At 64.3% G+C, this 56,097-nt stretch carries 54 protein-coding genes, 2 tRNA genes and 1 riboswitch (2 of these 57 running past the window's edge); of the genes, 28 read left to right on the top strand and 28 right to left on the bottom strand.

The annotated features are described in order from the left end of the window. On the top strand, window positions 1–358 hold the 3' portion of the coding sequence (locus HG718_RS02395) for a TetR/AcrR family transcriptional regulator (protein WP_160588698.1). 233 nt of this gene lie to the left of the window's left edge; 358 of the gene's 591 nt are visible here — the last part of the coding sequence; its start codon lies off the left edge, out of view; the stop codon is at window positions 356–358. Window positions 359–396: 38 nt separating this feature from the next. Here the strand turns inward: HG718_RS02395 and HG718_RS02390 are convergent, their stop codons facing one another. Together HG718_RS02390 and HG718_RS02385 are read right to left on the bottom strand one after the other, a co-directional pair. After that, a complete protein-coding gene (locus HG718_RS02390) occupies window positions 397–1,341 on the bottom strand; it encodes a sterol desaturase family protein (protein ID WP_244617790.1) in 945 nt (314 codons plus the stop codon). Between the two features lie 145 nt (window positions 1,342–1,486). Next, entirely contained in the window at window positions 1,487–1,876 is a 390-nt protein-coding gene (locus HG718_RS02385) for a MerR family DNA-binding protein (protein ID WP_308936411.1), read from the bottom strand. 184 nt (window positions 1,877–2,060) lie between these two features. Here HG718_RS02385 and HG718_RS02380 point away from each other — a divergent pair, with 184 nt between their 5' ends. Both HG718_RS02380 and HG718_RS02375 read left to right on the top strand, forming a co-directional pair. Further along, window positions 2,061–2,915 carry an LOG family protein gene (locus tag HG718_RS02380; RefSeq protein ID WP_160588699.1) on the top strand — a complete coding sequence of 285 codons (855 nt, stop codon included), beginning with the start codon at window positions 2,061–2,063 and terminating at the stop codon, window positions 2,913–2,915. Continuing rightward, on the top strand, window positions 2,912–4,342 hold the full coding sequence (locus HG718_RS02375; protein ID WP_160588700.1) for an MBL fold metallo-hydrolase RNA specificity domain-containing protein: 1,431 nt from the start codon (window positions 2,912–2,914) through the stop codon (window positions 4,340–4,342). The genes HG718_RS02380 and HG718_RS02375 overlap by 4 nt, the downstream gene beginning before the upstream one ends. A 458-nt stretch (window positions 4,343–4,800) precedes the next feature. On the opposite strand, the gene HG718_RS02370 is transcribed toward HG718_RS02375, so the two are convergent. Next, window positions 4,801–4,877: transfer RNA gene (locus HG718_RS02370), tRNA-Met, on the bottom strand. Window positions 4,878–5,285: 408 nt separating this feature from the next. On the opposite strand from HG718_RS02370, the gene HG718_RS02365 reads away from it, so the two are divergent. Continuing rightward, window positions 5,286–5,888: an outer membrane protein gene (locus HG718_RS02365; RefSeq protein ID WP_160588701.1), complete on the top strand. Its 603-nt coding sequence runs from the start codon at window positions 5,286–5,288 to the stop codon at window positions 5,886–5,888. A 142-nt stretch (window positions 5,889–6,030) separates the two neighbouring features. On the opposite strand, the gene HG718_RS02360 is transcribed toward HG718_RS02365, so the two are convergent. Both HG718_RS02360 and mnmA read right to left on the bottom strand, forming a co-directional pair. Further along, the gene (locus tag HG718_RS02360) at window positions 6,031–6,645 is read right to left on the bottom strand and encodes an outer membrane protein (RefSeq protein WP_160588702.1); all 615 of its coding nucleotides are present in this window, start codon (window positions 6,643–6,645) and stop codon (window positions 6,031–6,033) included. A 234-nt stretch (window positions 6,646–6,879) separates the two neighbouring features. After that, window positions 6,880–8,091: a tRNA 2-thiouridine(34) synthase MnmA gene (mnmA, locus tag HG718_RS02355; RefSeq protein ID WP_188658386.1), complete on the bottom strand. Its 1,212-nt coding sequence runs from the start codon at window positions 8,089–8,091 to the stop codon at window positions 6,880–6,882. 252 nt (window positions 8,092–8,343) lie between these two features. Here mnmA and HG718_RS15685 point away from each other — a divergent pair, with 252 nt between their 5' ends. The 13 genes from HG718_RS15685 (at window position 8,344) to HG718_RS02290 (ending at window position 22,388) form a co-directional block, all read left to right on the top strand. After that, window positions 8,344–10,008 (top strand): flagellar hook-length control protein FliK, encoded by a 1,665-nt coding sequence (locus HG718_RS15685; RefSeq protein ID WP_160588704.1) that lies wholly within the window; start codon window positions 8,344–8,346, stop codon window positions 10,006–10,008. Between the two features lie 9 nt (window positions 10,009–10,017). Then, complete coding sequence (locus tag HG718_RS02345) at window positions 10,018–10,704, top strand: flagellar hook capping FlgD N-terminal domain-containing protein (protein ID WP_160588705.1); 687 nt, start codon at window positions 10,018–10,020, stop codon at window positions 10,702–10,704. A gap of 144 nt (window positions 10,705–10,848) precedes the next feature. Then, window positions 10,849–11,130 carry a CtrA inhibitor SciP gene (gene sciP / locus HG718_RS02340; protein WP_027841366.1) on the top strand — a complete coding sequence of 94 codons (282 nt, stop codon included), beginning with the start codon at window positions 10,849–10,851 and terminating at the stop codon, window positions 11,128–11,130. Window positions 11,131–11,559: 429 nt separating this feature from the next. Further along, window positions 11,560–13,260: a flagellar basal-body MS-ring/collar protein FliF gene (gene fliF / locus HG718_RS02335; RefSeq protein WP_244617791.1), complete on the top strand. Its 1,701-nt coding sequence runs from the start codon at window positions 11,560–11,562 to the stop codon at window positions 13,258–13,260. An 18-nt stretch (window positions 13,261–13,278) separates the two neighbouring features. Continuing rightward, entirely contained in the window at window positions 13,279–14,301 is a 1,023-nt protein-coding gene (gene fliG, locus HG718_RS02330) for a flagellar motor switch protein FliG (protein WP_027841368.1), read from the top strand. A 39-nt stretch (window positions 14,302–14,340) separates the two neighbouring features. Continuing rightward, complete coding sequence (locus HG718_RS02325; protein ID WP_160588707.1) at window positions 14,341–15,033, top strand: FliH/SctL family protein; 693 nt, start codon at window positions 14,341–14,343, stop codon at window positions 15,031–15,033. Window positions 15,034–15,207: 174 nt separating this feature from the next. Continuing rightward, a complete protein-coding gene (fliN, locus tag HG718_RS02320) occupies window positions 15,208–15,498 on the top strand; it encodes a flagellar motor switch protein FliN (protein ID WP_205345713.1) in 291 nt (96 codons plus the stop codon). A 24-nt stretch (window positions 15,499–15,522) separates the two neighbouring features. Continuing rightward, window positions 15,523–16,296 carry a motility protein A gene (locus HG718_RS02315; RefSeq protein ID WP_160588709.1) on the top strand — a complete coding sequence of 258 codons (774 nt, stop codon included), beginning with the start codon at window positions 15,523–15,525 and terminating at the stop codon, window positions 16,294–16,296. 12 nt (window positions 16,297–16,308) lie between these two features. Then, on the top strand, window positions 16,309–17,682 hold the full coding sequence (gene flbD, locus HG718_RS02310; RefSeq protein ID WP_027841372.1) for a sigma-54-dependent transcriptional regulator FlbD: 1,374 nt from the start codon (window positions 16,309–16,311) through the stop codon (window positions 17,680–17,682). A 41-nt stretch (window positions 17,683–17,723) separates the two neighbouring features. Further along, window positions 17,724–19,868, top strand: coding sequence for a flagellar biosynthesis protein FlhA (flhA, locus tag HG718_RS02305; RefSeq protein WP_160588710.1), 2,145 nt, complete (start codon window positions 17,724–17,726; stop codon window positions 19,866–19,868). Between the two features lie 21 nt (window positions 19,869–19,889). Continuing rightward, the gene (locus HG718_RS02300; protein ID WP_160588711.1) at window positions 19,890–21,047 is read left to right on the top strand and encodes a flagellar biosynthesis protein FlhF; all 1,158 of its coding nucleotides are present in this window, start codon (window positions 19,890–19,892) and stop codon (window positions 21,045–21,047) included. Beyond that, window positions 21,044–21,862: a nucleotide-binding protein gene (locus tag HG718_RS02295; RefSeq protein WP_160588712.1), complete on the top strand. Its 819-nt coding sequence runs from the start codon at window positions 21,044–21,046 to the stop codon at window positions 21,860–21,862. Before HG718_RS02300 ends, HG718_RS02295 begins: the two co-directional genes overlap by 4 nt. 199 nt (window positions 21,863–22,061) lie before the next feature. Further along, window positions 22,062–22,388 (top strand): hypothetical protein, encoded by a 327-nt coding sequence (locus HG718_RS02290; RefSeq protein ID WP_027841376.1) that lies wholly within the window; start codon window positions 22,062–22,064, stop codon window positions 22,386–22,388. Between the two features lie 82 nt (window positions 22,389–22,470). On the opposite strand, the gene fliJ is transcribed toward HG718_RS02290, so the two are convergent. Both fliJ and fliI read right to left on the bottom strand, forming a co-directional pair. Next, window positions 22,471–22,896, bottom strand: a complete 426-nt coding sequence (gene fliJ / locus HG718_RS02285; protein WP_027841377.1) for a flagellar export protein FliJ — start codon at window positions 22,894–22,896, stop codon at window positions 22,471–22,473. Between the two features lie 24 nt (window positions 22,897–22,920). Then, window positions 22,921–24,291: a flagellar protein export ATPase FliI gene (fliI, locus tag HG718_RS02280; RefSeq protein WP_160588713.1), complete on the bottom strand. Its 1,371-nt coding sequence runs from the start codon at window positions 24,289–24,291 to the stop codon at window positions 22,921–22,923. A gap of 385 nt (window positions 24,292–24,676) precedes the next feature. Between fliI and ctrA the strand changes: the two genes are divergently transcribed. Beyond that, window positions 24,677–25,384, top strand: coding sequence for a response regulator transcription factor CtrA (ctrA, locus tag HG718_RS02275; protein ID WP_027841378.1), 708 nt, complete (start codon window positions 24,677–24,679; stop codon window positions 25,382–25,384). Between the two features lie 131 nt (window positions 25,385–25,515). On the opposite strand, the gene HG718_RS02270 is transcribed toward ctrA, so the two are convergent. The 6 genes from HG718_RS02270 to HG718_RS02245 all read right to left on the bottom strand — a co-directional run bounded on the left by HG718_RS02270 (window position 25,516) and on the right by HG718_RS02245 (window position 32,346). Continuing rightward, on the bottom strand, window positions 25,516–26,532 hold the full coding sequence (locus tag HG718_RS02270) for a CheR family methyltransferase (RefSeq protein WP_160588714.1): 1,017 nt from the start codon (window positions 26,530–26,532) through the stop codon (window positions 25,516–25,518). A gap of 2 nt (window positions 26,533–26,534) precedes the next feature. Further along, a complete protein-coding gene (locus HG718_RS02265) occupies window positions 26,535–27,704 on the bottom strand; it encodes a protein-glutamate methylesterase/protein-glutamine glutaminase (RefSeq protein ID WP_160588715.1) in 1,170 nt (389 codons plus the stop codon). 5 nt (window positions 27,705–27,709) lie between these two features. Next, complete coding sequence (locus HG718_RS02260; RefSeq protein WP_027841379.1) at window positions 27,710–28,075, bottom strand: response regulator; 366 nt, start codon at window positions 28,073–28,075, stop codon at window positions 27,710–27,712. A gap of 75 nt (window positions 28,076–28,150) precedes the next feature. Further along, window positions 28,151–28,657, bottom strand: a complete 507-nt coding sequence (locus tag HG718_RS02255) for a chemotaxis protein CheW (protein WP_244617792.1) — start codon at window positions 28,655–28,657, stop codon at window positions 28,151–28,153. After that, window positions 28,654–31,470 (bottom strand): hybrid sensor histidine kinase/response regulator, encoded by a 2,817-nt coding sequence (locus tag HG718_RS02250; RefSeq protein ID WP_160588716.1) that lies wholly within the window; start codon window positions 31,468–31,470, stop codon window positions 28,654–28,656. The genes HG718_RS02255 and HG718_RS02250 overlap by 4 nt, the downstream gene beginning before the upstream one ends. 138 nt (window positions 31,471–31,608) lie before the next feature. Next, complete coding sequence (locus HG718_RS02245; protein WP_244617793.1) at window positions 31,609–32,346, bottom strand: histidine phosphotransferase family protein; 738 nt, start codon at window positions 32,344–32,346, stop codon at window positions 31,609–31,611. Window positions 32,347–32,512: 166 nt separating this feature from the next. On the opposite strand from HG718_RS02245, the gene cysQ reads away from it, so the two are divergent. Next, window positions 32,513–33,310: a 3'(2'),5'-bisphosphate nucleotidase CysQ gene (gene cysQ, locus HG718_RS02240; protein WP_160588717.1), complete on the top strand. Its 798-nt coding sequence runs from the start codon at window positions 32,513–32,515 to the stop codon at window positions 33,308–33,310. Window positions 33,311–33,335: 25 nt separating this feature from the next. Here the strand turns inward: cysQ and HG718_RS02235 are convergent, their stop codons facing one another. From HG718_RS02235 to HG718_RS02220, 4 genes are all read right to left on the bottom strand, one after another. Further along, entirely contained in the window at window positions 33,336–34,085 is a 750-nt protein-coding gene (locus HG718_RS02235) for a Crp/Fnr family transcriptional regulator (RefSeq protein WP_170080177.1), read from the bottom strand. Window positions 34,086–34,579: 494 nt separating this feature from the next. Continuing rightward, a complete protein-coding gene (locus HG718_RS02230) occupies window positions 34,580–34,963 on the bottom strand; it encodes a YdbL family probable chaperone protein (protein ID WP_205345710.1) in 384 nt (127 codons plus the stop codon). Window positions 34,964–34,973: 10 nt separating this feature from the next. After that, window positions 34,974–35,192 (bottom strand): YnbE family lipoprotein, encoded by a 219-nt coding sequence (locus HG718_RS02225; RefSeq protein WP_036265661.1) that lies wholly within the window; start codon window positions 35,190–35,192, stop codon window positions 34,974–34,976. 79 nt (window positions 35,193–35,271) lie between these two features. Further along, on the bottom strand, window positions 35,272–37,626 hold the full coding sequence (locus tag HG718_RS02220) for an intermembrane phospholipid transport protein YdbH family protein (protein ID WP_160588718.1): 2,355 nt from the start codon (window positions 37,624–37,626) through the stop codon (window positions 35,272–35,274). A 406-nt stretch (window positions 37,627–38,032) separates the two neighbouring features. On the opposite strand from HG718_RS02220, the gene HG718_RS02215 reads away from it, so the two are divergent. Next, a complete protein-coding gene (locus HG718_RS02215; RefSeq protein ID WP_027843641.1) occupies window positions 38,033–38,527 on the top strand; it encodes a Rap1a/Tai family immunity protein in 495 nt (164 codons plus the stop codon). A gap of 69 nt (window positions 38,528–38,596) precedes the next feature. Further along, window positions 38,597–39,232, top strand: coding sequence for a DUF1134 domain-containing protein (locus HG718_RS02210; RefSeq protein ID WP_205345711.1), 636 nt, complete (start codon window positions 38,597–38,599; stop codon window positions 39,230–39,232). A 76-nt stretch (window positions 39,233–39,308) separates the two neighbouring features. Here the strand turns inward: HG718_RS02210 and HG718_RS02205 are convergent, their stop codons facing one another. Together HG718_RS02205 and HG718_RS02200 are read right to left on the bottom strand one after the other, a co-directional pair. Beyond that, window positions 39,309–39,512 (bottom strand): hypothetical protein, encoded by a 204-nt coding sequence (locus HG718_RS02205; RefSeq protein WP_160588719.1) that lies wholly within the window; start codon window positions 39,510–39,512, stop codon window positions 39,309–39,311. Window positions 39,513–39,666: 154 nt separating this feature from the next. Continuing rightward, window positions 39,667–40,062, bottom strand: a complete 396-nt coding sequence (locus tag HG718_RS02200) for a hypothetical protein (RefSeq protein ID WP_160588720.1) — start codon at window positions 40,060–40,062, stop codon at window positions 39,667–39,669. Window positions 40,063–40,308: 246 nt separating this feature from the next. On the opposite strand from HG718_RS02200, the gene HG718_RS02195 reads away from it, so the two are divergent. Then, window positions 40,309–41,082, top strand: a complete 774-nt coding sequence (locus tag HG718_RS02195; RefSeq protein ID WP_160588721.1) for a hypothetical protein — start codon at window positions 40,309–40,311, stop codon at window positions 41,080–41,082. 92 nt (window positions 41,083–41,174) lie between these two features. Here the strand turns inward: HG718_RS02195 and HG718_RS02190 are convergent. Beyond that, window positions 41,175–41,249, bottom strand: a tRNA-Glu gene (locus HG718_RS02190). Window positions 41,250–41,554: 305 nt separating this feature from the next. Further along, window positions 41,555–41,953 (bottom strand): hypothetical protein, encoded by a 399-nt coding sequence (locus tag HG718_RS02185; RefSeq protein WP_027843636.1) that lies wholly within the window; start codon window positions 41,951–41,953, stop codon window positions 41,555–41,557. 88 nt (window positions 41,954–42,041) lie between these two features. On the opposite strand from HG718_RS02185, the gene HG718_RS02180 reads away from it, so the two are divergent. Further along, window positions 42,042–43,106: an RluA family pseudouridine synthase gene (locus HG718_RS02180; RefSeq protein ID WP_188658437.1), complete on the top strand. Its 1,065-nt coding sequence runs from the start codon at window positions 42,042–42,044 to the stop codon at window positions 43,104–43,106. A 160-nt stretch (window positions 43,107–43,266) separates the two neighbouring features. Next, window positions 43,267–44,181, top strand: coding sequence for an RNA polymerase sigma factor RpoH (gene rpoH, locus HG718_RS02175; RefSeq protein ID WP_160588722.1), 915 nt, complete (start codon window positions 43,267–43,269; stop codon window positions 44,179–44,181). A gap of 18 nt (window positions 44,182–44,199) precedes the next feature. Here the strand turns inward: rpoH and HG718_RS02170 are convergent, their stop codons facing one another. After that, window positions 44,200–44,874, bottom strand: a complete 675-nt coding sequence (locus tag HG718_RS02170; protein WP_160588723.1) for a DUF6134 family protein — start codon at window positions 44,872–44,874, stop codon at window positions 44,200–44,202. Between the two features lie 145 nt (window positions 44,875–45,019). After that, on the bottom strand, window positions 45,020–45,676 hold the full coding sequence (gene msrA, locus HG718_RS02165) for a peptide-methionine (S)-S-oxide reductase MsrA (protein WP_160588724.1): 657 nt from the start codon (window positions 45,674–45,676) through the stop codon (window positions 45,020–45,022). Window positions 45,677–45,897: 221 nt separating this feature from the next. Between msrA and HG718_RS02160 the strand changes: the two genes are divergently transcribed. Beyond that, complete coding sequence (locus HG718_RS02160; protein WP_160588725.1) at window positions 45,898–46,314, top strand: hypothetical protein; 417 nt, start codon at window positions 45,898–45,900, stop codon at window positions 46,312–46,314. Here HG718_RS02160 and HG718_RS02155 read toward each other — a convergent pair. Further along, the gene (locus HG718_RS02155; protein WP_160588726.1) at window positions 46,298–46,876 is read right to left on the bottom strand and encodes an O-methyltransferase; all 579 of its coding nucleotides are present in this window, start codon (window positions 46,874–46,876) and stop codon (window positions 46,298–46,300) included. The two genes, HG718_RS02160 and HG718_RS02155, sit on opposite strands and share 17 nt — an antisense overlap. A gap of 364 nt (window positions 46,877–47,240) precedes the next feature. Between HG718_RS02155 and HG718_RS02150 the strand changes: the two genes are divergently transcribed. Next, window positions 47,241–47,699, top strand: a complete 459-nt coding sequence (locus HG718_RS02150; RefSeq protein WP_160588727.1) for a DUF488 domain-containing protein — start codon at window positions 47,241–47,243, stop codon at window positions 47,697–47,699. Between the two features lie 757 nt (window positions 47,700–48,456). Here HG718_RS02150 and thiC read toward each other — a convergent pair. Continuing rightward, complete coding sequence (thiC, locus tag HG718_RS02145; protein ID WP_160588728.1) at window positions 48,457–50,337, bottom strand: phosphomethylpyrimidine synthase ThiC; 1,881 nt, start codon at window positions 50,335–50,337, stop codon at window positions 48,457–48,459. 115 nt (window positions 50,338–50,452) lie between these two features. Further along, a riboswitch (TPP riboswitch) is annotated at window positions 50,453–50,563 on the bottom strand. Window positions 50,564–50,678: 115 nt separating this feature from the next. Here thiC and HG718_RS02140 point away from each other — a divergent pair. Together HG718_RS02140 and HG718_RS02135 are read left to right on the top strand one after the other, a co-directional pair. After that, window positions 50,679–51,764, top strand: coding sequence for a radical SAM/SPASM domain-containing protein (locus tag HG718_RS02140; RefSeq protein WP_160588729.1), 1,086 nt, complete (start codon window positions 50,679–50,681; stop codon window positions 51,762–51,764). A gap of 62 nt (window positions 51,765–51,826) precedes the next feature. Continuing rightward, a complete protein-coding gene (locus tag HG718_RS02135) occupies window positions 51,827–52,744 on the top strand; it encodes a PIN domain-containing protein (protein WP_160588730.1) in 918 nt (305 codons plus the stop codon). Here HG718_RS02135 and HG718_RS02130 read toward each other — a convergent pair. The 3 genes from HG718_RS02130 to HG718_RS02120 form a co-directional block, all read right to left on the bottom strand. Then, entirely contained in the window at window positions 52,741–54,033 is a 1,293-nt protein-coding gene (locus HG718_RS02130) for an adenylosuccinate synthase (protein ID WP_160588731.1), read from the bottom strand. The two genes, HG718_RS02135 and HG718_RS02130, sit on opposite strands and share 4 nt — an antisense overlap. Before the next feature lie 176 nt (window positions 54,034–54,209). Next, window positions 54,210–55,787, bottom strand: a complete 1,578-nt coding sequence (serA, locus tag HG718_RS02125) for a phosphoglycerate dehydrogenase (RefSeq protein ID WP_160588732.1) — start codon at window positions 55,785–55,787, stop codon at window positions 54,210–54,212. A gap of 95 nt (window positions 55,788–55,882) precedes the next feature. Further along, window positions 55,883–56,097: the end of a phosphoserine transaminase gene (locus tag HG718_RS02120; protein ID WP_160588733.1), read on the bottom strand. 979 nt of this gene lie beyond the right edge of the window; the window shows 215 of its 1,194 coding nt (coding positions 980–1,194); the start codon falls outside the window, past its right edge — the gene reads right to left on this strand; the stop codon is at window positions 55,883–55,885.

The following is a 56,097-nucleotide window of genomic DNA, read 5'->3' as shown; positions in this document are numbered from 1 at the left end:
AGACCTGCCGCCTCGCGCCCGCCTTCAGAAATGCGTTGAGGAAGGCCTGCCCCTCGACAAGCAGCGCCAGCGCGAATGGAAAGTGTGGATCGCCTTCTGGACCGCCGCCGCCTCCGACCCGCAGCTCGCCCGCGAGAACGCGATCCAGACCGAGGCCTGGGTGGATGCGCTCGCAGCCCTCATCGCCGATGTCGCGCCCGGCTGTGACGCCGGTCACGAAGCCCGCATCCTCATGGGCGCCATCAACGGCATCGGCCTGCTCACCGCCATCAGTCCCACCAAACAGAACAGGGCCGGCGCCGTTGAGACGCTGGCCCTGCATGTGGAAGGTCTGATTGCCAGGGGCGGCAGCGACTGAACACAGCCGAAAGCCCCACCCCGGTTCACCGGCCTCTGTCAGTCACCGGCAATGACGTTCGCCGCTGCCCGTTCCCGCCGCATGGCGCTCAGGGTACGGAACGGATGCGCCAGCTGCCCTGCGAAGGACGCAGGCATTTCCTCGCTGATGCCGATGCCCGCGGGCGGACGCCGGTCCGGCAGGAACCAGGTGCCGAAAAGCAGGTCATAGACCATCAGCACTTCGCCGTAATTCGTGTTGCCCTCTTCCACCACCTTGGAATGGTGCCACCGGTGCAGCTCAGGCGTGTTGAACACATAGTTCAGCCAGCCCGCACGCATCACCACATTGGTGTGGGTCAACAGACCGCTGAAGGCCGTGATGCCGCCCACCCACATGAACACCTCCACCGGCGCCCCGGCGAGGTAGAGCAGCGGCTGGCTCAGCGCCACGCTCAGCGCCGTATCCACAAAGTGGAAGCGCCCCGTATTGATCACCCACAGCCGGGTCACCGAGTGATGCACCGCGTGGAACGGCCACAGCCACGGCACCTCATGCGCCAGCCGGTGCGCCCAGTAAAATCCGAATTCCGCGATCAGAAGCCCGAGCACGATCTGCGCCCATTGCGGCCAGTCGGTCGGCCACAGGGCCCCGGCTTCCGGCTCCACCACATCCACCACGATGATCAGCGTGGTCACTGCGGCTGCCGCCTGCACCATGCCCTTGTTGAGAAGCGTATGCGCGATATTGGCAAAGGTCTGGCCGTCATTCTCAAGCCAGGTCTTCTCGTAAGGCATCCACCGCTCCAGCAGGATCAGCGTCACCCCCAGCAGCAGATAGGCGGAATTGAACCCGAGGATCGGCTCGTCATTTGCCATCCCGTAAGCGGTGATCGCGATGCACAGGGTCATCAGCCCAGGCCATGCGGTCCAGGTGATGGCGGACTTGAGTCCGGTAACGGCCGGAGAAGCTTTCTCCCCCTGCGGATGGTCTTCGATGGTCATCTACTACTGTCCCCGTATGCCCCTCGGCCCCGGTCAGGAGCCGCCCGCCCCGCACATCCCGGCAGGCGTCACTTCAAATCAGTTCGACGCCCAACCTATCATATTCACCCCGCAGGATAAGGTGCCCGCAGGTCGCAGCCGGTAACTAAGTCGCCAGCGTCTCCAGGATGGGACAGTCAGGCCGGTCATCGCCCTGGCATGCGGTCGCCAGCCGCGCCAGCTCCGCCCGCAGCGCTTCCAGCTCCGCCATCCGCGCATCGATCTCCGCCAGCCGCTCCAGCGCCAGCGCCTTCACGTCCCGGCTCGACCGAGCCCGGTCGCCATAAAGCCCCAGCAGGTCGCGGCACGCATCGACGGAAAAGCCGAAACTCCGCGCCCGGCGCACGAACACCAGCCGCGCCAGCTCATCCGTCCCGTAAAGCCGGTAGCCCGCCTCCGACCGTCCGCCCGGCGTCACAAGGCCGATATCCGCGTAATACCGCACGGTCTTGGTCGGCAGATCCGCCGCCGCCGCAACTTCGCCGATGGTCATCATGATGCCTGCCTCCCGTCCAACCGCCCCGCCTGAGGCAAGGCCCAACATTCCAGTTACTGGAATATAGCGCACCCGGCACACCCTCACCAGACAACCTCATGACGCAGCCATTGCGCCCCGCCGCAGCCCCGGTAAATGTGTCACTGTTCCAGCCGCCTTCGTCCCGCAACGGATAATCCGCCCCATGACAACGCCCCCCGAAACACAGCCCCCCGCACCGGCCGGCGCCACCAAAGGCCACCGCAACGAGGCCTATACGCTAGCCTCCCGCGACGTTGATTTTCTGGCCTCGGACGATCTGCGGGCCGTCCGCCTCCAGCTTGAGCTGCTCAAGCCCGAGCTGTTCCTGCGGCGCGAGCAGATAAACTCCACCATCGCCGTCTTCGGCGGCGCCCGCATCCTGCCGCCCGACGTGGCCACAGCCCGCCTTGCCGAGCTGGAAGCCGGCAGCGCTGACGAAGCCGCCCTCGCCCGGGCGCGCAAGCAGGTGGCGAATGCGCGCTACTACACCGAAGCCGTCACCTTCTCGAAGCTCGTGGCCGAGAAACTCGACAGCAATGGCGGCCATGACTTCGTGATCGTCACCGGCGGCGGGCCCGGCATCATGGAAGCAGCCAATCGCGGCGCGCAGGAAGCCGGACGCCGCAGCGTCGGCTTCAACATCACCCTGCCGCACGAACAGCACCCCAACGCCTATGCCTCCCCGGAGCTGAGCTTCCAGTTCCGCTACTTCGCCATCCGCAAGATGCACTTCCTGCTCCGCGCCCGCGCGCTCGTTGCCTTCCCCGGCGGCTACGGCACCATGGACGAATTGTTCGAGGTGCTGACCCTGGTGCAAACCCGCAAGATCATCCGCATGCCGATTGTTCTTATCGGCAAAGAGTTCTGGCAACGCGCCATCGATTTCGAATTCCTGGTGGACGAGCTGATGCTCGACCATGACTGCATCGAGCTGTTCAGCATCGTCGAGACCGCCGCCGAAGCCGTGGACATCATCTCGGACTTCTACAGGCAGCCCGGCGCGGACGAGACCCCATGAAAATCACCTTCCACGGCGCCGCGCAGGAAGTCACCGGCTCCTGCACCCTGATCGATACCGGCAGCGTCCGCTTCCTCGTTGATTGCGGCATGTTCCAGGGCGGCCGCACGGAAAACGCCAAGAACCGCGCCCCCTTCGCCTTTGATCCCGCCGGCATCGATTTCGTACTGCTAACCCACGCCCATATCGATCACAGCGGCCTGCTCCCGCGCCTCTGGGCCCAGGGCTTTCGCGGCCCCGTCCACACCGGCACCGCCACCGGCGACCTGCTGGAGATCATGCTGCGCGACAGCGCCCACATCCAGGAAACCGAGGCCGAGCGCGAGAACCGCCGCAAGCCCAGCCACAAACACCGCGGCAAGAAGCACCACCGCGACCGCAAGCCCGTCGAGCCGATCTATTCCCTCGATGATGTGGAAGCCGTCCTGAAGCGCGTGCGCGGCCACGACTACGACACCCCCTTCAGCCCCCATGAAAGCGTCCGCGTGCAACTGCGCGACGCGGGCCACATCCTCGGCTCCGCCATCATCGAGGCCTGGATCACCACGCCCCAGGGCGAGCGCAAGCTGGTCTTCTCCGGTGATCTTGGCCAGCCCGGCCGGCCCATTTTGTGCGACCCCACGCGCATCGGCACCGCCGACATCCTGTTCACCGAATCCACCTATGGCGACCGCGACCACAAGAATCTCGGCGACACCGTCACCGAACTTGTCGACGTGGTGACCCACACGCTGGATGACCTCGAAGGCAACATCATCATCCCCGCCTTCGCCGTCGGCCGCACCCAGGAGCTGCTGTTCTATTTCCACCAGCTCACCCGCGAGGGAAAACTCGGCAATCTCCGCATCTTCGTGGATTCGCCCATGGCAACAGCCGTGACGCGCCTCACCATGGAGCATCTGGAGCTGTTCGACGCTCAGGCCCGCAGCCTCGCCGAATGGCAGGAGAACGGCCACGGCGTGCCGCAGGTCACCTTCACCGGCAGCGTTGATGAAAGCCGCGCGCTCAACAGCATCGAGAGCGGTGCCATCATCATTGCCGCCAGCGGCATGTGCACCGCCGGCCGCATCAAGCACCATCTGCGCCACGGCCTGCCCAACCCGCGCAACGCCGTCATCATCACGGGCTTCCAGGCCGAGGGCACCCTCGGCCGCCGCCTGGTGGACGGCGCCACCCGCGTCCGCATCTTCGGTCAGGACGTCTCCGTCCGCGCCGGCGTCCACACCCTGGGCGGCTTCTCCGCCCATGCCGACCGCCGCGCCCTGCTGGACTGGATGGGCGGCTTCACCGCCCCGCCCGCCCAGACCTTCGTGATGCACGGCGAACCCGGCGCCTCCCGCGCCCTGGCAGACGAAATGACAAACCGCCTTGGCTGGCAGGTCCAGCTCCCCGAGCGCGGCGAAACCTATGTCCCGCTGATCCTCTGACCGCCCCGCCCCTGCTCAACAGCACAAACGCACCTGCCCGCGCCCCGATACGCGCGGGACGCCCAGGCAGGGCTGAATGTGAGAGAGGGACCTGAGAGAAGAACGATCGTCGCGACGACAGGACGATCCTGAAAATCATCTGTCCCCGCAGGGAGGGGTGTGAGCCGGCCGGGATACGCGGTGCGACGCGCTGATGTATCCGGCGGAGCGTGGCGGGATCCGTGCCACAGCCGCCGACAGACCTGGAGGTTCAGGGCCCGCCGACCAGCTCACGCTCTCCCCTAGAGCGATGCAAGAGCATCGAGAGAATGTGTAGCCAATATGCGAATAATTCGCAATAACAAATCACGCAGAAAATGCGCCTTGGGTCAAAAAATGCCCCGCCCGCCCCAGCACACGGAAAATACGCGCCGGCGGGTCCACAGGCACGCGATGACAGGTCGTGAAACAAGGAAAAGTGGTAGCGGAGGAGGGACTCGAACCCCCGACACGCGGATTATGATTCCGCTGCTCTAACCAGCTGAGCTACTCCGCCCCGGACCGGCGGGCCGAGGCCCCGGTCTCAGGGTTCAGCCCCTGCAACAGGCGGGACTCCGCCTGCGCAAACCGCGCCAAACCCAAGGAAGGCGGCGATATAGACACTCCGGTCAGGGGGTGTCAAGCGCTCATCCCGGCCCGCCAAGCCCCCTGTTTCCGCACCCGATTTCACGGCCCCTCCCCTGACCTTGTCCGCCCTCATGGCCCGGCCGGAAAACGACATTTTTGTTGCAGTTCCGTAACAGAGTGCCTGAATTCTAGGCACCACAATCACAATTCCGATTTATGCACGTATCCGGACAGGTTAGGGGTGTAACCGTCAGTCCGTCCCGGACCGATTCAAAAAGAGGGGGCGGCCCGCGTGTCTCTGCGGTGCCGCACATGTATCTGAGGTGGGATTACAACCATGAAGAAGACAAACTTCGCAGCAGCCGCCATTGCAGCCGCAGCGCTTCTGGGCGCAAACGCCGCCCAGGCCGAAGACGGCAACTGGTATGTGAGCGCCGGCGGCGGCGCCAACTGGATCGGCGACCAGTCCAGCAACGGCGTGACCGCTGATTATGACGCCGGCTACACCGTGCTCGGCGCCGTGGGCTACGATTTCGGCGATTCCGAAACCGGCTCCTTCCGCGTCGAAGGTGAAATCAGCTGGACGAAGAACGACGTCGACCAGGTCACCATCAACGGTGTGAACGCCAATATCGGCGGCGACACCGAGCAGTGGGGCTTCATGATGAACGCCCTGTATGACTTCATGCCCGGCAGCACGTTCCGTCCGTATATCGGTGCCGGCCTCGGCGTCGTTGACGGCGAGACCGAGCTCAACCGCGCCGGCGTGACGGTCAGCGGTAACAGCACCGAGTTCGCCTATCGCGGCCTTGTCGGTGTCGGCATCGGCCTCGGCGAGAACACCACGCTCGACCTCGGCTACCGCCACACCCGCGTGACCGGCGACAATGACGATTTCGGCAACAACACCGTCATCGCCCAGGTGCGCTTCGGCCTCTAGGCCATCGCACGCTGCAGATGTTGAAAGGGCGCCCCTCCCGGGGGCGCCCTTTTTGTTGGGCCATGCAGCGGCCGTACTCAAAAGAAAAGGGGATGCCCTGAAGCATCCCCTCCCCCGAAGCGACAGATGAAGTGTCGTGCGCTTAGAACGTAAAGCGCACCTTGCCGACGATCGCGGAATTCTCCGTCGATTCCTGCGTCTCGACGCTCGTGAAACGGAAGCCGAGATCAAGCGCGAAGTTCTCGGACACATCCGCGGTCACACCAACCAGGCCACGATAGGCCTCTTCCGTGTTGCTGCCCGTGCTGGTCACACCGGCAGCCGTCGCGGAGACCTCGATGTCCGCAATACCGGCACCAACACCGACATACGGCGTGAAGGTGTCATTCGCCCAGAAATCATAGATCAGGTGAACCATGTAGAGGTTCTGCGTGAGATCGCCGCTGAGTGACACGCTGGTCACACCATTGCTGATCGACCCCAAATCGTTCTTGGTCCGGCTGTATTCCGCTTCGACCCGGAAGGCACCGCCGCTGGCATTCTCGCCGAAGTCATAGCCGACGCTGGCGGCATAGGTCGCACCACTCTCAAGATCGAGAGTGAGACCATTGTTCTTCATATCCGAGATCCAGTTGATGCCGCCGCCGGCGGACACATAGAAGCCGCCATCATTGGCGCCTTCTTCAGCAAAGGCGGCCGGCGCCCCCATCACCAGAGCAACAGCTGCCGTTGCAGCTGCGAGTTTGGACTTCAACATTCCGAATTCCCCTGACTTGTTTTATCGGCCAGATACGCATCGCCGTACCGGCCCCCTCAAATGCCGATTCTGTGGGCATCTGAGACAACTTCTACACACCCAGAAGTGTGCATCTAGGTTAATTTCGGTTGCATTTTCCGGACGAACTGCACCTGTTGCAATCGTGCACCACCTATATGTGCATGCGGATCAAAGATGCCGTGACCTGAGAGAAATCGCCTGAAAGCAAGTGGCCTACCGGGCCGTGCCGCGGATCCAGCCGCCGCCCAGCACCCGGCTGGCCGGCCCGGCACCCCCATCCGCCGGGTCATAGAAGACGCAGGCCTGCCCGGGCGACACGCCCTCTTCCGGTTCCGCCAGGCTGACGACAGCCCCGCTCTTCACCGCGCTGACCGTCCCGCTATCCGATGCGGCCACCACGGCCTTCAGCACGCGCCCGGTTGACCGCACCTTCACCAGCACCGGCAGCGGATTGGCCGACAGGGGCGTGTCCCCCAGCCAGTTCACGTCGCTCAGCATGATGTCGGTCACCCCAAGCGCCGACCGCGGGCCGACAATCACCTGCCGCCTGGCCGGGTCCAGCCGCACCACGAACAGCGGCTCGGCGTTCTCGCCGCCCGCATCCGTGTCGCTGATCCCCAGCCCCCGCCGCTGGCCGATCGTGTAGCGGATAATGCCGTCATGGCGGCCGAGCACCCGCCCGTCCAGATGCACGATGTCGCCCGGCTCGGCGGCTTCCGGCCGCAGCCGTTCCACCACCGCCGCATATTTCCCGTCAGGCACGAAGCAGATGTCCTGGCTGTCCGGCTTGGCCGCCACCTCCAGCCCCAGCCGCTGGGCAATCGCCCGCGTCTCGTCCTTCGGCAGGCCGCCGAGGGGAAAGCGCAGGAACTCAAGCTGCTCCGGCGTGGTGGTGAACATGAAGTAGCTCTGGTCCCGGCTGTCATCCACCGCCCGGTGCAGCTCCGCCCCGCCCGCGCCCTCGAAACGCTGCACGTAATGCCCGGTCGCCAGCGCGTCGGCCCCAAGGTCGCGCGCGGTTGCCAGCAGGTCGCGGAACTTCACCCGCTCATTGCAGCGCACGCAGGGAATGGGCGTCTCGCCGCGCGCATAGGCGTCGGCAAAATCAAGCATCACCGAGTCCTGGAACCGGCCTTCGTAATCCAGCACGTAATGGGGAATGTCCAGCTTCTCGGCCACCCGCCGGGCATCGTGAATGTCCTGGCCCGCGCAGCAGGCGCCCTTGCGCTTTACGGCGGCCCCGTGGTCATAGAGCTGCAGCGTAATGCCCACCACGTCATAGCCCGCCTGTGCGTACAGCGCGGCGGTGACGGAGCTGTCCACCCCGCCGGACATGGCGACAACAACCCGCGTATCGGCGGGCGCCTTGCCGGCAATGACCGTCGGCAGGGTGAAATCAGGGGCGATATCTGGTAGCGCTGGCATCATGGCGCGCGACTATAGCGCTGCCGCGCGCCCCGGCAAGACCCGCCCTGTACCCGGCAGTTTTTGCCCGGCAAACCGCGCCCCGGCGCCCGCCCGCCGGGACCGCCGAAATTGAAAACCCTTGTATTTCAACGCCTTCCCCCCGGCCCGGCACTTGGCCCCTCCCTTGCTCATATCCGCCTGAGTTTTTCCGTCCAGCGCCCGCAAGGCCCCCGGACGGACCATCACGACGAGACACGGGGATCGAACCGGATGACCACGAGCGACGCCTTCATTGCCAACCCGTCCATCAAGGTGGATGCGGCGCGCGCGGCCCAGGCCGCGTCCAGGACCGGCGACCGGCCGCGCAGCGCTGCCGATGACCAGCGCTTTGCCGACGAGCTGCGCGCCGCCCGCGCGGATGATGCCCGCGAGGCCAAGGCCGCCCGCACCGACGCCGCCCAGGCCCGCGCAGCAGACGACCGCGCGGCTGATGACCGTGCCGCTGCTGACCGCGCTGCTGAAGAGCGCGCGGCGGAAGACCGCGCCGCTGAGGATCGTGCCCGCGCCGATGCCCGTAACGACGAGCAGTCAGGCCGCGACGCGAACGATGACACGACGGGCGAGGACACCGCAGAGGCTGCGGCTGACGCATCATCCACCACCGCGGCCGCTGCCGCCGACGGCGCACCGGCTGACACCGCACCGGTCTTTGACATCATTGCAGGCGATGACGCAGCCCAGGCCGGCCAGCCCGCCGCGGATCAGGCGCAGACAGACGCCAACGGCCAGCCGGGCACACCCGCCCAGGCCGCCGAGGCCCAGGCCGGCACCCAAGCCGCCGCCCCCGCAACGGTCGGCACGGACGGTCAGCCCACCGGCACCACCACTGCTGCTGCAACGTCCAATACCGGCGCGTCCGCGAACGCGGCCGCCACCGCCGCGCAGCAGACCGCCGCCGCCGCAGGCACCGCCCAGGCCGCAACGCCTGCCGACGATGCCGCCTCCCGGCTCACCGCCACCCAGGCCGCCCAGACCGGCAAGTCCGACGCAGCGCGTGCTGACGCAGCCCTCCGCGATGCTGCCGCCGCACCGCAGGACGCGGATGTCGCCGCTGACAATGGCCTTGCCGCCAAGGCCGCGGCAGGCGGCCAGAAGCGCGGCCTCGGCTTTGCAGCCGCCGAAAGCCTGTCCGAGAACCGCAGCGAGGCCCGCCCCGCAGGTGATACCGCCCGCCCGGCCACGCCGGAGCAGGCCGCAAGCGCTGACCGCACTCAGCAGCCGGGCACGACGCCCGCTGCCGCCCAGCGCTCAGCAGCGTCCGAGATCGCCCTTCAGGCTGCCCTCACCCGCCCCGCAGCACCTGCCGCGGGTCTTGAAGGCCAGGCTGCCGGTGCCGATGCCGCCTCAGGTACGCTTGCTCAGTCTGCGGACGGCGCCGCCCCGCAGCCGAGCACCACCCTTCGCGCCATCGTGACCGCCACCGCCCAGCCGGGCACACCGGCCCAGCCGCAGACCCCGGCCCGTGACATCGCCGTCACCATGCAGCGCAATCTCGCCAACGGCACCAACCGCTTCGAGATCCGCCTCGACCCGGCAGAGCTCGGCCGCATCGATGTGCGCATGGAGCTTGGCGCCGATGGCCGCGTCCAGGCCCATCTGACTGTCGAAAAGCCGGAAACTCTGGAAATGCTCCAGCGCGATGCCAAGTCGCTTGAAAAGGCCCTGGCCGATGCCGGCCTCGACATGGAGCAGGGCAGCCTCGGCTATTCCCTGCGCGATGACGGCAGCCAGCGCGATTTCCCCTCCGGCCGAGGTGACGCTGACGCCCTCTCCCGCCCCCAGGGCGATGAGGAACTTGCAGCCGACCTTGCCGCCGTCCAGCACGTCTATGCCCTGAAGGCCGGCTCCGGCACCGGCGTCGACATCCGCATCTAGGAGCTAGTCATGCCCACAGCCATTTCAGGTGTGTCGTCGCCGGCCGACCAGACCGCGGCGTCTTCCAACGCCTCCGCGACCCTCAACCAGAACTTCGACACCTTCCTGACGCTGCTCACCACTCAGCTTCAGAACCAGGACCCGCTTGAGCCCCTGAAGAGCCAGGAGTTCACCAACCAGCTCGTCCAGTTCTCGAATGTGGAACAGACGATTGCCACCAACCGCAATCTCGAGCAGCTGCTGAACCTCACCTTCGCCAATTTCGCCACCGACGCGGTCGGCTATATCGGCAAGGAAGTGGTGGCCGAGAGCCCCAACGCGGTGCTGACCGAAGGCAACGTCAACTGGGGCTACGAGATCGACGGCACCGCCGACAAGGTGCAGCTCTTTGTCACCGACAGCGCCGGACGCCTCGTCCACACCGAGGAGAAGGGCACCCAGAGCGGCACCAACAGCTTTGCCTGGGACGGCAAGGACGCCAATGGCCGCCAGCTGGCCGATGGCACCTACAGCCTCCGTGTCATCGCCATCGACGCCAACGAGAACGAACTCGATGTGAAGATGCGCCAGACCGGCACCGTCACCGCCGTCGAATTCGACAGCGACAGCCCGGTCCTCACCGTCAACGGCTCCGGCGTGCTGCTCAGTGATGTCGTCACCGTCCGCGACAAGCCCGCGGCAACCACAGGCTCGTAAGCAAGGTGGCCCATTAAGGGACAGATAGACCCGTGCAGTTTAAGTCCACATTCACCACGGCGTTTAGCCCTTCCTTAAATGGCCCCGGCCTACTCTCCGCGAACACGCAGAAAGCGTTCGATTGGAATTCGGGAACTGCTTGACATGAGCATTCAGTATCAATCGCGGGTCAGCTACGTGATCGGGCCGGACGGAAGCCCGCTCACGATCGCGGACCTGCCGCCGCCTGAAACCAAGCGCTGGGTCATCCGGCGCAAGGCAGAAGTGGTGGCGGCCGTGCGCGGCGGCCTGCTCTCGCTGGAAGAAGCCTGCCAGCGCTACACGCTGACCGTTGAGGAATTTCTGAGCTGGCAGCGCTCCATCGAGCGTCACGGCCTGCCCGGCCTGCGCGCCACGCGCGTTCAGCAGTACCGCGACCACCAGTAGATTTTCGGGTGCATTGATCACCCAGGGCCACAACATCCTGATCTGATTTTCGGATCGGCCCCAAGATAGCTTAGATGCTTGCGTACTTGTGCGCCGGAGCGCCGGGGAGTGACACCACTCTCCGGCGCTTTCTTTTGTGCCCGTCGCTCCGCCCCGGCCGAAAAATCTCGGCAACCCGGCAATTTTTGCCGGGGTTGATGATTGCGTTAAGAGCTTGTTTAGCGGTCACGCGGTAAATCTTGCCTAGCTGGATTACACCGGACACGGACGAACACCGCCAAGGACATGGCGGATGCCGCGCCCGGTTTCACTATCCGGCGCGATAATCCGCATGGCCCAGGACGAGCCGGAATTGTCGCGCAATCCCGAACAGGTTACCGGGGGTGCGCCGTGGACGGCACTTTGGGTTTTTTAAGGGGGCTTGGCCCCATGCGGCTTTTGGCTTTGGGCAGTGTTACCATCGCGCTCATTGCCTTTTTTGCCGTCATCATGATGCGCGTCTCCTCGCCCACAATGTCGCTGCTCTACAGCGACCTGTCGGTGAGCGACAGCGCCGAGATCATTGCCAAGCTCGACGGCCTGAACATCCCCTATGAGCTCAAGGGCGACGGCACCACCATCTTGGTGCCCAAGGACGAAGCCCTGCGCCTGCGCATGTCCATGGCCCAGGCGGGCCTGCCGTCCGGCGGCTCCGTCGGCTACGAGATCTTCGACAACACCAGCGCGCTGGGCACCACCAGCTTCGTGCAGAACATGAATCACCTGCGCGCGCTTGAGGGCGAGCTGGCCCGCACCATCCGCGCGCTCGACAGCGTGCAGGCGGCCCGTGTGCATCTGGTCATGCCCGAGCGCGAGCTGTTCACCCGCGAACGCCAGGACCCCACCGCCTCCATCGTCATCAAGTCGCGCGGCGGCCTCGCCCGCAGCCAGGCCAAGGGCATCCAGTTCCTTGTCGCCTCTGCCGTCGAGGGGCTGATCCCCTCCAACGTCTCCATCATCGACGAGACCGGCGTGATGATCGCAGGCGGCATCGAGGGCGATGCCGGCGGCTCCGCCTCCCTCGACGAGCGCCAGCGCGAATATGAAAACCGCCTGCGCCGCCAGGTCGCTGACATCGTCACCAGCGTCGTCGGTTCCAACCGCGCCCGCATCCAGGTCGCCGCGGAGATGGACTTCAACCGCATCACCCGCAATTCCGAGACCTTCGACCCCGAAGGCCAGGTGGTTCGGTCAACGCAGACCGTTGAAGAATCCTCCTCCGCCACCGAGCGCGACCCCGAGGCAGGCGTCACCGTCGGCAACAACCTGCCCGACGCCATCGGCCAGGGCGGCGGCGAGAACAACGCCACCAATTCCGAAAGCGCCGCCCGCGTCGAGGAAACGGTCAATTACGAAATCTCCCGTACCACCACCACCGAGGTCGTAGAAGCAGGCCGCATCAAGCGCCTCTCCGTCGCTGTGCTGGTGGACGGCCTTTATGAAACCGCTGAAGACGGCACCCAGACCTACACCGCCCGCACCCAGGAAGAACTCGAACTGATCGGCCGCCTCGTGCGCTCGGCAATCGGCTTCGACGAGACCCGCGGCGACAAGGTCGAAGTGGTCAACCTTCAGCTTAACGCCAACGCCATTGATCCCCTGAGCGCCGATGACGCCGAGCAGGGCTTCGTTGACGGCCTGATGGCGAACCTTGATCCCATGCGGCTGGCTGAACTCGGCGCCCTGCTGATCGTCACCATCCTTGCCATCTTCCTGGTGGCCCGCCCGCTGATCGCGCGGCTGACGACCCCCGGCGTGCAGGAAGCAGGCCCCGCAGCCATCGCAGGCGGCGCGCCCGCCGGCACACCGCAGCTGCCCAGCCCCGACATGAAGGCCATTCTCGAACAGGCGGTCGCCGACGGTCAGGAAGTCATCCGCGGCCCCGACGGCGAGCCCATCGCGCTCGCCAACCCGACACCCGAGCAGCAGGCCGCCCTCGCCCTCGAAGACGAGACCAGCGCCATGATCGACATCGCCCAGATCGAAGGCCAGGTGCGCGAAAGCTCCATCCGCAAGATCGGTGAGCTCGTCCAGAACCACCCGGAAGAGTCGCTTTCGATCCTGCGCGGCTGGCTCCACGAAACCGCCTGAGACTGACGGAAACAGATAATGGCTACGAAGAACAAAGCTGATCTGACCAAGCTGAGCGGGCCCGACAAGGCCGCGGTCATGCTGCTCGCCCTCGGCGAAGAGCACGGCGCCCAGCTGTGGGAAATGTTCGACGATGACGAAATTCGTGAACTCTCCATGTCCATGTCGACCCTGGGCACGGTTGAGGCTGACCTCGTCGAGCAGCTGATCCTTGAATTCGTCTCCAAGATGTCGTCCACCGGCGCCCTTGTAGGCACCTATGATTCAACCGAGCGCCTGCTCACCCGCTTCCTGCCGGAAGATCGCGTGAACATGGTGATGGAAGAAATCCGCGGCCCCGCGGGCCGCACCATGTGGGACAAGCTCGGCAATGTGAACGAGGTGGTGCTCGCCAACTACCTTAAGAACGAATACCCGCAGACGGTGGCCGTTGTGCTGTCGAAGATCCGCGCCGACCACGCTGCCAACGTGCTCGGCGCCCTGCCCGAGGACTTCTCCATGGAAGTCGTCAACCGCATGTTGCGCATGGAAAGCGTGCAGAAGGACATTCTCGACAAGGTCGAACACACCCTGCGCCAGGAATTCATGTCGAACCTGGCCCGCACCAACCGCCGCGACAGCCATGAGTCGATGGCCGAGATCTTCAACAATTTCGACCGCCAGACCGAAAACCGCTTCATGACCGCGCTGGAAGAGCGCAACCGCGACGCCGCCGAGCGCATCAAGGCCCTCATGTTCACCTTCGAGGATCTTGCCAAGCTAGACCCGGGTTCCGTTCAAACGCTCCTGCGCGCTGTCGAGAAGGACAAGCTGGCCCTCGGCCTCAAGGGCGCCTCCGACACCCTGCGCGACCTGTTCCTGTCCAACATGACCGAGCGCGCCGCCAAGATGCTGCGTGAAGACATGGAGATGATGGGCCCCGTCCGCCTCAAGGACGTCGACGAAGCCCAGATGATGATGGTCAACATCGCCAAGGACCTCGCCAACAAGGGCGAGATCATGCTGGCGGAAGGCGGATCGGAGGACGAGCTGATCTACTGATCCGGACACGGATGAGAAAGACACAGCGGACCGGAAGCCATGAGCAATCCCGCCATCATCAAACTGCAGGAAGCCACGCGATTCAGCTTTGATCGCGACCTTGCCGCAGGCCCGGATGAAAAGCCGAAGAAGCAGGAAGAGAAGAAAACCTTCTCCGAAGAGCAGGTCGAGCAGGTCCGTGCCGAAGCCTATGCCGCCGGCAGCGAGGCTGCCCGCGCTGACGAGGAGCTCGAACTGTCCCGGCAGATCGCCGCAGGCGCCAACCTTGTGGCCGACCAACTCGGCAAGCTGCTTGAGAACCTGCGCAGCGAGCGCGCCCATCTGCGTGAGGAAGCAGCCGACATCGCCCTCACCATCGCCCGCAAGCTGGTGCCTGCGCTCATAGACACGGCACCCGCTGCCGAAATTGAAAACGTGCTGGTCCACGCCTTTGCGCTGCTGCGCGACGAGCCCCGCGTCGTCGTCCACGTGACGCCGGATCAGCTCGACCTGCTTGAGCCGCGCATCAACGAAATCGCGTCCGAGCACGGCTTTGAAGGCCGCCTCATCGTGCGCGTGGATGAGGAGATCGCCCTGGGCGACGTCCGCATCGAATGGAGCAAGGGCCACATCACGCGCGACACGCCGGCCCTGGACAGCGAGATCGAAACCATCGTGCGCACCTATCTGAGCGCACCGGGAACAGACGACAACGGCCAGACGGATTTCTTCGCCCTGTTGGGCAAACAGTAACACCCCTGCCTGCGCGGACGGCATCAGCCGCCGCACGGGACGGACCCGAGGAGAAAGTGAATGAGTGACGAGACTGATATGGAGCTGGACGAGCTTGCCGCTGGCGGCGAGACCGAGGCCCAGCCCTTCACGCCCTCAGACGCCGAACTACCCGTACCCGCCGACGATGCGGCCATGGACGGGGAAGGAAGCGAAGACGGCACCCAGCAGCGCTATGCGTCGGACCTGGAAGCTGTGTTCGATGTGCCTGTGAACGTCTCTGCCGTGCTTGGCAAGACGCATATGGAAGTCAGCCAGCTTCTCAAGCTCGGCCGTGGCGCTGTCGTGGAACTCGACCGCAAGGTCGGTGAGGCCATCGACATCTACGTCAACAACCGTCTCGTTGCCCGCGGCGAAGTGGTGGTTGTCGATGAGCGCCTGGGCGTGACCATGACCGAAATCATCAAGGGCGGAAACGCGGCCTAGGGCCCGGACCGGAAACACATCCACATGCGCGCTTCGCTCACCACATTCGCAGCCCTTCTCGCCAGCTTCGGTCTGCTGGCCGCGGCCCTCACCCTTGAGGGCAATGCCGGTGCGTTCCTCGACGCCCGCGCGGCGCTGATCGTGCTTGGCGGCACCTTGGCTGTGACCATGATCTCGTTTTCCCCCGCGGAAGTGATCATGGCGATGCGCGAAACAGGCTCCGCCCTCAACACCGCCCGCGCGGACCGCCGCGCCGCCGCCGACCGGATGCTCAAGATTGCCGAACGCTCCCGCAAGGACGGTCTCCTCGCCGTCGAGCGCGTGCTGCCGCAGCTCCGCCGCGACCCCTTCCTCAAGCGCGCCCTGGGCATGCTGGTGGATGGCATCACCGTCACCGAAGTCGAGCGCATGCTGGAGGATGAGCGCCGCGCCACCGTCCAGCGCCGTCTCGACAGTGCAGAGATCCTGCGCCGTGCCGCGGACATCGCGCCGGCCATGGGCCTCATCGGCACCCTTGTGGGTCTCGTCCAGATGCTCGGCCAGCTTAACGATCCGTCGGCCATCGGCCCGGCCATGGCCGTGGCCCTGCTCACCACATTCTACGGCGCGGTCCTGGGCACCGTGGTGCTCGCCCCCCTCGCCGCCAAGCTCGAGCGCGTCTCGAGCGATGAACGCGACCTGCTCGCCATCTACGCCGCCGGGGCTGCCGCCATCGGCCGCAAGGATCACCCCCGCCAGGTCGAACACACTCTCAACGCGCTGCTGCCCGAAGCCGAGCGCGTCCAGTATTCGCGTTAAGGAGAAACACCGATGCGTCTTCTTATTGTTGGTAGCCTCAACGGCCAGCTCACCACCGCCACCAAGATGGCCATGGATACGGGCGCCAAGGTTGTGCAGGTGGATACGGGTGCCCAGGCACTCGACGCCCTGCGCGCCGGCCAGGGCGCCGATCTGCTGATGGTGGAAGTCTCCAACGACATCGGCTGGCTCACCGCCCAGCTGCAGGCAGAGCGCATCGCCCTGCCGATCGTCGCCTGCGGCCTCGGCTCCGATGCCCGCGCCGCCGTCAACGCCATCCGCGCCGGCGCCAAGGAATACATCCCCCTGCCGCCGGACGCCAAGCTCATCGCCGCCGTGCTGGAAGCGGTCGCCGACGACAGCCACGCCCTGATCTACAAGGACGCCGTGATGCAGGACGTGATCCGTCTTGCCGACCAGATCGCGCCGTCCGAAGCCTCCGTGCTCATCACCGGCGAGAGCGGTGTCGGTAAGGAAGTGATGGCGCGCTACGTCCACCGTCACTCCAGCCGCAAGGACAAGCCCTTCATCTCGGTCAACTGCGCCGCGATCCCCGAGAACCTTCTGGAGTCCGAGCTGTTCGGCCACGAGAAGGGCGCCTTCACCGGCGCCGTCGCCCGGCGCATCGGCAAGTTCGAGGAAGCCGACGGCGGCACCCTGCTGCTGGACGAAATCTCGGAAATGGATGTCCGCCTGCAGGCCAAGCTCCTGCGCGCCATTCAGGAGCGCGAGATCGACCGCGTCGGCGGCACCAAGCCCGTCAAGGTCGACATCCGCATCCTCGCCACCTCCAACCGCGACCTGGTGGAAGAAGTGCGCAAGGGCACTTTCCGCGAAGACCTTCTCTACCGCCTCAACGTGGTGAACCTGTCGATCCCCGCCCTGCGCGAGCGCCCGGGCGACATCATCGAACTCGCCAACCATTTCGTGAAGCGCTACGCCGACGCCAATGGCGTGCCGGCCCGTCCCCTGTCGGAGACAGCGAAGACGCACCTCACCCGCCAGCACTGGTCCGGCAATGTGCGCGAACTGGAGAACACCCTCCACCGCGCCGTGCTGCTGGCCAATGGCGAGGAGATCGACGTCGAGGCCATCCGCCTGCCCGACGGCTCGCGCATCGACCAGACCGTGACGCCCACCGGGTCAGACCCTGTGGCCCGCGCCGCCCAGGTCGCCGAGAGTGTCAGCCGCAACCTTGTGGGCATGACCGTCGCCGACATGGAACGCGACCTCATCCTCAACACGCTGGACCATTGCCTCGGCAACCGGACCCATGCCGCCAACATCCTCGGCATCTCCATCCGGACGCTCCGCAACAAGCTCAACCTCTATGCCCAGCAGGGCGTCAGTGTTGCCGCGCCGGGCGAAGCCCGCGTCGCCGGCTGACCCAGCCCTTGCTGACCCGCTAACCGGAGCGCCCGCGGCCCATGTCCGACGCATCCCAGACATCCGAAGCACCCGCCGCAGGCGGCGGCCTTTTCGCAGGCCTGTCGCTCAACAGCATCGGCGCCGCCATTGGTGCGCGCTCCGAGCTGGCGCTGGCGCTTGGCGTGATGACGATCATCGTTGTCCTCATCCTGCCGATGCCGTCCTGGATGCTCGACTTCGCGCTCGCCATCTCCATCACCTTCTCGGTGCTGGTGATGATGACCGCCCTGTTCATCCGCAAGCCGCTCGAATTCTCGTCTTTCCCCACGGTGCTGCTGATCGCCACCATGCTGCGGCTGGCGCTCAACCTTGCCTCCACGCGCCTCATCCTCTCCGACGGTCACGAGGGCACCCATGCCGCCGGTGCTGTGATCGAGGCGTTCGGCAATTTCGTGATGCAGGGCAACTTCGTCATCGGCATCATCGTCTTCGCCATCCTGGTGATCGTGAACTTCGTGGTCATCACCAAGGGCTCGGGCCGCATCGCCGAAGTGGCTGCCCGCTTCTCCCTCGACGCCATGCCCGGCAAGCAGATGGCAATCGATGCCGATCTCTCCGCCGGTCTCATCGACGAGGAAACCGCCCGCAACCGCCGCGCCGAGCTTGAAGCCGAAAGCGCCTTTTACGGCTCCATGGATGGTGCCTCCAAGTTTGTCCGCGGCGACGCCATCGCGGGCCTGCTCATCACCTTCATCAACGTCATTGCCGGTGTCATCGTCGGTGTCGCGCAGATGGAGATGTCCTTCGCCGACGCCTCCACCACCTACACCCTGCTGACCGTCGGTGACGGCCTCGTCTCCCAGATTCCCGCCCTCATCGTGTCCACCGCCGCGGGCCTCCTCGTGTCAAAGGCAGGCGTTGACGGCGCCGCCGACGAAGCCCTCTTCGGTCAGCTCTCCGGCTACCCCCAGGCGCTCGGCATGTCGTCGGGTGTCATGGTCGTCATGGCCATGCTGCCGGGCATTCCCATGATCCCCTTCCTGCTCCTCGGCGGCCTCAGCGGCGGTGCCGCCTGGTATCTCACACGGGATGCCCAGAAGAAGGTCGAAGAACAGGAAGCCATCGAAGCGGCCGCCGCCGCCGAGGAAGCCGCAGCCCCGCCTGCGGAGGAGCCGATCTCCACGGCGCTGGCCATGGACGAACTGCGCCTCGAGCTTGGCTTCGGCCTCCTGCCCCTGCTGGAAGGCGACGGCGAAGGCCACACCCTGACCGAACAGGTAAAGGCCCTGCGCCGCCAGATCGCCCAGGACATGGGCTTCGTCATGCCGTCCCTGCGCATCCTCGACAACATGCAGCTGGAATCCACCGCCTACGTGGTCCGCGTGAAGGAAGTCGAAGCCGGTGCCGGCGAGCTTTATCCGGGCAAGTTCATGGTCATGGACCCCATGGGTGCCCCGGTCGACCTGCCGGGCGAACACACCACCGAACCCACCTTCGGCCTGCCCGCCACCTGGGTGGACCAGACCCAGCGCGAGGAAGCCGCCTTCCGCGGCCTGACGGTCGTCGATCCGGCCACCGTGCTGACGACCCACATCACCGAGATCATCAAGTCGCACATGGCCGAGCTCCTGTCCTATGGCGAGGTGCAGAAGCTGCTCGACGATATCGGCGACGCCAACAAGAAGCTGGTCGAAGACCTCGTGCCCGACCGCGTCTCGGTCACCACCGTCCAGCGCGTGCTGCAGCAGCTCCTCACCGAGCGCGTCTCCATCCGCGACCTGCCCACCATTCTGGAAGCCATCGGCGAGGCCGTCGGCTACACCCAGAGCATCACCCAGATCGTCGAGCATGTGCGCACCCGCCTCGCCCGCCAGATCTGCCACGCCCATCAGAGCTATGCGGGCTATCTGCCCCTCGTTGCCCTGTCACCGCAGTGGGAAGACGCCTTCGCCAACGCGCTCATCGGCAATGGCGAGGACAAGCAGCTCGCCATGCCGCCGAGCGACCTCCAGGACTTCATCCAGGCCCTGCGCATGGCGTTCGACCAGGCCGCGGCGTCGGGCGATGTGCCGGTGCTGCTCGTAAGCCCGGGCAACCGCCCCTATGTGCGCTCGGTCGTTGAGCGCGTCCGGCCGCAGACCGTGGTCATGAGCCAGGCCGAGGTGCACCCGCAGGCACGCCTCAAGACCCTGGCCCAGATCTAGGGTGGAGCAGGAATAATCAGTATGCGTCTCCGCCGTTTCAAAGCCGCCAATATGCGCGAGGCCATGGCCCGCCTGCGCGAGGAGATGGGCGAAACCGCCATCATCATCTCCACCGAAGACCTGCCCGATGGCCGCGTTGAGGTCACCGCTGCCTCCGAGCGCCGTAAGGACACATCCACGGACCGCAGACAGACCGAAGACACAGCCTTCAGCCCCGTGCGCGACCAGCTTGAAATGCGCCTCAAGGCACGCCGGCGCGGGGAAGCCCGCGCTGACGGCACCGCGCGCGGCCACGGCTTCGTCAGCGCCGACCTTGCCGCCATCCTGCAGGATCAGCGCATCCCCGAGCCCATGTCCGAGCGCCTGCTGAACGCGGCCTCCGCCCATGACGGTGACGATGCCGAGGCCGCCTTCGCCCATGCCCTCGGCATGGTCCTGAGCTTCCAGCCCATGGGCGAAAAGCTGCCCGGCTCCATCATGCTCATAGGCACGCCAGGTGCCGGCAAGACCGTGACCGCCGCCAAGCTTGCCGCCCGCGCCGTGCTGGCAGGCCAGCAGGTGGACTTCATCACAACCGACGCGGTGCGCTCCGGTGCGCTGGCCCAGTTCAAGGCCTATGCGGATGTGCTGAACCAGGACGTGGCGGATGTGCGCGGGCCTGACGAGCTGGCCCTGATGCTCGACACTCGCGCCGAACTGGGCCGCGCCCGCCCCTGCATCATCGACACGCCTGCCACAAACCTGCATGACCGCGCCGAACTCGATCATACCGCCCGCCTCGTGGTCGCCGGCCGAAGCGCCACGCCCGACAACATCGTTGAGCCGGTCGGCGTGCTGGCCGCAGGTGGCGACATCGACGATATGACCGAAGCCGCGCAGTACTTCGCCCAGCTCGGCTGCCGCCGGGTGATCATCACCCGTACGGATGCGACCCGCCGCCTGGGCGGCACCCTTGCTGCACTGGCTACCGCCCGGCTGGCGGCTGCCGAGTTCGGCATCAAGCCCTATCTCGCAGGCGGCCTCGCCGCCGCAACGCCGCGCCGCCTGGCCACGCTTGCCATCACGAAATCCGCCACCAGCGCCCCCCGGCCCAATATCCTGCCCCGTCGCCCCCTCGGCGATACGGAGGCTGACACATCGGGCGATCTTTTCGGCCCATCGGAGTCGACACCAGCATGAGTATCTCCCCCACCTCCACCCGCGCACCGGCAAGCGCCGCCGGCCACAAGAAGATCGTCACCATCGCCTCAGGCAAGGGCGGTGTCGGCAAGACCATGATCTCCACCACCCTGGCCCACAGCCTCGCCTTTATCGGGGCGCGCACCCTCTTGGTCGATTGCGATCTTGGCCTCGCCAATGTGGACGTGCAGTTGGGCATCACACCGGATCATGACCTCACAAGCGTGGTCGCCGGTGACACGGCGTTCGAGCAGGCAGTGACCCGCATCGCGGGCGACGCCAACGGTGCGGGTCGCGGCGGTTTCGACGTGCTGGCAGGCTCGTCCGGCTCCGGCGCGCTTGGCTCCCTGTCGCGCACCGAACTTGCCCGCCTGCGCCAGGGGCTCATGCTCATCTCCGCCCATTACGACAATGTGGTGGTAGACCTCGCCGCGGGCATCGACCCAGCGGTCACCATGTTCGCAGCCATCGAAGGCCCCACCCTCGTGGTGGTCACCGACGAACCCACCTCCATCACCGACGCCTATGCCTTCATCAAGGTCGCGTCGATGAATGTGCGCGACGGCGCCCCCCCGGCCGACATCCGCGTGGTGGTCAACATGGCCGAAACCATCGAGGCCGGCCGCAAGACCTATGAGGCCCTGTCGCGCGCCTGCGCGAGCTTCCTCGGCATCAGGCCAGCCCTTGCCGGCATTGTCCCGCGCGACGCCGCTGTGCGGGATGCCATCCGCCATCAGACGCCGCTTCTCACCCGCAGCCCCAAGGCACCAGCCGGGGCGGCGATTGCAAAAATGGCTGCTGCTTTCCTGCGCTGATCGCTGATTTCTGCGGATATTCCGCCCCCGCATCATTCCGGCAGTCAGGGCTTGTTGCATCCTCGCAACAGCATCTGTGCAAACCTGAAAATGTTGCGTAGTCTTTCCCCGCCAAACGGAAGCCCGGTCACATGGCTGATAAAGAACCGGGCCATGGTAACGGCAACGTCTAGGTCGTGAGCCTGAAGGGGGGTTCTTAATGGAAGACGCAACGCAGTACATCCAGCCGGTGCTGGATTTCTTCGCGGCTGGGTTCAATCAGGTCAATGCAATTCAGGGGATTATCATCGGTGTGCTGGCAGCCTTCGTGCTGAACCGGTATGCCCGCATTCTGGTTGTCGCACTCATCGCCACCATCGTGCATGTGGTCGTGGATACGGCCCTGCCGGTGATCCAGGGTGCCGAACTCAAGCTGCCGCCGCTGGCCGATCTTGGCTGGTGGCAATATGTGGCCACGCTCTATGTGGGCTACCTGGTGGTCATCACCGTGTTCTACATCCTGAAGAAGCTGCTTATTCGCGGCTGATCCGTCAGGACCAGGAAACATCAAAGGCCGCGGCGCTTTCGCTCCGCGGCCTTTTTGGTTTTGTCCGTGCGGTCTTGCCGGCTCAGCTGGCCGTGGCTGACTGCCGCTGGTGCAGGCCGATGGCCATCTCGTCCAGCTCCGCCTGTTCCCGGCGGCGGCTTTCGGCCTTGGCGCGGTTGCGCGCGCTTTCGTCCACCAGCTCCACCTTCTTCAGTTCCTCGAAAGCATCCGCCAGCCGCGCCCGCTCCGCTTCCACCTGCCGCGACAGCTCGTCGATCGACTGGCTCAGATTGTCCCGGCGCATGGAGGCATATTTGGCATAGGTCGGATAGGCGAAATGCCCCTCATCCGTGATGCCTGCCTTCTCCTGCTCATAGCGCACGCGCTTTTCCAGGTCTTCCTGCTCGCGGCGGAAGTCATCCAGCATCCGTTCCAGGTCGGCCACGCGCCGCTGGATCTCTTCAACCTGAAACCGCTGTACACGGATCAGTGACGTACGTGATTTCATGACCGTTCCCCCACACCAAACTGACTATTCATGCTGCCCGGCATCACCCGCCTCCGGCATGTCCATATCCATGTCACGGGACGCAGCACCGAGGATGCCGCCCAGCATGCCGAACCCGTCCTCAAGCGACGTAGCCTCGCCCTTCTGCTGAGACAGGAAGGCATCGAATTGCGGCGTCAGCTGCACCGCCTCGTCCACCAGCGGGTCCGACCCCTGCCGGTAGGCGCCGATGCGGATCAGCTCTTCCATGTCCGTATAGGCAGACATCAGCTCCCGCGCCCGGCGGACGAGGGCAAACTCCTCCTCCGACTGGCAGCCGGGCATGGTGCGCGACACGGATTTGAGAACATTGATCGCCGGGTAGCGCCCGCGCTCTGCAATAGCGCGCTCCATCACGATGTGACCGTCGAGAATACCGCGCACCGCGTCCGCCACCGGCTCATTGTGGTCATCACCTTCCACCAGCACGGTGAACAGCCCGGTAATCGAGCCCGATCCCTCGCGGCCCGGCCCCGCCCGTTCCAGCAGGCGCGGCAATTCCGAAAAGACCGTCGGCGTGTAGCCGCGCGTCGTCGGCGGTTCACCGCCCGACAGCCCGATTTCACGCTGCGCCATGGCAAAGCGCGTCAGGCTGTCCATCAGGCACAGGGCATCAAGCCCGTGATCGCGGAAATATTCCGACAGGGTCAGCGTCAGATAGGCCGCCTGCCGGCGCATCAGGGCGCTTTCATCTGACGTGGCCACGACCACCACGCTCCGCGCCAGGCCTTCCGGCCCCAGATCATCTTCAATGAATTCCTGAACTTCGCGCCCGCGTTCGCCGATCAGCCCGATCACCGACACATCGGCGGAGGAATAGCGCGCCAGCATCGACAGCAGCACCGACTTGCCCACGCCGGAGCCTGCGAAAATACCCATGCGCTGGCCACGGCACGCAGTGGCGAAGGCATTGAGCGCCCGCACCCCGAGATCGATCCGCTCCCCCACCCGCGCCCGCTGATGGGCCGGCAGAGGCTGCGCGCGCAACAGATAAGGCTCGCCGCCCTGGGCGATCGGGCCCTTGCCGTCGATGGGCTCGCCCATGGCATTCACCACCCGCCCCAGCCATGCCGGGGACGGATGAATGACAGGTTCCGCCGCATCAAACTTGGCAGGCGCTCCCATGCGCAGGCCTTCAATGGCCGCAAACGGCATCGCCAGTGCCCGGTTGTCCCTGAAGCCCACCACCTCACACGGCACGGCCTGGTCACGCGCTCCGGGCACAACCACGCGGCTGCCCAGGCTCAGCGCCGTCAGCGGCCCTTCGAGTTCGACCATCAGCCCGCGCACGGCGGCAACCGTGCCGTAATGCTCGATGGAGGACAGGCGCTCGATTTCGGCAAGCAGCGGCTTCATGTAGATGGCGACCCCGGAATTCGGTCCGGCCGGGGCAAAACGCCCGCCGGAGAGGGGTGAAGTCTGACGCCAAGCCGCTTAAGACCCGGTAAACCCTATCAACCGGTTACGCCAAAAATTGCGGATTGCAGGCCGCCAATCACGGAAATCGTGAAAAATATTGCATCAAAACGACCCGGAAACCCCGGATTTCCAACCATTTTCGCAACGCTTCGGAAAGACGCATTAAAAAAAGTAAGCGCCATTAAGCTTTGTTAACCATTTGCCCTTACCGTCCGAACAGGGATTAACTGGGGTTGCGGCGAATCACTAGCGGACGCCGGACCGATCTGACACATCGGCCCATTAATGAGCGGGCCACCGCCGCTTGAAGGGGAGCAAGGACATGCGGGTTCTTCTCATTGAAGACGACAGCGCCACCGCCCAGAGCATCGAACTGATGCTCAAGTCGGAAGGCTTCAACATCTACACGACAGATCTCGGCGAGGAAGGCATCGACCTCGGCAAGCTCTATGACTACGACATCATCCTTCTCGACCTAAATCTGCCGGACATGTCCGGCTATGAGGTCCTGAAGACCCTGCGCCTGGGCAAAATCGGCACGCCGATCCTGATTCTCTCCGGCATGGCCGGCATCGAGAACAAGGTCCGCGGCCTCGGCTTCGGCGCCGATGACTACATGACCAAGCCCTTCCACAAGGATGAGCTGGTCGCCCGCATCCACGCCGTGGTGCGCCGCTCCAAGGGTCACAGCCAGTCGGTCATCCGCACCGGCCGCCTGACCGTCAATCTCGACACCAAGACCGTCGAGGTCGAAAACCAGCGCGTGCATCTCACCGGCAAGGAATACCAGATGCTCGAGCTGCTCTCCCTGCGCAAGGGAACGACGCTCACCAAGGAAATGTTCCTCAACCACCTGTATGGCGGCATGGACGAGCCGGAACTCAAGATCATCGACGTGTTCATCTGCAAGCTGCGCAAGAAGCTGGCAGCCGCCACCGGCGGAGACCACTACATCGAAACCGTCTGGGGCCGTGGCTATGTGCTGCGCGACCCGGTCGAGGAAGAAGTGGCCGAGGCGGCAACCGCCTGACACGCCTTCAGGATACGCATCACCGCAACAACAAGGGCGGCTGCTTGGGGAAGCAGCCGCCCTTTTCGTTTCATGTGCCGTGTGCCGTCAGCACAGCGCCCCTCCCCGTCCGGGACAGGGCACCCGGCACCCTAACGGTTGAATGTTGATGTCGGCCGTGTCGGCGTAAAGGACGGACGCGGCGCCGTGCCGGTCGTTGCGCCGGTGGTGGCACCGGTCGCCGGCCGGCTGGCCAGACCCGTGGTGCCCATGCCCGCCCCGGCCGGAGCCGCAGGAGCACCCGCACCGACGGCCGCCTTCAGCGGCGCGGCGGCAGGGGCCGCGCCGTCGCCCAGGGCTTCCGGCTTGCGGGCATAAAGGCCGCGCGCGCCAGGCACCGGCTTGAAGGCATCCGTGATGCCGACCACGGTTTCCGCCGCGCCAAGCAGCAGGCAGCCGTCATCCGGCATCATGTCGGCCATCCGTTCGAGGATCATCTTCTTGGTCGGCTGGTCGAAATAGATCAGCACGTTACGGCAGAAGATGATGTCGAAGCGGCCCAGATGCGACAGCGGCTCAAGCAGGTTGTTCTCCTTGAACTGCGCCATGCGGCGGATCTTGGCATCGATCTGCCAGGTCTCGCCCACCTGGGTGAAATACTTCATCAGAAGCTGGATCGGCAGGCCGCGCTGCACCTCGAACTGGGTGTACATGCCCTGGCGCGCCCGCTCCAGAACCTCACGCGACAGGTCCGTGCCGAGCAGATCGAACGTCCAGCCCGTGGTGGCCGGGTTGTTGTCGATCAGCATCGCCAGCGAATAGATCTCCTGGCCCGTGGAGGCCGCAGCACTCCACACGCGCAGCTTCCGCTGCCCTGCCCGCGTCTTCATCATGTGCGGCAGGATGCGGTCAGAGAAGATGTCGAACGGGGTCTTGTCGCGAAAGAAGAACGACTCGTTGGTCGTCATCGCTTCCGTCACATCAGCCGCCAGCGCCTCGTTGCTGCCCATGCGCAGCGCCGACACGAGCTCGGAGATACCGCCAAGATTGTTCTTGCGGGCAATCGGCGTCAGCCGGCTTTCCAGCAGGTAGGTCTTGTCGTTCGAAAGAACCAGGCCGGAGCGCTTGCGCACGAGGCCGGAGAGGAAGTCAAACTCTTCTGGTGTCATCTCTATCTTCCTCCAAACTGCCGCGTGATCGTCGAGCAGATCTTCTCCAGCGGATAGACGCCTGAGCAGATGCCTGCCTGAGCACATGCGCCGGGCATGCCCCACACGACACTGGTTGCCTCATCCTGGGCATAAATCGTACCGCCGGCGTCGGCGATGATACGGCCGCCATCGCGCCCGTCATGCCCCATGCCTGTCAGCACCACTCCGAGCGAAGCCGCGCCGAAAATGGCCGCCACGCTTTCAAACATCGGGTCCACTGCCGGACGGCAGAAATGGACCGGCGGTTCCTGATCCAGCGCGATCGCCACGCTGGGACCGTCCTTTTTCAGGCGCATGTGGTAGTCGCCGGGCGCCACATAGATATGGCCTGCCTGCAACCGTTCCCCATGCTCGCCTTCCTTGGCCGGCAACCCGGACAGCTTGCCGAGCTTCTCCGCCAGGATTTTCGTGAAGGAGGGCGGCATGTGCTGGGTGATCACCACCGGCACCGCCTTGAGAGACGCCCCCGTCTTCTCGAACACATCGAACAAGGCCTGCGGCCCGCCCGTGGAAGAGCCGATTGCAAGAATGCGCGGCGGCACGGTGGACGGCTTGCGCAGGGCAATCTGCTGTGCCGCAGGCGCTACCGCTGCGGCCGGAGCTGCGGATGCAGCGGCGCGCTGGGTCGGCAGCGGCGCGGAGCCGTGCATGGCGCGCCGGGCTGTCGTGCCAAGCGCCCTGACCTTTACCAGGAGCTCGCGGCGGAACTCGTTCGAGCCCGCAATGCCGCGTGCGCTGTCCGGCTTGGGCACATAATCCGTCGCCCCCAGCGACAGCGCCTTGAGCGAGATATCCGCGTTCCGCAGCGTCAGCGTCGAGGCCATGATGACCTTGGTGCCGGGCGAAGCCTTGAGGATGCCCGGCAAGGCTTCGAGGCCGTCCATTTCCGGCATCTCGATATCCAGGATCATCACATGAGGCTTTACGCGGGCGGCAACGTCAATCGCCTGCTTGCCGTTGGAACAGGACCCGGCGATCTCGAGACCGTCTGTCTCGTCTATCCATCGCTTGACCAGCCCGCGGATGACCGCGCTGTCATCCACCATCACCACCTGGATGGCGCTGGTAGCAGCGCCCGGTCCGGCAGCGGCTGGCCGCGTCGGTTGGGTTGAGGGAGCAGCCTGTACCATTCGCGTCAGACCAGCCCTGCTTCGGAGAACTTCGCCTGCATGATGTCGCGGTCAAACGGCTTCATGATGTACTCGTTGGCCCCCGCACTGATGGCCTCGGAGATGTGCTGCATGTCGTTTTCCGTCGAGCAGAACACGACGATCACCTTGTCGCCGCCCTCGCGCTTGCGCAGCTCGATCAGGAAATCCAGCCCGTTCATCACCGGCATGTTCCAGTCCAGCAGGACCGCGTCCGGCATGTTGGCTTCGCAGGCCTGAAGCGCCTGGGCACCGTCTGCCGCTTCCTCGATCTGGAAATTCATTTCCTCGAGAATCCGGCGTGCCACCTTGCGGATCACCCGGCTGTCGTCGACGACAAGACACGTCTTCATGGGTCTCTTAGCCTTCTGCTTTGCGGCAGACCACGGCAGGGCCTGCCTGTTTCAATTGGCTACTGCCTTGCCCCCTCAGGCAGCAGTCGCCGCATTCTGCAATTCAAGTGCCTTGGTCACGTCGAGAACGACCATCAGGTCCTTCTCCAGCCGGTGCACACCGCAGGCAACCTGCTGCCAGCGCGGATGCAGGTTGGTCGGGCTACGCTCGACGTCGCTGGCCGGCAGGCTCAGCACTTCGCCGACGCTGTCGACCATGAGACCGAAGGCCTCGCCATTTTCCTCGATGCCCACGGCCATGCGGCTCGTATCGTCTTCCGGCACCGGCAGGCCCAGGCGCACGCGCATGTCGATGGCGGTCACGATGCGGCCGCGCAGGTTGAGCACACCGCGCACTTCCGGCACCGACATCGGAACCGCAGTCATGCGCTGCACCTCGAACACGTCCTGCACCACCGTCACCGGAATGCCGAACAGCTGTTCACCCACGAACACCGTGATGTATTCGATCAGGTCACCATCCAGATGAGCCATGTCCTGCTGGCTCTTCTTGGCGACAACTTCTGCTGCCTCGATGGTCATGCCGCTGCCCCTTTACCTTCGAGAGTTTCACGCAATACGTCGATCAGACCGTCGCGATCCGTCTTGGCCACATAGTCGGAGAAGCCGACCTGGTGACCGCGTTCGATATCTTCACGCGAGGTACGCGAGGACATGGCCACGATCGGGGTCTGCCCCCAGGCGCTGTCGCTCTTCACCGCCTCGGCGAAGTCGAAGCCGTCCATGCCCGGCATCTCGATGTCACTGATGATGACGTCGAACTGGGCACCGGCATCGCGCAACTGGAAGGCCTCATGCGGATCAGCCGCCGTGGTCACCTTGTAGCCGGCCACGTTGAGGAGCGGCGCCAGCATGTTGCGGAAGAACGGGCTGTCGTCGACCAGAAGCAGGCGCTTTTCCTGCGCGCCGTCCCGCTGCTGGTCCGCGCGGGCAAACCAGTCCTCGAAGGCAAGCGTCAGGAAGTGAGCCACGTCGATGATCTCGGTGGCCTTCTCGCGCACGATCGCGCTGCCCAGCATGCCCTGGCTCTGCGACGTGATGTCGAGGTCGAGCTTGGCGTCGATGACGTCCACGATCTCGTCCACCACAAGGCCCATGGAGCGGCCGTCATCGGTGAACACCAGCACCGGCTGGCGGCCTGCGTCGCGCATTTCCTGGCTCGGCATGACCTTCTGCAGCGGCATCAGCTTGCCGCGATACTGCACCACCGGCTTGCCATCGGACATTTCGATCTCGTCCACCGCCACTTCTTCAAGGCGCGTGACCAGCGACAGCGGCACGGCCTTCGGCTCGCCATTGCCGGCGCGGAAGATGAGCAGCGACGTGCGCTCATCACCGCCGAGGGCGACTTCGGTTTCCATGTCGTCTTCCAGCTGGTCGGCAACCTCGCGGTTGATGCACTGGGCAATACCGTTCGGGTCGATGATCATGATCACGCTGCCGTCACCAAGAATGGTGTTGCCCGAGAACATGGTGATATCGCGCAGCATGGTCGAAGACGGCTTGACCACGATTTCCTCGGTGTCGAAGACCGTGTCCACCACGATGCCGAACGTCGAATTGCCCACCTGGGACACGATGACGAAGCTCTCGCTGCGTTCGGCCGTAGACGGGCGCACATTGCCTTCCTCGTCCGGCTTGCGGTTCTTGTTCAGCAGCAGCAACTCGTCGAGATAGACCAGCGGCAGCAGGTTGTTGCGCAGGCGCAGCACCGGCGTGTCGTTGATCCGCTCGATGCGGGAGTCCGAACCCTGCTTGGCGCGGACCAGTTCCACCACCGCAAGCTGCGGAATGGCGAAGCGCTGCGCGCCCGATTCCACGATCAGCGAAGACACGATGGCCAGCGTCAGCGGGATCTTGATGGTGAAGGTGGTGCCCTTGCCGGCAACCGATGCCAGGTCGATGGACCCGCCGATCAGTTCGATATTGGTGCGCACCACATCCATGCCCACGCCGCGGCCGGACACGTTGGTCACGGCGGCAGCCGTCGAGAAGCCGGCGGCGAAGATGTATTTGTGGATCTGCGCGTCGGTCTTTTCATCCAGCTCGGCCGGCGTCGCCAGACCGTTCTCGATCACCTTCTCGCGGATACGCGCCGTGTTCAGGCCGTGACCGTCATCGGCGATCTCGATGATGATGTGACCGCCCTCATGATAGGCGCGCAGCGTGATGGTGCCGGTTTCCGACTTGCCATTGGCCACGCGGTCTTCCGGCATCTCCAGGCCGTGATCGGCGGAATTACGCACCATGTGGGTGAGCGGATCCTTGATCAGATCGAGCACCTGGCGGTCGAGTTCCGTATCGGCACCCACCATGTTGAGGTCGATCTTCTTGCCCAGGTCGTTCGACAGGTCGCGCACGATACGCGGCAGCTTCTGCCATGCATTGCCGATCGGCTGCATGCGCGTCTGCATCACCGCTTCCTGCAGCTCGGCCGTCACATTGGACAGGCGCTGCAGCGGCACCTTGAACTCGGAATCGTCAAGACGGCGGACCATTTCCATCAGCTGGTTACGGGTCAGCACCAGCTCGGAGACCATGGTCATCAGGTTTTCCAGCGTATCCACGTTCACGCGGATCGACTGGTTCGCCACGGAAGATTCGCGGGCCTGGGCGTCTTCGCCCTTGGCCGCAGTGGCCTTGCCGGCAGCTGCCGGAGCCTCGGCCTTCTTCGGAGCGGGCTTGGCTTCAGCCGGCTTGCTCTCGTCGCCCTTGGCGGCGGCGGCAGCCTTGGCAGCCAGCGCTTCCTCGGAGCCTTCAGTCGGATCCGGCGGTGCCTCGGCACCGTCTTCCGGCCCGGCGGCTTCCTGGAAGGCGCGCTCGAGTTCCTCCAGCGACACCTCACCCGGACGCAGGTCGCGTTCCGGCTCCTTCACCTCGATCGGCTTGTCTTCGGCTGGTGCGGCAGCCTCTTCCGCAGGCGCTGCCTCGGCAGCCTCGGCGGGCGCGCCGCCGTTCTCGGCAGCTTCGGAGAAAGCTTCAAGCTGCGAAATCAGGTCGCTGTCATCACCGGCCGGTTCGGTCTCGGTGGCTTCCAGCTCGCCCAGAATTTCTTTAATGCGGTCCAGCGTGTGCAGAATGACGGTCACCCCCTGACCGGTCACTTCCGCACCGTCGCGGTACTTGCCCATCAGGGTCTCGGCCGCATGCGCCAGCGCTTCCAGGCGCGGCAGGCCAAGGAACCCGCAGGTGCCCTTAACCGTATGCACCAGACGGAAAATGTTGGACAGGATTGCCTGATTGTTGGGCTCCTGCTCGAACTTGACCAGTTCGACGTCCACAACATCAAGGCTCTCAAAGGTTTCGGTCAGAAACTCGCGAAGAAGATCGTCCATGCTACCCCACCCCGGATATGGCAGGACGGGGGTCGCACAACGGACACCCGCCTAGTGGAGTGCGAGTGTTGGCTGGAAACCTTAAAAACCAGTGAAATAGCGTGCACTTGGCTGAATTAAACAACCATAACGCGCAAACTATCCGATCATACCATCTGGGAGTTCAGCGTCCGGGCCGTATGTGATGGTAAATGTGACCGGCCCTTCCTCCATCGCCTGCGCAACGGACAGCTTCGCATGAACCGCCCGGCACAGCAGGCCGATAAGGTAAGGCTGCACCGCACGGCTGTCGGGCAGGGACGACAGCTTTTCGCCCTGCGCGAGGTCCGCATGTTCGGGAATCCGGGCTTTCGTTCCGGTTGCAACCACCATCATGCCCTCATTGCCATCCTCGATGATGACCTTGAGGTCGCCGCCGCGCGGAATGGCACCAAGAGCGAACTGGAACACATTCATCAGGAGCTTGAGGCGGGTCTTGTGCAGCGCCCCGGGCTTGCTTTCCCAGGAGGCCGTCACCCGGCCGCCGCTCAACAGCCCGTCGGCTGCCTTGATGGCATCCCCGACCTCAATCATCGCCCCGGCTGAGCCGGATGCGCCAAAGGCAAGGCGGGCAAATTGCAGTTTGGCGGAGGCCTGGAGCGCGCTCTTGGCGATCAGCAGCAGCGCGTGCTCCCGCATCTCGTCGTCTTCTTCCTCCTCGAGCACTTCCAGCCCGTTGACGATCGCGCCCACCGGGCTGATCACGTCATGGCACACGCGCGAACACAGGAGCGCTGCGAATTCCAGCTCGTCCGGCTTGTGAGCATCCGGTGCAGCGCCCTCGCCGCCCGCATCATTGCTGCTGGGGGTCTCACCGAACGACATTTCGCCTGTCATGCGCCTGCTTCTCCCGATTAGCGGCTCCCGTGGCCCGATTCGGCCCACGCATTTTTGATACACTTCGAAAGCCAATCGTGCAAAGAAGGGCGCCCTTCCCGCCTGCCCGCCGCGCGCCGTCTCTCAGCATGTGCCTGCGCCGGCACAGCCGAACGAGGCCTCTCCCGTGTCCGACGCATCCCTTCTCAACGCCATCACCGACATCGCCATCGACGCCGGTGCCCGCATCATGACGCTGTATGAAAAGCCGATCGCGGTAACCGAGAAGGACGACAAGTCACCGGTGACGGAAGCCGACCAGGCCGCCGAGGACATCATCCTCGCCCGCCTCGCCCAGGCAGCGCCCGACATTCCCGTGGTGTCGGAGGAAGCAGCCGCCGCCGGCAACATTCCCGCCTTCGGAGACCGTTTCTTCCTGGTGGACCCGCTGGACGGCACCCGCGAATACATCAAGCGCAACGGCGAATTCACCGTGAACATCGCGCTGGTCGAAAACGGCGTTCCGGTCGCAGGCGTCGTCTACGCTCCCGCCCTGTCGCTGCTTTATGCCGGATCCGAGGGCACCGGTGCCTTTGAAAAAAAGGTGGATGCCCACCGCAAGGCGGATGCTGAGGCACCCCGCACCATCACCACGCGCAAGGGCCCGTCAGACGGTCTCATCGCCATCGCCAGCCGCAGCCACCGCGATCACAAGACCGAGGAATTCCTCAACCACTACAATGTGCGCGACATCGTGGCGGCGGGCTCGTCCCTGAAATTCTGCGTGGTCGCGCGCGGCGAGGCCGACATCTACCCCCGCCATGGCCGCACCATGGAATGGGACACCGCCGCAGGCCACGCCGTGCTGTCAGCAGCAGGCGGCAGCGTCACCCGCCTTGACGGGTCACCCCTCACCTACGGCAAGCTCGCCGACGACCTGGCAAACCCCTACTTCATCGCCAAGGGCGATCCGTCCGCCTACTGATTGTGTAGAGGTGCCTGGCCCGACGTCAGCAGCCGTCGCCCGCGGCAATTGCGGTCATCAGCTCCGGATCATTGATCTCGATCCGGTTGCCTTCCTTCAGCGTGATGACGCCGGTGGTCTTCAGCTTGGTGATTGACCGGCTTACGGTCTCCACCGTCAGGCCCAGATAGTCGCCCATGTCGCTGCGGCTCATCGGCACCCGCACGGGGTTGGACTCTTCCCCCCGGTCAGCCGCCCGCTGCGACAGCCACAGCAGGAAGGACGCAATGCGCTCCTGCGCTGTCTTCCGCCCCAGCAGCAGCATCTGCTCCTGCGCCGACGCAAGCTCCATGGAAGCCAGGTTGAGCAGGCGGTTTGAGAGCTTTGGGTAATCGGCGATCAGCTCGTCCATGCGCTCCGCCGGCAATACACAGGCATGCGCTTCTTCCAGCACTTCCGCGGTAAAGCCGTATTCTTCCTTCGGGCTCAGGCCCAGAAAATCGCCCTTGAACAGGAAGCCCGTGATCTGGCGCCGGCCATCCGGCAGCAGCTTGTAGAGCTTGAGCGCGCCATCCTGCACGATGAAGCAGGCCCCCGCCTCGTCCCCCTCAAAGAACAGGGCTTCGCCGGGCGCATAGGTCTGGTTCTGAGTGAGTTTTGACAGCCGCCCCAGTTCATCGTCCGACATCACGGCGCACACGGCCCGCGAGCGCACATCGCAGCTGACGCAGGGAATGGACGTATCCCTGGGCAGGGAGGGTGACAAGGCATCCGCCGCTGCGCTTCCCCCCGGCATGGCGGTCGTCTCCGTCGCAAAATCCTGCATGGGAAATGCCTTCAGCCCGATGATTTGATCTGCGTCAAATCTACCCGCGCACAGCGGGTTGGGCAAGCAGAGCGCCTGCGCCAATTCTCGGGCAGAGGGTCGCAGCCTGCCTGTCCGCAACGCGGTCCGTATCGCCGACCCGCAACGCTGTTCCGCACACATATGAAGGAGAGTGGCCGGCAGCGGCTCCCGTCCAAGCCCCCCGACAAGAGGGGAGCCGCGCCGGCCCATCCGCTGCGTGGCGCGAGCGGATCCGCCGGCAAGTTCGTGTCCCGATATGCCGGCACCCTCACCAGAGCAACATGGATGCCAGACCGGAACCCGTGGCTTTTCACGCCCCGGCGCCCCGAAACGGGCCGCAGATACGCATGAGCCGGAGACATCACCATGTCCCCGGCCCGTAACCTGTCCGAAAACGGAACAGTGATTAGAATTTCGGTAAGTCTGTGTGCAGCCGGCCGGCCTTACTTGCGCCGCCAGCCGGAGCCGTCATTCACATAGGTCCCCGCCGGGGCCTGCTCGATCAGCTTCTTGCCGGCGAGCTGCTCCACCACCGTCAGCGACGTGCCTTCCTTGGCAGCAATATCCGCGTAATGCGACTTGCGGCCGAGATTGACCCCATCCCCCAGCTGCTTGACCGCAGCCGACGGCGCGGAGGGATAGCCCACATAGCCCGTCGCCATTTCGCCGATTAGCCCCTGGGACTTGGCATCCGACAGGGTCAGCGCCATGGCCTGCGACAGGGCCGCGAAGGCCACGAGGATCGTCGCCGCCATCAGGGTAATCAGGCCAGACCTGCGGAGCGGGGCTGACGCCTGCGCGGCAACGGAACGGTTGAATGCTGTCATGACGGGTCTCCTAGAACAGGTCCGGATTGTTGGCGATCACGCTGTCGAGTTCGCGATCCACCTTGATCCGCACTTCCTGCTCGATCTTCACATTGAGATTGATCTCGATGGGCTTGTCCGGCGCCTGGACCTTCACCGTCGGCGTGCAGGCCGCAACCAGCAGCGCCACGGCCGCAATGCCAGCAGCGGCGGATGCCCTGCCCGGCCTGTTTTTGAGTGATCCGTTCATTTCACCCTTCCATGTCATCGGCCCAGTCCAGCAGAACAGGCCTGAACCGCACCTGAATGGCGCCTCGGCGCGCATCAGCCTAGGGGCCCGGCGGCACCCGTTCAATCGTCACACCACCGGTTTGATCCGTGCCCCGCACAACATCAAGCGCCCTGAACCCAACCGTACCACGCCGCAACAGTTCCAGAAATGCGCCTTCCGTGCGGATCGTCAGATGCACCGGATAGCCCTCCAGGAGCTCCGGATTGGCCCCCTTGAGTTCCACCGTCAGCGCAAGGTCGCCATCCATCGGCCCGTCCAGCTCCACGCTCAGCACCTCGAAGCGGAAATTCTCAAGTGCCTTGAAGGCGATATTCGCCCCTTCCGAGCGCTCGGCAGCGGCATCCGTCCCGGCGGAGGAATAGCGCAGCACGCCGCCCGGCTCCGCCGCCAGCCGCGCCTTGGTGATGAACACCGTCCCGTCGCGGATCTCGATCGGCACCCGCCCCCCCAGCGTCCCTTCGCCCGACAGGCCATCCATGTCGATCAGGGTCAGCAGGGTCGCGAGATTGACCTGCAGCGCCGCAAGTTCCGCATGCTGAACGCTGGCCCGCGTGTTAAGCGCCCCCGATGTCAGCACCAGCTGCCCGTCCGCAAAAGGCCACTGCGCGTTCTCGATCACCACATCCCCGTTGTCACCCACCGTCACCAGGGCAACACCCCCGGTAATCGGCACGCCGGGATCGACAACGCCGATCGCGATCGCCTGCGGCCCCTTTGTGCGCACCGGCACGAGGCTCGAAAACTCAAGCGTGCCCGAAATGCCCTCAAAGCGCGCCGCCGACGCCTGCAGCCCAAGCCCCTCCATCTCGACGGTCGCCCCGGAGGCAGACACCCCGTTCCGCGTCCAGCTGAGCGACCCATCCACACTCGCCTGCCCGTTCACCGCCGCCACGACCCCGCGCAGGACAGGCGCCAGCGCCTGCGGCTGCATGCCCTTCTCCGAAAACAGCAATGTCCCCGTGCCGAAACTCAGCCGCCCGCGCCCGCTGCGCAGATCATGAGTGACAGTGCCGCGCGCCAGCGACTGCCCCGCAGGCAGCGCCACACGCACCGGCCCGCTGATCCGTCCCTTTGTCCAGCCATCCTCGCCCAGCGCATCAAGCGACAGGTCAGCCGATGCCACCACCGGCGCAAACCGCGGGGCCGCCTGCAGATCGCGCATGTCAGCCCGCGTCAGGTCCAGGCGCCCGGCCTCCCCCGCATGCCCCGGCGCCAGCGTCACCCGCCCCCGCAGGCCCGCAAGCTCGATTCCCTGCCCCGGCAACCGCAGCTTGCCGCCGGACATATCCGCCGACACCACCAGCCCGCGATCCGCGTCCTGCCGCGCGTCAATGGCAAGATCCGGCATCTGCCCGGTCACCAGCGTGCCGTAGGAAAACCCCTCGACCTCCGCCAGCGCCCGCACCGTCCAGGCAGGCTCACCCGCCGCCGGGCCAAGGCGCAGCCCGGCCACGTCGCGCCCGCCATCCGCACACAGATCAATGGACTTCGCCCGGATCGGCTGCGCCCTGTCCCAGACAAGATCGACCCGGCTGCACGCCGGAAGCGCCAGCCGCAGCAGACCCTGATCATAGGTCATCCCGATATCGAGACGTCCGGACGCCTCCCGCAGCGGCAGGTCGTCCCCGTCCCGCCGCACAAAGCGGAGATCACCGGACAGCGTGCCGGTTCCGCCCTCAAGCCCCGGCGCTTCAAGCGCAATCGCACCCTTGGCCAGCGCCAGCCGCCCCGGCAGGCCCGGCAGGTCAATCTCCGCCTCAAGCGCGTCGGCCGCCAGCTTGATCCACTGCCCGGACATCCCGGCTGTAATGTCACCGGACAAGGAGACCGCATCGCCCGCGACCCCGAGCGTCAGCTCCGCCCGCGGATGCGTGGACAGATCAAGCATCCCGTCCACCGTCACCACATGCGGGCCTTCCGGTGTCGCCAGCGCCAGCTGCGCGTCCGTCACCTCAATCCCGTCAAGCGGCAGATCGGCAAATCCGCCGGACGCCCCGGCACCCTCACCACCGCTGAACCGTGACAGCAACGGCAGATGCACCGTGCCGTCTTCGGTCACTTCCCCGGCAAGACGCACGCTCTCCAGCACCAGCCGGTCCGCCCGGCCGCGCAATAGCCCGGCCACGTCATAGGTCACGCGCGCAGCCCCCACCGTCAGATCAGGCGACGTGTTCTCGTCAGTGCCAGTGCCAGTGCCAGTGTCCGTATCCGTAGCCGCCAGCGTCAGGCCGGTGAGGCTGGCCTCGCGCCAGCCGATGCTGTCGATCGTAAAATCAACGCCCGCGATCCCCGCATTCTCAGCCAGCTGAACAATCACTGGCCGGGCAAGCACCGGCAGATACACGAGCGCGGCCCCGATTGCCGCGCCGGTCACCAGCAGGAAGACGAACACCCAGGCAAGCAGCCGCCGTCCCCGGCGCCGCTTCCTGCCGCCCGGTGGCGCTGGAGCGGCGTTCCCTGCTCCCTCTGCCTCGTGCCGGTGATCCGTCAAAATCCGCTGCCTGCCTTATTGATGCCGAACCATCGCCGGAGTGTAGCCGCCGCCTGCATGATGACGCATGGATGAATGCAAGTTTATGTCATTTACCTCGTGCGGAAATGCGGCATGTACAAGCCCAGCCGCCCGCGTTATCGAGGAAGGCAGACAGTATCAGGCCTCAGGCCGCCAGCACTGACACCCGGCAGAGCAACAAGACCGGCAGACTGGCGGTTCCGCCGGTGCCCGCCCTAGGCAGGCAGGCACGGCCCGGCCCCGGACGACCCTGGCTCCCTGGAGCCAAAGTGAGGAAGCACCAAGAATGACCATCCCGTTCCTGCCGCGTATTGCATTCATCTTCTCAGCGCGCCCGGCCGTCACCGCGGCCCTGGCCGTGGCAGCCGCCATCGCCCTGTTCGGCGCCTCCGCCTCCCCCGCCCACGCCCAGTGGGTCTCCACCAAGGAGCTGGTCGACACATATTGCGACAGCAACGACGCGGAACATGCAGCCTTCTGCGCGGGTTATGTCGCCGGGTCATTGCATGTGCTGATGGCGCCGCCGAACATGTTCCCCAAGGGTCGGTTCTGCATCGATGTGGAAAAGCAGCCCAAGCTCTCGGCCATCGCCGAACGCCTGGTGAAGCTGCGCAAGGAGGAGCCGGAGCTTGAAGCCACCCCGGCCTTCACGGTTATCGCCGCCATCATCGAACGCGGATTCCCCTGCCCGGAGGAAGTGCTCGAGGCCACCGACGCACCGGCGGACCCCGCTCAGCAGAGCGCCCCGACCGATCTCTTCGGCCTGCCCGCTGAAGAGTAATTCCCATCCGGTCAGGCAGCCGGGCAGATGGCCCGGCCCACGCCTGACCATGATCTGGAGTGAGCCCTCATGATCCCGTCACGCCGCCCAGCCCGCAGCCGTGCCGCCGCCGCAACCGGGCAATCCGCGCTGGCCGTCATCACCATCGTCACAGCGCTGGTGATGGCTGCCCTGCTGATCGCGGCCGGTACCGCCCGCGCCGAAGACACCGCCGCATCGGGCGACACCTATTCCAAGGATGAAGTCCTGCAGGCCGTCGAAGGCTTCTTCGGGGACGTCTCCGAAGACATGGCCCGCGCTGTCGACAAGGTCTTCGCCGACCAGGGCCGTCCCAATGCCTATATCGTCGGCGAAGAAGGTGCCGGCGCCATCGGCGTCGGCCTGCGCTACGGCTCCGGCACGCTCAACATGAAGCCCGGCCGGGTGAAGAAGGTGTACTGGCAGGGCCCTTCCATCGGCTGGGACATCGGCGGCAACGCCTCCAAGGTGTTCACCCTGGTCTACAATCTGCCGAATGTGGACAGTATCTACCGCCGCTTCCCCGGCGTGGAAGGCTCGCTATACGTGATCGGCGGTGTCGGCGTGAACTACCAGCAGGCCGGCGACACCATCCTCGCTCCCATGCGCGCCGGTGCAGGCCTGCGCGCAGGTGCCAATGTCGGCTATCTGAGCTACACCCGCGAGCGCAAGATCCTGCCCTTCTGACGCAGGCTCCCCCCCTGAAACAAAAAGCGCCGGCCTCAGGGCCGGCGCTTTTCTGTGCGCGGAGAAACCCAGACCGTCAGTCGTCGTCCCGGTCCCGGCGCGTATCTTCATCGGCCCGGCCGCTGCGGCCACGCTCGTCTTCGTCTGCTTCCTCGACACGCTCTTCATAGGTCTCCGTGACATGGCCGGAATCAAACGATCCCTCCACCATCACGTCTTCCTCGATGAAGAAGTCGCCGGAAAAGAAGCTTTCCTGCGCCATCGCGCCGGACACGCTCATAAGCGCCGCAGCGGCAACCGCCGCGCAAAGCCTCGAAAGTGAAACGCCAAATCGCATGCCGGTGCTCATCCCTGGACGCTGCATGACCCATTCATGCCGAACTCAGGCAGGGCTGTGCAACCCCGCGTGAGATAATCAGCCTGACGGCAAATGGTTAAGAAGCCCGGCTGCGCTTGAGCTCGCGCAGAACCACCGCCACCCCGCGCACCGCAAAATAGCCGAGCGCACCGGCCACCAGCGCCACGAACGGCCAGTCGGCAAGGAAGCCCGACACCTGCATCGCCGCATAAGCCAGCACCGCAACTCCGGCCCACGCGCCCAGCGCCGTCTTCCGCCCGCCATCATCGAACCATTCAACACCGCTGCCGTTCGGCTCATCCAGCGTGTCAGGCACGCCGGGATCATCGGGCACGGGAGGCGGCACGATCACCGCGGGCGACACCGCAGCATCCGGCCGCACCTCCTTCACCGCCACCGCCGCATCGGCAGGTCGGGGCTTATCCGCAGGTCGGGGCTTATCCGCAGGTCGGGGATCGTCTTCGGTCGGCATGGGCACTCCGTTGTCACGGGGCGTTGGGCCAAGAGCTTAACGGTATTTCACCATGAAGGTGGCAAGTTTTCCGGCTTTTTGGCAGTCTCGCCTTCAAGGTCGGCACCCGGGGGAATTTGGGGTTTCAGGGGGCCTGTTCCTTATTTGGGGTATTGAGCGGAGGCTGCAATAGGCTGGCGCCGAAAGGCCGTGCTGCCGCAGCAGATCCGCTTCTGACAAGTGAGTAGTGTGATGGTGGAAGCGTTGATGCTCGTCCTTCTGGGCATGCTGGTCATGACCCTGATTTCGCTGGCGCTGGCGCCTGTGCTGTGGGCCCGCGCCGCGCGCGTCACCACCGAAAAGATCCAGCAGGACGTCCATTCCGCAGCCTTCGACGAGGCCAGCCAGACCGTCTCCCGCAAATATGAAGGGGAACTGGCCGAGCGGGAATCCGCCCTGCGCTCCGAGATCGAACAGCTGGAAGCCTCCCGCGACAAGATTTCGGCGGAGGCCTCCGGGCGGGTGAATACGCTCGAGGAAACCCGCAACTCGCTGGAACAGCAGATCGCCGTGCTGGAACAGGAAATCACCCGCCGCGACGACCTCCTGGAAGAAGCAAACACCCGCTACCAGGCACTGGCCGACAGGATCGCCGGTCTCGGCAGCCGGGCGGATGCGCTGGGCCGCGAAGCCGCCGATCTTGGCAGCCGTGCCGGCACCCTCAGCAGCGAGATCGCCGATCTCGGCCAGTCCCACCACGACATCGCCCAGTCCCTGCACCCGGAAACGACACCGGCCGTGGCAGCCACAACAGCCGAACCGGCCCCCGTTGAGGCTCCTGCGACACCGGAACCCATCTCCGTCACGGTCGAGCAGCCGGCAGAGGACACCGCCGCCGCTGACGACGCACCGGAAACCAATGGCGCTGCTGCGATGACGGCGGAAGACGCTGCGGACGAGACCCCGCATGAGCCTGTCCCGACCCAGGAGCCATCCTTGTCGGACCGCATCCGGGCCCTGCGCGACGGCGCGTCGGCCTAGAGTGCGACGGCGCATCGGCCTAATGGGCGACAGTGCACCGGCCTAATGGGCGACAGCGCATCGGCCTGACAGGCTCAAACTGATAGGAAGATTGGTGACCCCTAGGGGACTCGAACCCCTGCTTCCGCCGTGAGAGGGCGGCGTCCTAACCGCTAGACGAAGGGGCCAGCGGCAGATCGCAGCAGCGCATACGCAGCGTCAGGCGATCAGGAGCGCGGGGTATACACGCCCCGCCCCGGCTTATGCAAGCACTCTCTTTTACGTGACGCTGTTACGTAAAAAATACCGGAATTCCGCCGGTTTTTCGCCCATCCTGGATTGACATTCTGTCAGCGCGACGGCATTGTCCGCACCAGCAAAGGCGTTTCCTCCCTATCCAGCGCCTGCGCGAACCTCTGCCGCCGGCCGGATTTCTGGCTGGCGGTTTTTTTTGCCCCGGCGTCCGGGTGTCAGCGGTTCAAGACCCGCCAGCTCAGGGCACGTCCGGCGTCAGCACCAGATTGCGGATCACAAGGCCCGAACGGGTGTTGACCACCATGATCCGCTCCGGCTGCCCGTCGCTTACGAGGTGGATCACCAGCCGCCGCTCATCCCCGGTCACCGACCGGATTGTGTAGCCCGCCGGCACCGGCACCTCGAACTCCCCGGCCGGCGTCACCGCCACCTGCGGCACCGGCGCGGTCTCCGCCTCCTCGCCGGACGCGGAAATGCGTGAGGCAATCGTTGCCACCACAATGGCAAACCCGATAATCAGGAGCACACCCAGGACGATGACCGTGATCAGCAGCACGCGCTGCGTCCGGGCTGCGGCCTCGTCCAGTTCTTCCGTTTCGCCCGCGTCGCCCGCGGGCCTGCTGTCCTGAGCGGCCATGACCGATCCCCAAAAGAGTGAGCAGGAGCTTCCGCACACAGAACCTGACAAGGCCTGGTTCCGCGTCGAGCCCCTGGAGCTGAGCGACATGGATGCCAGCGACGAGGGGGACGGCGCAAGTGTCTTGCGCGTTTTTGTCGGCCCTGACGCCCCGAAAATGCGGATCGACAAGCTGCTGGCCGAAGCCCTGCCTGATTTCTCCCGCGCCCGCCTCCAGGCCCTGATCGCCGAAGGCGCGGTGACGCTGATGGATGCTCCGTATAAGGAAGATGAATCTCAGGACGTGCAGGACGCTACCGCTCGCCCAGTCAGGAGCGCGTCCGCCAAGATCCAGCCCGAAACAGCACTCGATATCACCCTGCCGCCCCTCAAGGCGGCCGAGCCTGTGCCGCAGGCCATCCCCCTCGACGTGCTTTACGAAGACAACCACGTCATTGTCATCAACAAGCCCGCCGGCATGGTCGTGCATCCCGCCGCCGGCAATGAGGACGGCACGCTGGTGAACGCGCTGCTGCATCATTGCGCGGGCTCCCTGTCAGGCATCGGCGGCGTCGCCCGTCCGGGCATCGTCCACCGCTTGGACAAGGACACCTCCGGCGTCATGATCGCCGCCAAGACGGATCAGGCCCACAAGGCCCTGGCCGATCAGTTCGCCTCCCATGGCGCCGACGGGGCGCTGGAACGCGCCTATCTGGCCCTCGTCTGGGGCAGCCCCAAGCGCCAGAAGACAATCATCGACGCCCCCCTGGGCCGTGCGCCCCACGACCGCAAGAAGATGGCGGTTGTGTCCGAGGCAGCCGGCCGCCGCGCGGTCACCCATGTGGAAGTGCGCGAGCGCTTCGAGCCCGACGGCAAGCCCGTGGCAGCCCTCGTCGAATGCCGGCTGGAAACCGGCCGCACCCATCAGATCCGCGTCCACCTCACCCGCGAAGGCACCCCCGTGATCGGGGACCCGGTCTATGGCCGCAGCCACATGACCATGGCCAATGCCCTGCCGGACCCGGCAAGAAGCCTCGCCAAGTCCTTTTCGCGCCAGGCGCTGCACGCCTATCTGCTGGGCTTCACCCACCCGGAAACGGGAGAAAAGCTGGTTTTTGAAGCTCCCCTGCCCGAAGACATGACAGCCCTCCTCGCCTCTTTAGAAGCGCTATAAAATAGTTGTGAACATCCCCTTCAAAATTCACCATTGACCCTTATTTAAGCAGGGCTCCGGAAAACCCTGCGTAAACCCGCCCAGGCGGAACAAATGCCGGGGGTTTGGGGTAGACTGGACAGGCCCACTTCCACCAGACGGGCCGGAGGGGAGACAGATTATGGCGAACAATACGATTCCGAGCCTCACGCCGGACGGCAGCCTGACGCGCTACCTGCAGGAAATCCGCAAATTTCCGATGCTGGAGCCGGAAGAGGAATACATGCTCGCCAAGCGCTATGCCGAGCACGAGGATTCCGACGCCGCCCACAAGATGGTGACGAGCCATCTGCGCCTCGTCGCCAAGATCGCCATGGGCTATCGCGGCTACGGCCTGCCGATTGCCGAGGTGATCTCCGAGGGCAATGTGGGCCTGATGCAGGCCGTGAAGCGCTTCGACCCTGAAAAGGGCTTCCGCCTGGCCACCTACGCCATGTGGTGGATCCGCGCCGCCATCCAGGAATACATCCTCCGCTCCTGGTCGCTGGTGAAGATCGGCACCACGGCGGCGCAAAAGAAGCTGTTCTTCAACCTGCGCAAGGCCAAGAGCAAGATCGACGCGCTGGAAGACGGCGACCTGCATCCGGACCAGGTCCAGGCCATCGCCACCAAGCTGGGCGTGCCCGAGCAGGACGTGATCAACATGAACCGCCGCATGTCCAATGGCGGCGACCAGTCCCTCAACGCGCCCCTGCGGGCCGACGCCGATGGCGGCGAGTGGCAGGACTGGCTGGTGGATGAAAGCGAAACCGCCGAGGATGTCGTCTCCGAGAATGAGGAGCTGACGCGCCGCCGCGAAATGCTGCACACCGCCATGGAAACCCTCAATGAGCGCGAGATGCACATCCTCACCGAGCGCCGCCTCAAGGATGAGCCCTCGACGCTGGAAGAGCTGAGCCAGGAATATGGCATCAGCCGCGAGCGCGTGCGCCAGATCGAGGTCCGCGCGTTTGAGAAGCTGCAAAAGGCCATGCGGGCCGCGCACAAGGACGAGATCCGCGCCACCCGCGAAAAGGCCGAGGAATACGCAAACTAGGATCAGGCCGGGCGCGGATCAGAAATCCGCGTCCGCCACATCCACCGCCTTGCATTTGCGGCAGCGCAGCTCGATCGTCGAGCCGTCCGTCCCCGGAAACCGCATTTTCACCCAGCGCCCCCGGGCGTCATACCAGACCTCGTTGTCGATCGCCCCCTCATACTGGTAGCGCGTGGCCTCGATCACGCCGTGGGCCGTCTCCACCTGCTCCGTCCCCTTCGGCACCAGCCGCACATCGGCCACCCGCCCGGTGATCGTGTTGATCACCTTGTCGGTACCGATGACGCCGGCATTCCAGTGATTGGTGGGATAGACGGTCAGCGGCGCCTCATAGGGGCCGTTCGGCCCGTCGACCCGGATCAAATCGCCTTCGGCTCGCGCCTCAACTTCGGCCACGTCACCGTTCTGGTCCGTGCGCGCGGTAAGCGCCACCAGCTTGCCGTCCCGCCACAGGGCTTCGGACGCATAATCGAGCCGGTACAGCGTCACGAAAAGCGCGCCCACCTTGAGGTCGAAGTCCGTGTTGACCCGGAGCCCGTCCTCATCGGCCGCAAAGCTCACACTGTGTCGGCCGATAGGCGACCCATTGCGGTAAATCCCGAACTCGATCCCCTCACCATACAGCGAGCGAACCTCATCCACGGACGCTGCCCAGGCCGGTGACTGGCTTGAAACCGCCAGAAAACCGGACACCAGAGCCCCGATCACACCTGTAGCCGAAAAAAATACGCGCCGCATATGAACCCTCGCAAGGAAATGCCTGTCTGACAGACCCTACGAATGGGCGCGCCCACTGGATCAATTGCCTGATCGACCACCGGTCAATCAGGCCTGGGCCCTATTGGGCGGCCACGCCCGTGCCGATGGGGCAGGACACGCCGGTCCCGCCGAGCCCGCAATACCCATTGGGGTTCTTCGCCAGATATTGCTGGTGATAGTCCTCGGCGAAATAGAATTCCGGCGCCGGGCGGATTTCAGTCGTCACCGTGCCAAAGCCCTGCCCCTTGAGCGCCGCCTCATAGGCAGCCTTGGAGGCCTTGGCCGCCTCCAGCTGGTCATCCGTATACGTATAGATCGCAGAGCGGTACTGCGTGCCCACGTCATTGCCCTGCCGCATGCCCTGCGTCGGGTCATGGGCCTCCCAGAAGGTTTTGAGCAGCGTCTCGAAGCTCACCTTGGACGGGTCGAACACCACCAGCACCACTTCGGTGTGGTTGGTCTGCCCCGAACACACTTCCTCATAGGTCGCGTTCGGCGTCACCCCGCCCGCATAGCCCACGGCCGTCACATGAGCACCGTCCAGCTCCCAGAACTTGCGCTCCGCCCCCCAGAAGCACCCAAGTCCGAACTGCACCTGCTGCAGCCCCTCGGGATACGGCCCCTTGAGCGGCTGGCCGTTCACGAAATGGGTGGACGCTGTCGGGATCGCCATGTCGCGCCCCGGCAGCGCTGCATCGGCTGACACCATCTCGGCCTTCTTGCGCAGAAACATCATCGGGCAAACCTCCGGTCTTGATCGGCATGTCTGGCAGCGCGGAGACGCGCGCTCATTGACGGAATAAGATACCGTTTTCGCGTGCCGCACAAATCACACCAGAACACATAGGACGCCCGATGTCCGATGACGACCCGACACCCCCACAATCGGCAGATTCACACTCGGCAAGGTCAAAATCGGCACCAACACAATCAGCACCGCAACTGGGCCTTGAGCCCATGCCCCTAAGGCAGGCAGGCCTCGGGCTGGCATTATTGCTCTACGCGATCTCCCTCGCCCTCCCCGGCCTGCATCTCAGGGACTATCCGCCCGTGGAGGGCTACCGGATCCTGCTCACCGGCTGGTACGGGCTCATGGTCCTGCAGGTCGCATGGCTCGCCAACCCGCTCTTCGCCGCAGCCGTGATCGCCGCATTCCGGCACCGGCCACGTCTCGCGTTCGGGCTGGCCGCGGCCGCCTTCGGCATAGGGCTCCTGTCCTTCACCGCCACCAACTGGATTGCGCACCATGCCTATATAGAGCGGCTGGGCGCGGGGTTTTATGTGTGGATGGCGGCGTTTCTGGTGCTGGCCGCCACCAGCCTCATATCCCGACGCACCACCCCATCCGGCAAGGACCCTACGCCGCCTGCCTGACGAGCATCGCCACCCCGGTGGCCCAGCCCATCTGCGCAAAGACAAATCCGTCCCGCCCCGCCAGGTCCGCCAGCAGCCGGTCCACATTGGCCTGGTGCCCGTCCGGCCAGTTGGGCCGGGGCAGCAAATCATCGATCACGTAAACCCCGCCGGGGCCCAGCGCGGCAAGCGCCTCATCGAGATGGGAGAACTTGCCCGGCCAGGCATCGGCAAAAATGAGGTCGAATTCAGCAGCCGCCATCTGGGCCAGCGCGGTGCCGCCATCCTCAAGCAGAAACCGCACCCGCCCGTCCGCACCCAGCGTGTCGCGCGCCACGGCCTGCGCCGTCTCATCAGTATCAATCGTGAGCAGAGATGCCTGCGCATCCATCCCGTGCAGCAGCCAGGCCGCGCCCAGCCCGCAGCCGGTGCCGAGCTCCAGCATCCGCCCGCCGGGTTTTGACGCGGCAAGCGCTGCAAGCAGACGCCCCACCTCGCGGTCGGAATTCATGTCAAAGCCTAGTGCTGCCGCGCGCGCCTCAATGGCTTCCAGCGCGGCGGGAAGCGGCTGTGCCTGTCCCATCGTCCCTCCAGAACCAAAAGCCTCCAGACCCAAAAAAGGGCCGCCCCGGCGCTCTGCCAGGCACGGCCCTTTCCCGTGACTTCAGCGGGGTGGAAACCCCAAGGCTAAAAGCACTTCCGGCTAGCGGACCCCCTCAGAGGCTGCCCCAAATAGACCCGCGACCGACAAGGACCCAAAGCCCCGCTGCGTGACACTCGACATTGGATCACCTCCTTTCAATACGTTGAAACCGCCATTGAGGCTGAGGTGATTTGCCGATTTTGACAAGCGCGAAAACGTACCAAGCCACCCCACCAGAGCCGCACGGTTGCTTTTTGTTAACTAATTGGCCATTCCATACAATTGAGTTGGCCGGGGAAGTACAATGCTCAGCACGATTGGTTACGAAGGCGCCTCTTTGGAGGACTTCATCTCGACGATGCGTGAAGCTGGGATCGAAGTGCTTATTGATATACGTGAGCGCGCTCAGTCCCGTCGAAAGGGGTTCTCCAAGACGGCTTTAAGCGAGGCGCTTGCAGATGCCGGGATTGAGTACATCCATCTAAGAGAGTTGGGAGACCCAAAACAGGGTCGGGACGCCGCACGCCGCGGCGACTGGAAAGAGTTTCGCCGGGTCTTCAATGGTGTACTGAGATCAAACAGCGCCAAAGAGGGGATAGACAGGATCTCTTCGATCGCATCTGGAAGAAGCGTTTGCTTGCTTTGCTATGAGCGAGACGAAAAGACTTGCCACCGCAAGATCGTATCCGAAATAGTTGAGTCTAGGTTGTGCACAAAGACTCGACACCTCGGAGTACGTCGCCTTGAAAGGGCCGCAGCGTAAGAGCAATGATCATGTGGTAGTGCTAGTTAAAGCGCTCCCACATAGAAGCAGCCGCTACTTTGAGACGGTTTGCTGTGCCGGCGTTGGGTTGGACCGTAAGTGGAGACGGCAATACCCGGTTCCGTACCGAATACTCCAAGATGATCAAAGGTTCGCACGCTGGTCTTGGATAAAGTACTCATACGTACCTCCTTCGGATGATCGGAGGAAAGAAAGCCAGAAAGCAATTCCCGAGTCGATCAGAGTCGTCGGCAAGCTTACACCCAACGAGAGAGCACGGTTTGTCGCGCCCTTGTTTCGAGAAAGTACGGAAGAAGCTGCGTCGCGCGGAGAGTCCCTTACGCTCATCAGACCAGCTGATGTAAATTTGAGTTGGAGCAGGAAGAGCAGCACAACAATTGCGCAGGAGCGCATCCGTCACGCCGCCCTCGCAAACCAGCTTTCCATGTTCGATAACAACGACGTCAAACCGGTCGAACCATGTCCATTCGAGTTTTGTTTCAAATGGCAAAGTCCCGACGGCAAAACACATACCCATACATGTGATGATTGGGAGACGTCAGCCGCATTCTTCAGGAGACGCAAGGCCTACGGAGAAGCTGCAGCGCTGCAGTCGCTCAAGCAAACGTATGAGAACGAATACGCGTCGCGGGGCATAGCCTTCGCACTAGGAACGCATAGCAAGAGAAGTGATCAATGGCTTCTTGTAGGCGTTCTCCGGGTCGATGAAATGGCACAGCAAGAACTCTTTTAGCCCCTACCCCTTCAACGCCTCATTCGACACCTTCACCTGTTCCAGTTTCTCCGCGTCCTGATAAATCTCGCCGCCGGTATTCCGAAAAGTTTCGGCCATCTGTTCCATGCCCTCTGCCGCTTCCTTTTCGGCCGCGTAGTCGCGCACGTCCTGGCTGATCTTCATCGAGCAGAATTTCGGCCCGCACATGGAGCAGAAATGCGCCACCTTGTGCGCTTCCTTGGGCAAAGTCTGGTCGTGGAACTCGCGCGCCCGCTCCGGGTCGAGCGACAGGTTGAACTGGTCCAGCCAGCGGAACTCGAACCGCGCGCGCGACAGCGCGTCATCGCGCAACTGCGCGCCCGGATGCCCCTTGGCAAGGTCCGCGGCATGGGCGGCGATCTTGTAGGTGATCACGCCCTCCTTCACGTCGTCGCGGTCCGGCAGGCCCAGATGCTCCTTCGGCGTCACATAGCAAAGCATCGCGCAGCCGAACCAGCCGATCATCGCCGCCCCGATGCCGGAGGTGATGTGGTCATAGCCCGGCGCGATGTCCGTCGTCAGCGGGCCCAGCGTATAGAACGGTGCCTCGCCGCATTCGCGCAGCTGCTTGTCCATATTGACCTTGATCTTGTGCATGGGCACATGCCCCGGCCCTTCGATCATCACCTGGCAGCCCTTTTCCCAGGCCACTTTCGTCAGCTCACCGAGGGTTTCAAGCTCGGCGAACTGCGCCGCGTCATTGGCATCCGCCACCGAGCCCGGGCGCAACCCGTCCCCCAGCGAGAACGACACGTCATACTTGCGCATGATGTCGCAGATCTCGTCGAAATGCTCATACAGAAAACTCTCCTTGTGGTGATGCAGGCACCACTTGGCCATGATCGAGCCGCCGCGCGACACGATGCCCGTCACCCGCTTTGCCGTCAGGTGAATGAACGGCAGCCGCACGCCCGCATGGATGGTGAAGTAATCCACCCCCTGCTCCGCCTGCTCGATCAGCGTGTCGCGGAACACTTCCCATGTCAGGTCCTCGGCAATGCCGTTCACCTTCTCCAGCGCCTGGTAGATCGGCACCGTGCCGATGGGCACCGGCGAATTGCGGATGATCCATTCACGCGTGTTGTGAATGTTGCGGCCGGTGGAGAGGTCCATCACCGTGTCCGCCCCCCAGCGGATCGACCACACCATCTTGTCCACCTCTTCGGCCACCGACGACGTCACCGCCGAATTGCCGATATTGGCGTTGATCTTCACCAGGAAATTGCGGCCGATGATCATCGGCTCCAGTTCCGGGTGATTGATATTGGCCGGAATGATCGCCCGCCCGCGCGCAATTTCAGAGCGCACGAATTCCGCCGTGATGAACTCAGGAATCTCCGCCCCGAAGCTCTCCCCCTGCGCCACGTCATCCGCGGCACTCTCCAGCGCCTGCTTGCGGCCGATATTCTCGCGCAGCGCCACATATTCCATTTCCTTGGTGATGATGCCCGCCCGCGCGCACTCATACTGCGTCAGCGGCCGCGACCCGTCGCCCGCCAGCGGCCGGTTGCTGACGGGAAACGCCCGCGCCAGATGCGCCTCGGACACATTGCCGTTGTCTTCCGGCTTCACCTCGCGCCCGTCATAGACGGAAACCCCGCCGCGCTCCTGCACCCAGGCCGTGCGCGCCCGCGGCAGCCCCGCCTCGATGTCGATCACAACGTCCGGGTCGGAATAAACCCCCGACGTGTCATAGACCCGCACCGGCGGCTCCATCGCGGAAGGTTCAAGTTCGATCTCGCGCAGCGGCACCTGCACATCCGGCATCCCCTCCGGCGACACATAGACCTTGCGCGAGGCCGGCAGCGGCCCGGTGGTCACATCGTCGGTCGTCGGCGCATTCGGCGTCGAATGAATATTCATGGGGAAGAGCCCTCCGTGTCGGCATGGGGATGCAGCCCCACGCGAATTCCGCACCGCCGGGCAAACTGACGTCAGGAGGAGAAAAAGCGCGCCGTACCGCCATCCAACGCATGGCCGCGCCCTTGGGTCCCAGTCCCTTCGCCGGCATAACCCGGATCAGGTTCAAAGGGTTCAGGCAAAGGCCCATCTCAGCACCGCAACCCGCAGCGCACCCCTTGGAACAACGCCCGCAGTGTGACTCCGTTTGCCCCCCGCGAAAACCCCTCACCCACCCGTTATTTGACCCCCCGCCACCGCCCGCACATGCTGCGGACTGGACTGGTTCACTTTCCGGACGCGCCATGGAATCGATCTACTGGGTCCTCAACTGGGCCTGCCACCGCAAATGCACCCACTGCTATGAGGACCGCTTCCGCCCCTATGTGCGCGGCGCGCTGGAGGCCGTGGTGCGCGAGGCGGAGGACGCTTTCCCCCGGATCATCGCCAACCTGCCCGAGCGGATGACCTATCTCGACACGTCCGCGCCCGATGACAGCGAAGCGGGCTTCAAGGAGCGCCGCGGCCGCATCATCATGGCCGGCGGCGAGGTGCTGCTCGACCCCGTCCGCGAGCGCGTGCTTTACCCGGTGCTGGAGGCGCTGAACGCCAGATACCGCAACCAGGGCGGCGTTGATATCTCGATCCAGACCACCGGCGACCTCGTTACCGAACAGATACTGGAAGACCTCCGCGAGCGCGGCATCCGCATGATCGCCATTTCCGGCATGGATGATTTCCACGTCGGCATGGAAGGCGACAAGCGCAAGCCGCTGATCGACAAGCTGCACACGATGTTCGAAAAAACGGGCTATACGGAGCATTCAGCCCGCACAGGTTTCGGCGAATGGCAGAAGAATGACGGGCCGACCTATCTCTTTTTCGGCGCTACCGAAGACGCTTGGATCGGCAAGATCTGGCCCCGCGGCCGCGCCTGGGACAACGGCCTCAGCCGCGCCACCCTGAAGGACAACTTCTGCAACGCCTGGTCCGGCGGCTTGGGCTTCCTCAACCACCGCTATGCGGGCTCCGAAGTCTCCATCGACCCCACAGGCGACGTCTTCCCCTGCTGCCTCAAGACCAAGGCCCCCATCGGCAATGTCACCGAAGAAAAGCTGACCGACATCCTCGACAGTCTCGTCGGCCACCCCGCCTTTGAAGCCATCAATATGGGCCACCCGGAACGCATGGGCCTCAGCCACGGCTGGGACGTCGGCACCTTTTATGAAAAGTCAAAGACCAAAGACCCCAAGGGCAACGACTACCAGAACCTCTGCATCGGCTGCGACCGCTTCCACGAGGAAGTCCTCGCCCCGGTCATCGAAGACATCCGGCAGGAACGGCTACGCGCCCTCGGCGTAGAAGCAGGCCCGCTGGTGGTGGCGAAGTAGACAACCATCTGCATTAGGCCTAGAAATGCACCACCTACTATACATCTATGGTTGCATTCGATATGGCAAAGCGAGCAAAAGCCGAAAATTGGCTGTTCTTCATTGACACAAATGTGTTGCTAGATTTCTACCGGCTCGGCGGTCCAAGCGCTGAACGACAACTCAAGGCATTAGAGCAACATAAAGGCGTAATCATCATTCTGGATCAAGTCTGGGCGGAATTTCTCAGGAATAGACAAAAAGTCATACATGAGGATGCCATTAAAAATCTTGCAAAAAGCCCGCAGAGAAACGCGCCTCCAATAGTCACGGATTATCAGCCTTTCAAGATGTACAGGAAGGCTACCACTGAATCTGAGAAACAGCTCAAGAAGGTAAGAGACAAGATCGAGAAAGTATTGCGAGACCCATCGAAACACGATCCTGTTTATCAGTCTCTCAAACGAATTTTTTCCAACGACAGTCCGTACAATCTGCGGCGCCCCGACAAACGACGTTTTCAGATTAGAAGCTTAGCAAGAAAGAGGTTCTCCTTAGGTTATCCGCCACGGAAGGCGAACGACACATCCATCGGTGATGCCGTAAACTGGGAATGGATCATTCACTGCGCGCAGAATTGCCCAAACAAATCACATGTGATGATTGTCACCAGAGATCAAGACTACGGAATAATGTTTGATGGTGCGCCAATCCTCAATGATTGGCTGAAGCACGAGTTTTCTGAAAGGGTCGGTACCCGTAGAAAAGTCGAACTGTCCAACAAGCTGACAGAAGCTATTAAGAAGATGAATGGCTCGGTTACACAGACCGACGTAAAGGAAGAAAAAGATCTTATTGGCTTATACAAGTCTTCGAGGTCGTTCGTAGAGCAACCATCACAACTGACAATATCACCACAGCTACTGCGATCCACTTCCGACTCGGAAGCACTCAGAAGCATGTTGGCAAGCTTGTTGAAGTCATCGCGTAGTGATGATTAATCCGCAAACGGATCATGCACCAAAATCGTATCATCCCGCTCCGGGCTCGTTGACAGCAGCGCCACCGGCGCCTCAATCAGTTCCTCGATCAGCCGCACATATTTGATCGCCTGCGCCGGCAAGTCTGCCCAGCTGCGCGCCCCTTCCGTGCTCTCGGACCAGCCCTCAAGCGTCGTGTATTCGCACTTGACCCGCGCCTGGCTCGGCGCATCCGCCGGCAGGTGGTCGAGCGGCTTGCCGTCCAGCGTGTAGCCGGTGCACACCTTGATCTCGTCGAAGCCATCCAGCACGTCGAGCTTGGTGAGCGCGATGCCTTCAATGCCGCCGGTCTTGATCGCCTGGCGCACCAGCACCGCGTCAAACCAGCCGCAGCGGCGCTTGCGCCCCGTCACCGTGCCGAACTCATGCCCGCGCTCGCCCAGCTTCTGGCCAACCTCGTTGTCCTGCTCGGTCGGGAACGGCCCCTCGCCCACGCGCGTCGTATAGGCCTTGGTGATGCCCAGCACATAGCCGATGGACCCCGGCCCCATGCCGGTGCCGCCCGCCGCCTGCCCGGCAATCGTGTTGGAGGAGGTAACAAACGGATAGGTGCCGTGGTCAATGTCCAGAAGCGTGCCCTGCGCCCCTTCAAACAGGATGCGCTTGCCCGCCTTCTTGGCCTCATCCAGCACCAGCCACACGGGCTTGGCTAAGGGCAGGATGCGCGGCGCGATCTCCTTCAGCGCATCGACAATCGGCCCCGCTTCAATTTCGTCGAGATTGTTGCCCCGGCGCAGCGCGTTGTGGTGCACCAGTAGGTTCTCCACCTTGGCCGGCAGGGTGTCCGGGTCTCCCAGATCAACCACGCGCAGGCCGCGGCGGGCCACCTTGTCTTCATAGGCCGGGCCGATGCCGCGCTTGGTGGTACCGATCTTGGTGCCCGAATTGGCGCTCTCGCGCATTTCGTCCAGCTCGCGGTGCACCGGCAGGATCAGCGTCGCGTTCTCGGCGATCATCAGGTTGTCCGGTGTCACGGCCACGCCCTGACCGGCAATCTGGTCGGCTTCCTTGACGAACGCCCACGGGTCCAGCACCACGCCATTGCCGAGGATCGACAGCTTGCCCGGCCGCACGATGCCCGACGGCAGCAGCGACAGCTTGAACACCTTGCCGTCGATCACAAGCGTATGGCCCGCATTGTGCCCGCCCTGGAAGCGCACAACCACGTCAGCACGCTCCGACAGCCAGTCCACAATCTTGCCCTTGCCCTCGTCGCCCCACTGGGAGCCGACGACCGCTACATTCGCCATCGCTTGTAATCCTGTAAATGTCCGGAAAGCGGCGGGACTATAGCGAGTCCCGCTGCAATCTCAAATGCACCAGGTGCATATCACGGGCGCACCGCTGCACGCCCCCCAAATCCCACGAAAAAGGGGGCGCGTGCACCCGCACGCGCCCCCTGATGTCGATTGGCTTGCCGGTTCGATCAGAACTTCAGCGCCTTGGCCTGCTTCACATTCGGCAGCGCCATAACCTTCTTCAGGGTCTCGGCACACACTTCCTGGTCCACGTCGATCAGCGCAATGGCGTCGCCGCCCGGCGCCACGCGGCCGAGATTGAACGAGGCGATGTTGATGCCCGCATCCGCCAGCACCGTGCCGAGGCCGCCGATGAAGCCCGGCTTGTCGTCATTGGTGACATACAGCATGTCGCGCGTCAGGGCGGCTTCCATGCCGATGCCCTTCACCTGGATGATGCGCGGGCTGCCATCGCCGAACACCGTGCCGCCAACGGAGCGCGTCTGACGCTCGGTGGTGACGGACAGCATGATGTAGCCCTCATAGGCGCCATGCTGGCCCTTCTTGGTCTCGTTCACCTTGATGCCGCGTTCCTTCACGATGGCAGGCGCGGACACCATGTTGACGTCAGTCAGCATCGGCTTCATCAGCCCCATCAGCATGGAGTTGACGAGCGGCTTGGTGTTGAGCTCGGCAGCGTCGCCCACGAACTCGATGGTCACCTCCTCGATGCCCGTCTCGGTCAGCTGGCCGGCAAACAGGCCGAGCTGTTCGGACAGGGTGATCCACGGGCCCAGCTTCTGCGCGTCCTCGGCAGACACCGACGGCACGTTGATCGCATTGGTGATGGCGCCATCCAGAAGATAGTCGGACATCTGCTCCGCCACCTGCAGCGCCACATTCTCCTGCGCCTCAGACGTCGAGGCTCCCAGATGCGGCGTCGCGATCAGGTTGTCGAGACCGAACAGCGCGTTCTCCTTGGCGGGCTCTTCCTCGAACACGTCAAGCGCGGCACCGGCCACCTTGCCGCTTTCAAGCGCTGCCTTGAGGTCTGCTTCGACGATCAGGCCGCCGCGGGCGCAGTTCACGATGCGCACGCCGTCCTTCATCTTCTCGATCGCAGCCGCGTCGATGATGTTGCGCGTGGCGTCGGTCAGCGGCGTGTGCAGGGTGATGATGTCGGCGCGCTTGAACAGCTCGTCCAGTTCCACCTTCTCGATGCCCATCTCCTTGGCGCGCTCCGGCGTCAGGAACGGGTCATAGCCCACCACCTTCATGCGCAGACCCAGCGCCCGGTCGCACACGATGGAGCCGATATTGCCGCAGCCGATGACGCCCAGCGTCTTGGCCGTCAGCTCAACGCCCATGAACTTGGATTTTTCCCACTTGCCTTCATGGGTGGACGCATTGGCCTGCGGGATCTGCCGTGCCAGCGCCATCATCATGGAGATGGCATGCTCGGCTGTGGTGATGGAATTGCCGAACGGCGTATTCATCACGATCACGCCCTTGGCGGTCGCAGCCGGAATATCGACATTGTCGACACCGATGCCGGCGCGGCCGACGACCTTGAGGTTGTCCGCCTTCTCCAGCACATCCGCCGTCACCTTGGTGGCAGAGCGGATGGCGAGGCCGTCATACTGGCCGATGATGGACAGAAGCTCGTCCTTGTCGAGGCCCGGCTTGAAGTCCACGTCGAGACCACGGTTCTTGAAAATCTCCACGGCGGCGGGAGACAGCTTGTCGGAAATCAGCACCTTGGGCATGGGGAAACTCCTCGAAGGTGAATTGCTATGTCGGGATCAGGGTGAGCGGCAGGCGGCCAGGCATCCCTGCCCGCCTGCGTCATGTCTCTTGGCGCCTAGGCTGCTTCGGCCTGCTTGGCTTCCGCATAGGCCCAGTCGAGCCACGGCAGCAGCGCCTGCATGTCAGCCACTTCGATGGTGGCACCGGCCCAGATACGCAGGCCCGCCGGCGCGTCGCGATAGGCGCCGATGTCGTAGGCAACGCCTTCTGCGTCCAGCAGGCTTGCCAGCTTCTTCGATGCTGCCGCCTGCTGCTCTTCCGTCAGCGCCT

The organism is Pyruvatibacter mobilis (genome assembly GCF_012848855.1).
In the GTDB taxonomy this organism is placed as follows: Bacteria; Pseudomonadota; Alphaproteobacteria; order CGMCC-115125; family CGMCC-115125; genus Pyruvatibacter; species Pyruvatibacter mobilis.
The sequence above is the reverse complement of the archived record's forward strand: the minus strand, read 5'-3'. Positions and strand labels throughout refer to the sequence as shown.

Excerpts from the sequence above, each read along its gene's own strand:
- HG718_RS02155 (WP_160588726.1), bottom strand. The coding sequence starts at position 46,876 with ATGGGACAGGCACAGCCGCTTCCCGCCGCGCTGGAAGCCATTGAGGCG.
- HG718_RS02140 (WP_160588729.1), top strand. The coding sequence starts at position 50,679 with ATGGAATCGATCTACTGGGTCCTCAACTGGGCCTGCCACCGCAAATGC.
- HG718_RS02390 (WP_244617790.1), bottom strand. The coding sequence starts at position 1,341 with ATGACCATCGAAGACCATCCGCAGGGGGAGAAAGCTTCTCCGGCCGTT.
- HG718_RS02375 (WP_160588700.1), top strand. The coding sequence starts at position 2,912 with ATGAAAATCACCTTCCACGGCGCCGCGCAGGAAGTCACCGGCTCCTGC.
- HG718_RS02265 (WP_160588715.1), bottom strand. The coding sequence starts at position 27,704 with ATGGTACAGGCTGCTCCCTCAACCCAACCGACGCGGCCAGCCGCTGCC.
- HG718_RS02255 (WP_244617792.1), bottom strand. The coding sequence starts at position 28,657 with ATGACCATCGAGGCAGCAGAAGTTGTCGCCAAGAAGAGCCAGCAGGAC.
- HG718_RS02185 (WP_027843636.1), bottom strand. The coding sequence starts at position 41,953 with ATGGCCGCTCAGGACAGCAGGCCCGCGGGCGACGCGGGCGAAACGGAA.
- HG718_RS15685 (WP_160588704.1), top strand. The coding sequence starts at position 8,344 with ATGACCACGAGCGACGCCTTCATTGCCAACCCGTCCATCAAGGTGGAT.
- flhA (WP_160588710.1), top strand. The coding sequence starts at position 17,724 with ATGTCCGACGCATCCCAGACATCCGAAGCACCCGCCGCAGGCGGCGGC.
- HG718_RS02135 (WP_160588730.1), top strand. The coding sequence starts at position 51,827 with ATGGCAAAGCGAGCAAAAGCCGAAAATTGGCTGTTCTTCATTGACACA.
- HG718_RS02150 (WP_160588727.1), top strand. The coding sequence starts at position 47,241 with ATGCTCAGCACGATTGGTTACGAAGGCGCCTCTTTGGAGGACTTCATC.
- HG718_RS02250 (WP_160588716.1), bottom strand. The coding sequence starts at position 31,470 with ATGGACGATCTTCTTCGCGAGTTTCTGACCGAAACCTTTGAGAGCCTT.
- serA (WP_160588732.1), bottom strand. The coding sequence starts at position 55,787 with ATGCCCAAGGTGCTGATTTCCGACAAGCTGTCTCCCGCCGCCGTGGAG.
- HG718_RS02210 (WP_205345711.1), top strand. The coding sequence starts at position 38,597 with ATGATCCCGTCACGCCGCCCAGCCCGCAGCCGTGCCGCCGCCGCAACC.
- HG718_RS02215 (WP_027843641.1), top strand. The coding sequence starts at position 38,033 with ATGACCATCCCGTTCCTGCCGCGTATTGCATTCATCTTCTCAGCGCGC.
- sciP (WP_027841366.1), top strand. The coding sequence starts at position 10,849 with ATGAGCATTCAGTATCAATCGCGGGTCAGCTACGTGATCGGGCCGGAC.
- HG718_RS02245 (WP_244617793.1), bottom strand. The coding sequence starts at position 32,346 with ATGACAGGCGAAATGTCGTTCGGTGAGACCCCCAGCAGCAATGATGCG.
- HG718_RS02160 (WP_160588725.1), top strand. The coding sequence starts at position 45,898 with ATGCCCCTAAGGCAGGCAGGCCTCGGGCTGGCATTATTGCTCTACGCG.
- HG718_RS02230 (WP_205345710.1), bottom strand. The coding sequence starts at position 34,963 with ATGACAGCATTCAACCGTTCCGTTGCCGCGCAGGCGTCAGCCCCGCTC.
- HG718_RS02385 (WP_308936411.1), bottom strand. The coding sequence starts at position 1,876 with ATGATGACCATCGGCGAAGTTGCGGCGGCGGCGGATCTGCCGACCAAG.
- fliN (WP_205345713.1), top strand. The coding sequence starts at position 15,208 with ATGGACGGGGAAGGAAGCGAAGACGGCACCCAGCAGCGCTATGCGTCG.
- HG718_RS02325 (WP_160588707.1), top strand. The coding sequence starts at position 14,341 with ATGAGCAATCCCGCCATCATCAAACTGCAGGAAGCCACGCGATTCAGC.
- HG718_RS02290 (WP_027841376.1), top strand. The coding sequence starts at position 22,062 with ATGGAAGACGCAACGCAGTACATCCAGCCGGTGCTGGATTTCTTCGCG.
- flbD (WP_027841372.1), top strand. The coding sequence starts at position 16,309 with ATGCGTCTTCTTATTGTTGGTAGCCTCAACGGCCAGCTCACCACCGCC.
- HG718_RS02345 (WP_160588705.1), top strand. The coding sequence starts at position 10,018 with ATGCCCACAGCCATTTCAGGTGTGTCGTCGCCGGCCGACCAGACCGCG.
- HG718_RS02235 (WP_170080177.1), bottom strand. The coding sequence starts at position 34,085 with ATGCCGGGGGGAAGCGCAGCGGCGGATGCCTTGTCACCCTCCCTGCCC.
- msrA (WP_160588724.1), bottom strand. The coding sequence starts at position 45,676 with ATGATGTTTCTGCGCAAGAAGGCCGAGATGGTGTCAGCCGATGCAGCG.
- HG718_RS02380 (WP_160588699.1), top strand. The coding sequence starts at position 2,061 with ATGACAACGCCCCCCGAAACACAGCCCCCCGCACCGGCCGGCGCCACC.
- rpoH (WP_160588722.1), top strand. The coding sequence starts at position 43,267 with ATGGCGAACAATACGATTCCGAGCCTCACGCCGGACGGCAGCCTGACG.
- HG718_RS02225 (WP_036265661.1), bottom strand. The coding sequence starts at position 35,192 with ATGAACGGATCACTCAAAAACAGGCCGGGCAGGGCATCCGCCGCTGCT.
- HG718_RS02365 (WP_160588701.1), top strand. The coding sequence starts at position 5,286 with ATGAAGAAGACAAACTTCGCAGCAGCCGCCATTGCAGCCGCAGCGCTT.
- HG718_RS02205 (WP_160588719.1), bottom strand. The coding sequence starts at position 39,512 with ATGAGCGTGTCCGGCGCGATGGCGCAGGAAAGCTTCTTTTCCGGCGAC.
- HG718_RS02295 (WP_160588712.1), top strand. The coding sequence starts at position 21,044 with ATGAGTATCTCCCCCACCTCCACCCGCGCACCGGCAAGCGCCGCCGGC.
- HG718_RS02130 (WP_160588731.1), bottom strand. The coding sequence starts at position 54,033 with ATGGCGAATGTAGCGGTCGTCGGCTCCCAGTGGGGCGACGAGGGCAAG.
- HG718_RS02300 (WP_160588711.1), top strand. The coding sequence starts at position 19,890 with ATGCGTCTCCGCCGTTTCAAAGCCGCCAATATGCGCGAGGCCATGGCC.
- fliF (WP_244617791.1), top strand. The coding sequence starts at position 11,560 with ATGCGGCTTTTGGCTTTGGGCAGTGTTACCATCGCGCTCATTGCCTTT.
- HG718_RS02260 (WP_027841379.1), bottom strand. The coding sequence starts at position 28,075 with ATGAAGACGTGTCTTGTCGTCGACGACAGCCGGGTGATCCGCAAGGTG.
- HG718_RS02195 (WP_160588721.1), top strand. The coding sequence starts at position 40,309 with ATGCTCGTCCTTCTGGGCATGCTGGTCATGACCCTGATTTCGCTGGCG.
- fliG (WP_027841368.1), top strand. The coding sequence starts at position 13,279 with ATGGCTACGAAGAACAAAGCTGATCTGACCAAGCTGAGCGGGCCCGAC.
- HG718_RS02200 (WP_160588720.1), bottom strand. The coding sequence starts at position 40,062 with ATGCCGACCGAAGACGATCCCCGACCTGCGGATAAGCCCCGACCTGCG.
- fliI (WP_160588713.1), bottom strand. The coding sequence starts at position 24,291 with ATGAAGCCGCTGCTTGCCGAAATCGAGCGCCTGTCCTCCATCGAGCAT.
- HG718_RS02270 (WP_160588714.1), bottom strand. The coding sequence starts at position 26,532 with ATGACACCAGAAGAGTTTGACTTCCTCTCCGGCCTCGTGCGCAAGCGC.
- ctrA (WP_027841378.1), top strand. The coding sequence starts at position 24,677 with ATGCGGGTTCTTCTCATTGAAGACGACAGCGCCACCGCCCAGAGCATC.
- HG718_RS02315 (WP_160588709.1), top strand. The coding sequence starts at position 15,523 with ATGCGCGCTTCGCTCACCACATTCGCAGCCCTTCTCGCCAGCTTCGGT.
- mnmA (WP_188658386.1), bottom strand. The coding sequence starts at position 8,091 with ATGCCAGCGCTACCAGATATCGCCCCTGATTTCACCCTGCCGACGGTC.
- HG718_RS02360 (WP_160588702.1), bottom strand. The coding sequence starts at position 6,645 with ATGTTGAAGTCCAAACTCGCAGCTGCAACGGCAGCTGTTGCTCTGGTG.
- fliJ (WP_027841377.1), bottom strand. The coding sequence starts at position 22,896 with ATGAAATCACGTACGTCACTGATCCGTGTACAGCGGTTTCAGGTTGAA.
- HG718_RS02180 (WP_188658437.1), top strand. The coding sequence starts at position 42,042 with ATGGATGCCAGCGACGAGGGGGACGGCGCAAGTGTCTTGCGCGTTTTT.
- thiC (WP_160588728.1), bottom strand. The coding sequence starts at position 50,337 with ATGAATATTCATTCGACGCCGAATGCGCCGACGACCGACGATGTGACC.